Consider the following 56,211-nt stretch of genomic DNA (forward strand, 5'->3'; position numbering starts at 1 on the left):
GCAGGGCTGCAAGCCCTGCCGGAACCCCATACCCCTCAGCAAGCCTCGGCCACCGCAGCGCGCGGACGCCCCAGCCACGCCAGCAGCAACCCCGATGCCGCCAGCAACCCACCGGCCACCGGCACCGCCGCATATCCCAGCCCCGAGCTGATCACCGCGCCACCCAGCGCTGCACCCACCGCATTGCCCAGGTTGAACGCACCGACATTGATCGACGACGCCAGCCCCGGCGCCTCGCTGGCAGCCTCCATCACCCGGATCTGCAGCGGCGGCACGATCGCGAAGGTCGCCGCGCCGAACAGCAGTACACCCAGCGCCGCCGTGGCGTGGCTCATGAAGGCCAGCGGCAACACGAACATCAGCACGGCAAGGACCGCCAGCAGGATACGGGTGGCGCCATCCAGCGACCAGTCGGCCATGCGCCCGCCGATGCCGTTGCCGAAGGTGAAGCCGATGCCGATCAGCGCCAGCGACATCGCAATGAAGGCGTTGGAGGCACCGGTCAACTCGGTCAGCACCGGCGCCACGTAGGTGTACAGCGTGAACATCGCACCGGCACCGAGCACCGTGGTGCCCATCGCCAGCAGCACCTGCGGCTGCAGGATCGCCTTCAGTTCCCGGCGCACGTCCGGACGGGGCCCGGGTGCCGACGCCGGCAGCGCGAAGCCCAGCGCGGTGATCGCGACCAGGCCCAGCATCGCGGTGCCGGCGAAGGACAGCCGCCAGCCCAGCTGCTGGCCGACCCAGGTCGCCAGCGGCACGCCGCCGATGTTGGCGATGGTCAGACCCATGAACATGGTGGCCACGGCGGCAGCCTGCTTTTCCTTCGGCACCAGGCTGGCGGCAACCACCGCGCCGATGCCGAAGAAGGCGCCGTGATTGAGGCTGGTGACCAGCCGCGACAGCAACAGCAGGCCGTAATTCGGGGCCAGCGCCGACAGCAGGTTGCCAACCACGAAGATCGACATCAGCAGCATCAGCGCGGTGCGCCTGCCGAAGCGCCCCATCAGCAGGGTCATCACCGGCGCGCCCAGCATCACGCCCACGGCATAGGCCGTGATCAGCATGCCGGCGGTGGGGATGTTCACGCCGACGCCGTCGGCAATGACCGGGAGCAGGCCCATCGGGGCAAACTCGGTGGTACCGATGGCGAAGGCGCCGACGGCAAGGGCCAGCAGGGCGGCTCGGGAATTCATGGCGGGTTCCTGCGTGGGGCAGGCCTTGGGAAGAGAGCGCGTAGCCTGCGCGCATCGTCCTGCCGGATTAAGCCCCGCGGCGGGGAAACACTGTTGCCCCCACTTCACAGATGACGCGTGGCGCTCCGCCGGGTATGTCCCGACAAGCCCTGCAACGCAGAACCCCCGGCAGTGCCGGGGGTTCTGGATCACGCGCTTACCAGTTGCCGGCGCCCGGCACGTGGTGTTCGCGTGCGCGGCGGCGCATCAGCAGGTTCAGCCACTCCACCAGCACCGAGAAACCCATCGCGGCGTAGATGTAGGGCTTGGGCACGTGCACGTCCAGGCCGTCCAGGATCAGCACTGCGCCGATCAGCAGGATGAAGGCCAGCGCCAGCATCTTCACCGTCGGGTTGGCGTCGATGAAGCGGCCCAGCGGGTTGGCGGCCAGCAGCATCACCAGCACCGACAGCAGGATGGCGGCGACCATCACCGGGATGTGGTCGGCGATGCCGACGGCGGTGATCACCGAGTCCAGCGAGAACACGATGTCGATCACCGCGATCTGCGCGATGACGTAGCCGAACACGGCCGAGGCCTTGGTCGTGCTGGGATCTTCATCCTCGCCGCCGCTGATCAGTTCCTTGATCTCCATGAAGCCCTTGATGATCAGGAACAGGCCACCGACGATCAGCACCAGGTCGCGGATGGAGATGCCCATGCCGGCCACGGTGAACAGGTTGGCCGCCATGTGCGCCAGATAGGCCAGCGACACCAGCAGCGCGATACGCGTGATGCACGCCACGGCGATGCCGAGCTTGCGCGCGAACGGGCGACGCTCTTCCGGCAGCTTGCTGACCGCGATGGAAATGAACACCAGGTTGTCGATGCCGAGCACGATTTCCAGCGCACTCAGGGTGAACAGGGTCACCCAGGCATTGGGGTCGGCGAGGAACTCAAAGGACATGGAAACTCTTCAAGGCAGTGGGGGAATGGGGTTTCAGCCGTAGCTGCCGGCCAGCGCGTGCGGAACCACGACCAGCGCCCAGCACAGCAGGACGTTCATCATCAGCACGAACACCGCCGCCGAACCCATGTCCTTGGCGCGGCCGGCCAGTTCGTGGATTTCGCTGCCGTAGCGTTCGATCACCGCCTCGATGGCCGAGTTGGCCAGCTCCATCGCCAGCACCAGCAGCATCGAGCCGATCATCAGCGCGCGTTCGACCGGGGTCTGGCCCAGCCAGATCGCGACCGGGGTCAGCACGATCAGCAGGTAGACCTCCAGCCGGAACGAGGACTCGTGCAGCCAGGCGGCGCGAAGGCCCTGCCAGGACCAGCGGGCGGCCTGGAAGATGCGGCGCGGGCCGCGCGGCAGGTGGCCGAACTGATCAGCCACGGGAGGAAGATCCAGCAACAGGAGCGCGGCGCAGCGACCGCTCAGACGCACGGCAGGGAATCATGGGTGCACAGGAATAGGCAGATGGCGGCCATTTTGCCACAAGGCCGCCAGCCATACCCCCGGCGGCCCGGCCGAATGGCCTGCCAACGGCAAGCAGCCGGCCGGCCCCTGCTCCTATGATGGAGGCTTCCTTCCCGCTGGAGCGCCTGATGTCCCATCGCCGTACCTGCCTGCTGATGCTGGGCCTGCTGACCGCCGCACCGCTGGCCCAGGCCCTGAGCCCGGCCAGGCCGCCCCAGGTGCCCGAACAGGTCTCGAACGTAGCCTGGGCGGGCGACATGGCCCGCTTCGCCAGCGCCGACCAGGCCAACCCGCCGCCGCGCGGTGGCATCGAGTTCATCGGCAGCTCCTCGATCCGCTTCTGGGAGAGCCTGGCCACCGACTTCCCCGGCCAGCCGGTGTTCAACCGCGGCTTCGGCGGCTCGGAAGTGCGCGACAGCACCTGGTACGCCGACCGCATCGTGGTGCCGTATGCGCCATGCAAGGTGTTCTTCTATGCCGGCGACAACGACCTCAACAGCGGCCGCAGTGCCGTGCAGGTGCGTGACGATGTGGTCGCCTTCGTGCAGCGCGTGCATCGCGACCTGCCGAAGACCAAGGTGGAGTACCTGTCGATCAAGCCGAGCCCGTCGCGCGCGCACCTGCTGCCGGCGATCAACGAAGCCAACACGCTGATCAAGGCCGCGCTGGCCAAGCTGCCCAACACCGGCTTCACCGACATCTACACCCCGATGCTCGGCGCCGACGGCCAGCCGGATGCGACGCTGTTCCGCGAAGACATGCTGCACATGACCCCGGCCGGCTACGCGATCTGGACCAAGGCGGTGGCGCCCAAGGTCAACTGCAACTGAGGGCGGCATGTGCCGGAGAGCGCCACGCGCACACGCTCCGGTAGATGCCAACCTTGGTTGGCATGAATGCGTCCACCTGCATCCAGTGAAAGCGCCGACCAAGGTCGGCGACTACCGAGGTAGCAAGCGGCGCGTCAGCGGAAAATGACCGTCGCCTCGGTGCCCTGCCCCGGCTCGCTGGCCAGGCTGACCTTCCAGCCGAAGCGGTCGCACAGGCGGCGCACGATCGACAGGCCCAGCCCGGTGCCCTGCGGGCGGCTGGGCTCGGCGCGGTAGAACGGCTCGAACGCGCGCGACAGCGCCTCGGCGGACATGCCGATGCCGGTGTCGCGCACCACCACCCGGTCGTTGAGCACATGCACGTCGATGCGCCCTTCGTCGGTGTAGCTGCAGGCGTTGCGCACCAGATTGCTGACCACCACCTGCAGCACCCGGGGCGGCGCATGCAGCTGCACCGGGCCATCGCTGTGCAGGTGCACCGCTACCGGGCGCGTTCCCAACAGTTCGTTGGCGTTGTCCACTTCATAGCGGACGATGTCGTTGACATCGAACAGCTCGATCTGCGGCTCGACATCGGCCTCGCGGGCCAGGATCAGGAACGCATCGATCACCGCTTCCATGTCACGGCCGGCGCGCTGGATGCGCTGCAGGCTGCGACGCAGGCGCGGCTGCAGCGTTTCATCGCCCAGCGCCATGTCACTGGCCACGCGGATCACGGTCAGCGGTGTGCGCAGTTCGTGGCTGGCATCGCGGGTGAAGTTGCGCTCGCGCGCCACATGCGCGCTGACCCGGTTGGCCAGCGAATGCAGGGCGGCCGCCAGCTGCCGGGTCTCGCCCTGCATGTCGGCCGGCAGCTTGTTCGGCTCCAGATCGGCCGCCTCGGGGTGGCCAGGGTCCCAGCGCGACACGCGCCGCGCCAGCCAGTTCACCGGCGACACCAGGCGCTTGGAGGCACGATAGGTCACCCAGCTGGCGCCATACACCGCCAGCAGGGTCAGCAGCACCGGCACGATGCCGAACAAGAACGCCAGCATTTCCGCACGCGAGCGCAGGAACACCAGGTACAGGCGGCCGGCCGGGCGCACATCGACCAGCACCAGCTGGTCGTCCTTGGGCAGTTCGTGGAAACCGGGTTCCAGGGTGCGCAGGTTGGCCGGCAACGACAACGCCGACTGCCCGCTTTCCAGCAGGTAGCCACGGATGTTCTGGGTGTTCGGTGGCGGCTGCACGGGCGAGGCCTCGTGCAGCGTCCAGTAGTACGCCGCTTCCTCGCGCAGGGCAGCGCCGACCAGGCTGTGCTTGATCACCAGCGAGACCAGCCACGCACCGAGCAGGATGCCCAGGCTGGCCAGCACTGCCTGCAGGATGAAGGCGATACGGATCTTGCGCGGCAGGCCGTGCGGCATTGCGGGGTCCCGGTCAGAGCGCTGCGATTATAGGCAGCGCGCCGCGCCGTGCGGGTGCACGGGCGATGACCGGCGGCAATGCCAGCCGGTCATCCCCTGCCCTCGTTCATGGCCATACCCCGGCCGTGCCTGCTGCTGCACCGGCACGGGCCTCGATCAGGCCATCGGCTGGGCGATATCGGCAATGCGGTAGCCGGCACTCTGCACGGTGTGCAGCAGCGGACGGTCGAACGGCTTGTCGATGATCTTGCGCAGGTTGTACAGGTGGCTGCGCAGCGTGTCCGAATCCGGCAGGCCATTGCCCCAGATCTCGCGCTCGATCTCCTGGCGGGTGACCACGCGCGGCGATTCGCGCATCAGGATGGTCAACAGGCGCAGGCCGATCGGCGAAAGCTGCAGCTCGGTGCCGGCACGGGTGGCACGCATGCTGACCGGGTCGAGCACCAGGTCGGCGACCTTGAGCACTTCCGAGCCGACCTGGCGACGCTCGCGGCGGATCAGCGCGCGCAGGCGGGCCTCCAGTTCCTGGATCGCGAACGGCTTGGTCAGGTAGTCATCGGCGCCGAACCCGAGGCCGGTGAGCTTGTCGTCCAGCGTGTCGCGTGCCGTGAGCATCAGCACCGGGGTGGACTTGCGCGCATCGTTGCGCAGGCGACGGCACACTTCGATGCCATCCAGGCGCGGCAACATCAAGTCGAGCACCACGACGTCATAGCTGTTTTCCGCCGCGAGGCGGTAGCCATCCAGGCCGTCCTGTGCATAGTCGACTTCGAAGCCGCGACCTTCCAGGTATTCCCCGATCATCTCGGAGATGTTGCGGTTGTCTTCGACCACCAGCACCAAGCCGGAGGTCTCCTTCGTCTGACGCATGTGATTCCCTCTAACTTCAGCTTTGTGAAACATGCCGGATCGACGGTGGACGCGATGTGAAGTTCCGTCAAGAGGGATGTAAATCGTTCACAGCAGCGGACGCAGCAGTGGCCAGACGTTGTCCAGCACCTTCGGCTGCGCCTGCGCCGTAGGGTGCAGGCCATCGGGCTGCATCATGCCCGGCTGCAGGGCCACGCCCTCCAGCAGGAATGGCAGCAGCGGCACCTTGTACTGCGTGGCAAGTGCCTTGTAGGCCGCCGCCAGGCGCTGGCGGTAGGCCGGTCCGTAGTTGGGCGGCACGTCGATGCCCAGCAGCAGCACCCTGGCGCCCGCCTTCTGGCTGGCCTGCACCATTTTCTCCAGGTTGCCCTGTACCTGCGCCGGGGTCAGCCCGCGCAGCGCGTCGTTGCCGCCCAGCGCAATCACCACCACGGTCGGCTTCTCCTTCGCCAGCAGGCCCGGCAGGCGGGTCAGCGCGCCGGCGGTGGTCTCCCCGCTCATGCTGGCGTTGACGATGCGTGCCGGGGTTTTCGACTGCTGCCTGACCCGCTGCTGCAGCAGGCTGACCCAGCCGGCGTCGGCGGGGATATTGTGGGCAGCACTGAGGCTGTCGCCGAGTACCAGCACGGTACCCGCCGGACCTTTGGCACAGGCCAGCCCCGGCAACAGCAGGAACCCTAGCAGCAGCACCATCATCGCGCCGGCTCGCCGGCTCCATTCCGTCTTGCGCATCTGGAGTCTCCTCATCGACAGCCTGTCCCCCCGCAGCGCGCCCGTCGCCATCGCCGTCGACCAGGTCGGCAAGTCCGTCCAGGGCCCGGAGGGTGAAGTCCACATACTGGACAACATCACCCTGACCGTCCATGAAGGCACCAGCGTGGCCATCGTCGGCGCCTCCGGTTCCGGCAAGACCACCCTGCTCGGCCTGCTGGCCGGGCTGGACCTGCCCAGCCGCGGCAACATCACGCTGGCCGGCCAGGATCTGGGCGGTCTCGACGAGGAAGCCCGCGCCCAGCTGCGCGCACGCGAGGTCGGCTTCGTGTTCCAGAGCTTCCACCTGCTGCCGGCGCTGACCGCTGCCGAGAACGTCGCGCTGCCGCTGGAACTGGCCGGCCGCGAAGAGCGGGCGCGGGTGGACGAAGTGCTGGCGCAGGTCGGCCTGGCCCATCGCGCCCGTCACTACCCGCGCCAGTTGTCGGGCGGCGAGCAGCAGCGCGTGGCCCTGGCACGCGCCTTCGTCACCCGCCCGCGCATCCTGTTCGCCGACGAACCGACCGGCTCGCTGGACCACGCCACCGGCCAGCACATCAGCGACCTGCTGTTCGAACTCAACGCCGGCAGCGGCACCACGCTGGTGCTGGTCACCCACGACCTGCGACTGGCCCAACGCTGCCAGTACATCCATCGCATCGACGACGGCCGCCTGCTGCCGGTCGAGCGCGGAGCGGCAGCATGAACCTGCTGCGCCATGCGTGGCGCGCGCTGCGCCGCGAGGCGCTGGCCGGCGACCTGCTGACCGTGTTCGCGGCCTTGGTGCTGGGCGTGGCGGTGATGACCGCGGTCGGCACCCTGGTCAACCGGGTCAACCTGGCCCTGACTGGCAGTGCAGCGGAAATGCTCGGCGGTGACCTCGGCATCGCCGGGCGCGACGACCCGGCGCAGGCCTTCGCCGAAGAAGCACAACGGCGCGGACTGGCCTACACCCGCATCGCCAGCTTCGGCAGCGTGCTGTTCCACGGCGAGGCCAGCCAGATGGCCAGCATCAAGGCGGTGCAGGCCGGTTATCCGCTGCGCGGCGCGCTGCGGGTGCGGGCCACGCCCGGCGGTGCGCTGATCGCCGACGCCGGCATGCCAGCCAAGGGCCAGGCCTATGCCGATCCGCGCTTGCTGCAGGGGCTGGGGCTGAAGGCCGGCGATGACCTCGAGTTCGGCGCCGGCACGCTGCGCATTGCCGGCATCATCGAGGCCGAGCCGGATGCCGGCGGTGACCTGCTCACCCTCTCGCCCACCCTGCTGGTCAACCGCGCCGATGTGGAGGGCACTGGCCTGCTCGGCCCGGGCAGCCGCATCAACTACCGGCTGATGTTCGCCGGAGCGGCCGATCAGGTGGCCGGGCTGCGCCAATGGCTGCTGCCGCAGGCCAAGGGCCTGCGCCTGCTGAGCGTGGATGACACCCAGCGTGGCGTGCGCCAGGCGTTCGACCTGGCCGGGCGCTTCCTCGGCCTGAGCGCGCTGCTGGCGGTGCTGCTGGCCGGCGTGGCAACCGCGCTGGCGGCCAACCGCTTCGCCCTGCGCCGCATCGACCAGGTAGCGATCCTGCGCTGCCTTGGCGCGCGCCAACGCGACATCCTGTTCGGCCTGGCACTGCAGCTGCTGATGCTGGCGGTGCCGGCCTGTGCGCTCGGCATCGGCCTGGGCATGGCCGCGCAGGAAGGCCTGGTGCAGGTGCTGGGCAGCCTGGTGCCGCAGCGCCTGCCGCTGCCGGAAGCGATGCCGGCGCTGACCGGTGCCGGCATCGGCCTGTTGCTGCTGTTCGGATTCGGCCTGCCTCCGCTGCTGCGCCTGCGCGGGGTGCCGCCGATGCGCGTGCTCAACCGCTCCTTCGCTGCGCTGCCACCGGCATCGCTGCTGGCCTATGTCGCCGCGCTGGCGGCCAGCCTGCTGCTGGCGGTGCAGGTCACCGGCGACCTGAAGCTGGCCCTGTGGGTGCTGGGTGGGCTGGCCGCACTGGCAGTGGCCGCCGGTGTGGTCGGCTTCGCGCTGCTGCAGCTGCTGCGCGGCCTGCAGCACCGCCTGCATGGCAACTGGCGACTGGGCCTGGCCGCACTGACCCGGCGCCGCATGCTGGCGGTGATGCAGCTGGTCGGGCTGTCGCTGTCGCTGTGCGCACTGTTGCTGCTGGCGGTGACCGGTCCAGGCCTGCTGCAGCAGTGGCGCGAGCGCCTGCCTGCGGATACGCCGAACTACTTCCTGATCAACATCCAGCCCGAACAGCGCGACAGCGTGCTGGCCGCGCTGCGCGGATTGGGCGCCAACGATGCCAGCATCGAACCGATGGCCACCGGCCGCCTGATCGCGATCAATGGCAAGCCACCGCTGCGCGTGGACCGCACGCCCGATCAGAACGGGCAGCCGGCATCCGGCGAAGCCCAGCGCGACGACGATGACGAGAACCGGCCGTTGAACTTCAGCTGGCGCAGCGGCTTCCCGCCGGCCAACACGCTGGTCGACGGCACGTTCTGGACGGCCGACAGCACGGCCCCGGAAGCGTCAGTGGAGATCGGCTGGGCCAAGCGTTACGGGGTGGCCATCGGCGACCGCATCAGCATTGCCGTCGGTGAACAGGAGCGCGAATTCACCGTCACCAGCGTACGCAAGGCGGACTGGAACACGTTCCGACCGAACTTCTTCGTGCTGCTGAACCCCAACGCGGTGGGCGACACCCCGCACAACCTGCTGTCGGCGTTCCATCTGCCGGCCGGCAAGGCGGCCGGGCTGGGTGAACTGGTGCGCGCGCAGCCGAACCTGTCACTGCTGGACGTGGATGCGGTGATCTCGCAGGTGCGCGATGTGATGGAGCGGGTGGCGCAGGCGGTGCAGCTGGTGATGGTGTTCAGCCTGCTGGCCGGCGTACTGGTGCTGCTGGCCGCACTGCAGGCCACGGCCGGCGAGCGTCGCTATGACAGCGCGGTGCTGCGCACGCTGGGCGCGACCCGGCGCCAGCTGCGCGGTGCGGTGCTGGTGGAATTCGGCGCACTGGGCACATTGGCGGCGCTGCTGGCGGTAGGCGCGGCGGCGGCCATCGGCGTGGCGGTCTCGCAGAAGGTGTTCGAGCTGCCGTTGTTGCCGCCGTGGCCGGGCCTGCTGATCGGCGGCGTGGTCGGCATCGGGCTGAGCCTGCTGGCCGGCTGGTGGGGCACCCGGCGCATCCTGCATGCGCCGCCGGCCCTTGCCTTGCGCGAAGCTTGACGCGGCGTCGGACCGGAGAGCGTGCCGAGCAAGCTCGGCACCTACCAAAGCGCAGGACTAGTAGATCCACGCCATGCGTGGATGCGGGAAAGAGCAATGGACCGGTAGATCCACGCCGTGCGTGGATGCGGCAAAGAGCGTGCCGGGCACGCGCGGCGAAGGAGCGGTAGATCCACGCCACGCGCGGATGCGGTGCCGGGCGCGCCCGGCACCTCACCAGAACCGCGGCGGCGATCAACCTTCCTTCGGCGCCTTTTCCACGTACTTGGCGAAGACTTCGTCGATCTGCTTGTCCTTCACCTTCTTGCCGGCCTGGATCTCTTCGGCCTGGGTGAACAGCGGGATGATCATTGCCATGCCGTCGATCTTGGTCTTCAGGTGCACGCCCGGGGCCTGGCCGAGGAAGCCGTCCCAGCGCTGGCGCACCTTGGCCCAGTAACCGGCGGTGGCCTTCCAGTAGTTGCGGGCCGGGGTGAAGTCGATCTCGGTGGTCTTCACGTAGTCGTTGAAGCCAAACTCGCGCGCGATCTCCACCTGGCTGCCATCGGCATTGCGCTGCACCTTGGTGTTGAACTGCTCGTGGGTCCAGCCGTTCGGGGTCAGCGTGTGGCGGTTGATCACGGCCAGCGCGTTGTAGTCGCTGCGCTTGGTGTACTCACGACGCGGCAGCGGACGCCAGCTCAGGTCGCTGGTCCAGCTCGGCACGTTGTTGCTGTAGGTCCACTTGCCGGTGCCGCAGTAACGCGGCGCATCGCTCACTTCATACACGCACTGGGTCCACGCCCCCTGGTTGGTCGCCGCCGGGATGGTTCGCACCTGCCAGGTCTGGTCGGCACTGAACTCGAAGCGGTTCGGCGCTTCGTACACCCAGTCCTGGCGCCAGTGCTTGGTGATGTGGCCGCTCTTTTCGTCCAGCAGCAGGTGCTGCAGCACGATGCGCTTCGGCGTGTCTTCCACCACGATGACCACTTCGTTGCCGCCGCTGCGCATCGCCGGTGCGCGCTCGTAGCCGGGCTTCAGCAGCACGGTCTCGTCGAAGGCGAAATCCACGGTGTACTCGCCCTGCATGGCGAGGATGCTGTCATGGTCGCGGGCGATGTCGGAGGGCTGCGCGCTGGCCACGCCGCTGGCGGCGAGCAACAGCAGGGCGCTGGCTGTCTGGAACTTCATCGGGGTCTTCCTTCAGGGTTGCAGGTTTGTTGAGAGGCCATCCGTGGCCGACAGGCGTTCCATCAGGTTCAAAGACGGATCAGCGGCAGGTCGCCGGGAATCCGCGGTGCCGGTCGCCGTGCGGCGTCGGCGCAGCAGCAGTCGTCGATCGCCAGCTCGCCTTCGGCGCCTTCCAGGCGAGCGATACGGCGCGCGGTGGCGGCGCCCAGCGAGGACAGGGTCGACAGGCTGGCGGCCAGGGTGCGGCCATCGTCGGCCGCATGCAGGCGCAGCGCGCACAACCGCCAGCGCTGGCCGCCGAGGTGGCCGGCCAGGCGTCGCCACAGGCGCTCGCCGACGCTGCCATCGCTGTCGTGCTGTGGGCCCGGCGGCAGCGCGGCCACCAGCCGGTCCCAGGCCAGGAAATCGCTGTCCGGCAGCAGGTACAGGCGCCACACGCAACGGCCGCGACTATCGAGGAAACACAGGCTTTCGCGCAGTCCCTCGCTGTCCACGCCCTGGCAGGCATGCACGCGCACCGCCTGGCGCCAGCCGCCCAGTTCGTTGCCGTCGGCGTGGTACAGGCACAACACGGTGCCGAGCGTGGCCAGCTGTGCCGGGGTCGGCCAGGCCGCACCGTTCGGTGCGGCGATGGAGTCGTTCCTGCGTGCGGACAATGCTCGGCTCATGAGGTCACCAGGAAACGGCAAGGCTGGCGGAGAAGGTGCGGCCCGGGCTGGTATAGCGGTCCAGCACGCGGCTGGTCGGCAGCAGCGTCGAACCGACGTTGGACCAATCGATGTAGCGCTTGTCGGCCAGGTTGAACACGCCGACGTTGAAGGTCGCGCCCGGCGCGAAGTTCCAGTGCGCCATCAGGTCGGTCACACCGTAGCCCGCCGGGCGATAGGCCGTGGTGCTGGCCAGCCGGTCCTTGCGCTTGACGAAGGTGCCAGCCAGCTCGACACCCCAGGTCTCGGTGTCGTACATCAGGCCGACGGTGCCACGCAGCGGATCGACCGAGTCCAGCGGCGTATCTTCGGTCTTGTTGTCGCCGCGCGACCAGGCCACCGCGCTGCGCAGCGCCCAGCCCTGCAGGGTCGGGCTGATCTGCCCGAAGTCGACACCGGCCTTCAGTTCGGCGCCGTAGATGCGCGCGTCGGCGATGTTGCGCGACTGGAACACCATCAGGCCCTGTTCATTGGTGCCGACCAGCGACTGCGACTCGATGAAGTCCTTGTACTCGTTGTAGTAGCCACTGACGCTGACGTAGGCGGCCGGCGACAGGAAACGCAGGCCCAGCTCCATGCCATCACTGGTTTCCGGCTTCAGGTCCGGATTGGGAATGGCGGTGTAGCCGAAGGCGAAGTTGGTGAAGCCAAGGTTGACGTCGTTGTACGGCGGCGAGCGGAAGCCATGCGAGTAGCCGGCGAACAGCGACCATTCGTCGGTGAAGCGATAGACCATGCCCAGCTTCGGCGAAACGCTGGTCTTGGTCAGCTTGGCCACCGGCACGCCGGGATTGTCTTCGGCGAAGATGCTGTCCACCTCCGGCTTCAGCTCGTAGCGGTCAACGCGCACGCCCGGCACCAGCGACAGCTTGCCGCCGGCCATGCGCATCTCATCCTGTGCGTAGAGGCCCAGCTCGGTGGTCTTGCTGATCGGGAAATCGCGTACCGGGAACGCATCGGGCAGGATGGTGGTGCTGGTCTGGCCGTTGGCCAGCACCTGGAAACCATCGCGCTTCTGGCGGATTTCGGTGCGTGCGCCCTCGAAGCCGTAGGTCAACGCGTGTTCGACGCTGCCGGTGCTGAAGGCCTTGTTGAACTGCGCCTGCAGGCCGTACACGCGCTGGTCGAAATTGAACTCGCGGTGGCGACGGCTGCGGTTGGCGCGGTCCTCGTCGGTGACCTGGGTGGTCTCGCTGTGCTGGGTGTAGACCTGCCAGTGCAGGCTGTCGGCGAAGCCCTTGTCCAGCGCATCCATTTCATGGGCGAACGACACGCGGGTGCGGTTCTGCTTGTCGCGCGCCTTCATGCCGGTGGTGGTGGTGCGGTCGATCGACGACAGCACGTTGGTCTCGGTCTTGTCTTCGTTGCCTTCCACGGTCAGGCGGAAACGCTGGTCCTCGCTCGGCGCGTAGACCAGCTTGGCCAGGCCGCTGCGACCATCTCGGTCCTGCGGGTTGGGCGCAGTGCGGGTGTTGTCGAGGCTGCGCACGTCACCCTTGTTGTCGGTTTCCTGGCCCTGGCGATGGTTGATGTTGACCATGCCGCTCCAGTGCTCGCCACCGAAGGCGCTGGTGACGCCGCCAAGCAGCCCCTTCCACTCGCCGTCATAGCCGAACTTCAGGCCGACGTAGCTGTCCTTGCCGTCCTTCAGATAGTCGGCCGGATCCTTGGTGACGAACGCGACCACGCCGCCGAGCGCGTCCGAGCCATACAACGAGCTGGCCGGACCGCGCACGATCTCCACGCGCTTGAGCGTGTCCAGATCGGTGAAGTTGCGGTTGGCATTGGAGAACGAGCCAATGTTGAAGCTGGTCGGCATCGCGATGCCGTCGGTCTGCACGCGCACGCGGTTGCCGTCCAGGCCACGGATGCGGATGCTGCCCAGGCCGAAGCGGGCCGCGCTGCGGTTGACCGACAGGCCCGGCTCGTAACGGAGCAGATCCTTGATGTCCTGCACCAGGTGCCGGTCCATCTGCTCGCGGTCGATCACATCGACCGTGGCGGCCACATCACTCACCGCACGCTCGGTGCGGGTGGCGGTGACCTGCACGCGATCGAATTCGCGCGCGTCGGGCGTGGCGGTGGCAGCGGCGGCAGCATGGGCGGACAGCGGCAGGGCCATCCAGACAGCAAGGCAAAGGGCGGTATGGCGGGTCATCGGTTTCGTTCGGTCAGGCAAGGGAACCCCCGGTTACCGGCACACCCGGAGGGTGCGCGCGATAGACCGAGGGGGAGAGAGCAGGCGCGGACGGGTCGCCCACCCTGTCGGCGTTGCCGGCAGGAGGGAGGGAGGCGGGCGACCAGGCCGCGGTTACTTGGTCAGAATCAGCTTGTCGTTGCTGGTGTGCCGCAGGCGATAGAAGCGGTCGCCGTGCTGGATCAGGATTTCACGACGGCCCTTGAGCAGGGCTTCGCTGTCGATGACCTCTTCCGGCGGAACGACGCGGACCGGACGATCGCGGAGGGTCAGCGTTTCGGGGCGCAGCAGTACAGGTTGAGCATTCATGAGCATCTGGACTCGTGCGAGGGACGAGTTAAATGATAATGATTCTCAGTTGACAATCAACAACCATTCTCAATTTGATTGATGAGATTAATGATCGAATCCGGAAATTCGATAGCTGCCATCAATCAAAATGGCGAGGCGCTTTTGTAGAATCGAGCGCTGCTCGGCTGCTCTCCCAGCGCCGGAGTCGAGCATGGCTCGACTCTACGAAGGGCAGTCAGGCGAAGACGGCTTCGACCTGCGCCCAGCCGGCCGCATCGACCTGCTCCAGCACCTCCAGCGCCTGCAGGTTCTGCAGCAGCTGGCTGACCCGGCTGGCGCCGAGGATCACGCTGGAGACGTTCGGGTTGCGCAGGCACCAGGCAATGGCCAGGGTGGCCGGGGACTGGCCCAGCGCACGCGCCACCTCGCTGAAGCGGCGCACCTGGCCCAGCCGGGCCTCGGCGTCCGCCCCCAGCACCATGTCCTGCAACCACTCCATGCCCGGGCGGCCCAGCCGCGCATCGGCCGGGATGCCCTGGTCGTACTTGCCAGTCAACAGGCCCGAGGCCAGCGGCGAGAAGATGGTGGTCCCCAGGCCGGCACGCGCATATAGCGGTGCGTACTCCAGCTCCACCCGCTCGCGGTGCAGCAGGTTGTACTGCGGCTGCTCCATCGACGGTCCCTGCAGGTTGTGCGCCTCGGCGATGTCCAGCGCCTGCTGGATCTGCGCGGCCGACCACTCCGAGGTGCCCCAGTAGAGGATCTTGCCCTGCCGCACCAGCGTGTCCATGGCGTGCACGGTCTCGGCGATCGGGGCGTCCGGATCCGGGCGGTGGCAGTAATAAAGGTCCAGGTAGTCCACCCGCAGGCGCTTGAGCGCGGCATGGCAGGCATCGGTCACATGCTTGCGCGACAGGCCGCGCTGGGTCGGCCGCGGGTCCTTGGCGCTGCCGAAGAACACCTTGCTGGACACGCAGAAACCGTCGCGCGGCAGCCGCAGGTCGCTGATCACGTCACCCATCACCTGTTCGGCGCGGCCGTTGGCGTAGCCCTCGGCGTTGTCGAAGAAGTTGACACCCTGGTCCCAGGCAGCCGCCACCAGGTTGCGCGCCTCGTCGCGTGGAATCTGGTCACCGAAGGTCACCCAGGCACCGAAGGACAGGGCGGAAATCGGCAGGCCGGTGGAGCCCAGGCGACGGTATTGCATGCGAATCTCCTGCTGCGGGCCCGCATCCGGGCCGGGATCGAGCCTCATTCTACCTGCCACTGCCGGCCGCAACCCCTTGCCGTTGCTGGCCTGATCGGTACCGATGGACGCCTGCACGTTGCTTTTCCTTGCCCCGGCCCCGGCCCTGCACTAGGCTTCCCGTTTTTCGCGACGCCCCAGGGGAGTCACTCACATGGTCGAAGGTTTGGGCAGGATCGGCTTCGGCCTGTTCGGGTTGGCGGTGCTGATCGGCATCACCTGGTTGTTTTCCAACAACAAGCGCGCGGTTGACTGGAAGCTGGTTGCCACCGGTATCACCCTGCAGATCGCCTTCGCGGCGCTGGTGATCCTGGTGCCGGGCGGGCGCGACGTGTTCGATGCGCTGGGCCATGGCTTCGTCAAGGTGCTGAGCTTCGTCAACGAAGGCTCGGGTTTCATCTTCGGCTCGTTGATGGACACCAAGAACTACGGCTTCATCTTCGCCTTCCAGGTGCTGCCGACCATCATCTTCTTCTCGGCGCTGATGGGCGTGATGTACCACCTGAACATCATGCAGGCGATCGTGCGCGTGATGGCGTGGGCGATCACCAAGGTGATGCGCGTGTCCGGTGCGGAAACCACCAGCGTCTGCGCCAGCGTCTTCATCGGCCAGACCGAGGCGCCGCTGACCGTGCGCCCGTACATCGCCAAGATGACCCAGTCCGAGCTGCTGACCATGATGATCGGCGGCATGGCCCACATCGCCGGCGGCGTGCTGGCGGCCTACGTGGGCATGCTCGGCGGCGGCGACCCGGTGCAGCAGGCGTTCTACGCCAAGCACCTGCTGGCGGCCAGCATCATGGCCGCACCGGCCACCCTGGTCGTGGCCAAGCTGCTGATTCCGGAAACCGGCACCCCGCTGACCCGCGGCACGGTGAAGATGGAAGTGGAGAAGACCTCCAGCAACATCATCGATGCGGCCGCGGCCGGCGCCGGTGACGGCCTCAAGCTGGCGCTGAACATCGGCGCGATGCTGCTGGCCTTCATCGCCCTGATCGCGCTGTTGAATGCCCCGCTGACCTGGCTCGGCGATGTGACCGGCCTGGCGGCCGCGATCGGCAAGCCGACCAACCTGTCGACCATCTTCGGTTACGTGCTGGCCCCGATCGCCTGGGTGATCGGCACGCCGTGGGCCGATGCCACCACCGTCGGTTCGCTGATCGGCCAGAAGGTCGTGATCAACGAATTCGTCGCCTACACCGAGCTGTCGCAGATCGTGAACGGCCAGGTGGCCGGCGTGAGCCTGTCCGACGAGGGCCGCCTGATCGCCACCTACGCGCTGTGCGGCTTCGCCAACTTCAGCTCGATCGCGATCCAGATCGGCGGCATCGGTGGCCTGGCCCCGGAACGTCGCCACGACCTGGCCAAGTTCGGCCTGCGCGCGGTGCTGGGCGGTACCATTGCCACCTTCATGACGGCGACCATCGCCGGCGTGCTGACGCACTTCAGTTGAACCCTTGGTTGAGAAAAGATTCCCTATGAGCAGCAGTGTCGTTGTCGTCGGTTCCTTCAATGTCGATCACGTGTGGCGGTGCGAGTCGCTGCCGGCACCGGGTGCGACCATTGCCGGCCGCTACAGCACCGGCCCCGGTGGCAAGGGCTTCAACCAGGCCGTGGCGGCCTGCCGCGCCGGCGCCGACACGCACTTCGTGTGCGCGCTGGGCGATGACGCCGGTGGCGCCACGGCACGCGAGCTGGCCGCGCACGATGGCTTCGGGCTGATCGCCGAAGCCAGCAGCGAGCCGACCGGCACCGCGGGCATCTACGTCGACGCCCGCGGCCGCAACACCATCGTGATCGGCCCGGGCGCCAATGCCGCGCTCAGCACCGACTTCCTGCACCAGCAGCAGGCGCTGCTGACCGGCGCCAAGGTGGTGCTGGTGCAGCTGGAATCGCCGGTGCCGACCATCGAAGCGGCGCTGGCCACCGCGCGCGAGGCCGGTGTCACCACCGTGCTCAACACCGCACCGGCCGATGCCCCTTCGACCATCGGCCTGCTCAAGCTGGCCGATGTGATCACCCCGAACGAGACCGAGTTCGCCGCCCTGCTCGGCCGCCACGTCGGTGAGCGCGTCGACGCCAACGACGTTGCCGCGCTGGACGGTGCCAGCCTGCACGCGCTGTGCCGCAAGCTGGTCGGCAACGGTACGGTGGTGGTGACCCTGGGCTCGGTGGGCGTGTTCGTCTCGCATGCCGAAGAAAACCTGCGCGGCGATACCCAGCCGTACTACCGCGTGGGTGCCGAACAGGTGCAGGCGATCGACACCACCGGTGCCGGCGATGCCTTCAACGGTGCGCTGGCCGCGTCGCTGGCGCAGGTGGCCGATGCCCCGTTCGCGCGCCATGTGCGCTTCGCCAACCAGTTCGCTGGCCGTTCGACCGAGAAGGAAGGCGCCGCTGCAGCCATGCCGCGCTTCACCCCGGCTGATTCCGAAGCAAAGTAGATCCACGCCATGCGTGGATGAGAGGCCCGGGTGTGCAGGCACCCGGGCCTTTCTTTTGGCCAGTTCCCAGCGGCCGCGACCACCTGTCGCATTGCCCATGCAGCGCCCCTCGCCCACCATCCGCCCAGCGTTGTTGCTCGGGCAGGACATGGACGGATTCCCCTGGTTGCTGGCTGCCGCCGCCGGCAGTGCCCTCGCGGCGCTGCTGCACATCGGCTGTATCGCCTTCGGCGCCCCCTGGTACAGATGCTTCGGTGCTGGCCCGCGCGTGGTTCGGCTGGCCCAGGCCGGGCACTGGTGGCCGCCGCTGATGACCGCCGGCATCACCGCGGTGCTGGTGGCCTGGACCCTGTATGCCCTGGCCGCCGCCGGCTGGCATTCACCGTTGCCGGCCAGCCGCTGGGTGCTGCCCGGCATCGCTGCAGTGTTGCTGCTGCGCGCGGCGATGGGCCTCGGGCTGGCGCTGTTCCGCCCCGGCTACAACGGCGTGCGCTTCTGGGCGATCAGCTCGCTGGTCTGCCTGGGCCTGGGGCTGGCCTTCGCCGTGGGCACCCGCCAGGCCTGGCAGAGCCTGGGCTAGCCCCCTACCATCGCCCGCCCTTGGGGGCGGCGGAAGCAACCGTCAAGCATCTGCTGATGCCGGTACGGCATGAGGTCGGTGCCGATCGGCCTGAACCGGACCGCGCCCGACACGGTCGTACCGCCGCCCGCGCCCTACAATGGGCGCATGCAGATCGGCCCGTACACCATTGCCCCCAACGTCGTGCTGGCGCCCATGGCCGGCGTCACCGACAAGCCCTTCCGCCTGCTGTGCAAACGGCTGGGTGCGGGACTGGCCGCCTCCGAAATGACCATCAGCGACCCGCGCTTCTGGAACACGCGCAAGTCGATCCACCGCATGGACCATGACGGCGAACCGGCGCCGATCAGCGTGCAGATCGCCGGCACCGAGCCGCAGCAGCTGGCCGAGGCCGCGCGCTACAACGTGGACCACGGCGCGCAGATCATCGACATCAACATGGGTTGCCCGGCCAAGAAGGTGTGTAACGCCTGGGCGGGCTCGGCGCTGATGCGCGACGAGCAGCTGGTGGCACGCATCCTCGAAGCGGTGGTCAACGCGGTGGACGTGCCGGTCACGCTGAAGATCCGCACCGGTTGGGACTGCGACCACCGCAATGGCCCGCTGATCGCGCGCATTGCCGAGGACAGCGGCATCGCCGCGCTGGCCGTGCATGGCCGCACCCGCGACCAGCATTACACCGGCCAGGCCGAGTACGGCACCATCGGCGAGATCAAGGCCGCGCTGCGCATCCCGGTGATCGCCAACGGCGATATCGATTCGCCGCAGAAGGCCGCCTTGGTGCTGAAGCAGACCGGCGTGGATGCGGTGATGATCGGCCGCTCCGCGCAGGGCCGGCCGTGGATCTTCCGCGAGGTGGCGCATTACCTGGCCACCGGCGAGGAACTGCCGCCGCCGTCGCTGGCCGAGGTGCGCGACATCCTGCTCGGCCACCTGCATGCGCTGCATGCGTTCTATGGCGAACCGCAGGGCGTGCGCATCGCGCGCAAGCATCTGGGCTGGTACGCCAAGGACCGGCCGGAGAACGCCGCCTTCCGCGCGGTGGTCAACCGCGCCCAAGACCCGCAGAGCCAGATCGCGCTGACCACCGAGTACTTCGATCGCCTGATCGCCGGGGAACCGGCGATGCCTTCCGCCGCCTGACTGCGCCAGCTGCCTCGTAACCTGCCCGACTGCCTTGATCCGTAGAGTCGAGCTTGCTCGACTGGCTTCCCCGAACAGTCGAGCAAACTCGACTCTACAAGAGCACACCATGACGCCGCCGATCTCTTCCCCGACCTACCTGCACGGATTTTCCGGCACCGAACAGCAGCGCCTGATGACCCAGGCGCGCCTGCTGGAATCGAGCATCTTCGGCCAGATCGACTACGGCGGTGCGCGTCGCCTGCTGGAAGTGGGCAGCGGCGTCGGTGCGCAGACCGAGATCCTGCTGCGCCGCTTTCCCGAGCTGCACGTGACCGGCGTGGACCTGAGCGAAACGCAGCTGGCCACCGCACGCGAGAATCTGGCGCGCACACCGTGGTGCAGCGACCGCTACACCCTGCAGCAGGCCGATGCCGGCGAACTGCCGTTCGACGCGCGCACCTTCGATTCGGCGTTCCTGTGCTGGGTGCTGGAGCACGTGCCTTCACCGGCGCGCGTGCTGAGCGAGGTGCGCCGCGTGCTGGCGCCGGGGTCCCCGGTGTACATCACCGAGGTGATGAACGCCTCGTTCCTGCTCGATCCGTATTCGCCCCACATCTGGCGCTACTGGATGGCCTTCAACGACTTCCAGTACGACCACGGCGGCGACCCGTTCGTCGGCGCCAAGCTGGGCAACCTGCTGCTGGCCGGTGGTTTCCGCGACGTGCATACGGAGATCAAGACCATCCACCTGGACAACCGCGAACCGGCACGACGCAAGACGATGATCGCGTTCTGGGAGCAGCTGCTGCTGTCCGCCGCCGACCAGCTGCTGCAGGCCGGCCTGGTGGACGAGGACACCGTGGACGGCATGCGCCGCGAGTTCCGGCTGGTGCAGAACGACCCGAACGCGGTGTTCTTCTATTCGTTCGTGCAGGGCCGCGCCACAGTGTATTGAGCCGGCGTTCTACTGCCGATTGAGGCAGTAGAGCCACGCCATGCGTGGCTGCCTTCGCCGATGCCCACACCATCCACGCATGGCGTGGAGCTACGGATCAATGCACGGCGGTGTGGTCGACCGCACCCGGCGATGTCGCCGGTTCCTGCCAGATCCGCTGCCACATCGCGGCCAACCGGCGACCGACGTCAGCACGCGCGGCAGGACTGCTGTAATCCACCCGCACCTGCTCGGGCGTGATCGCCCGCCACTGCCCATCAGCCTGCTCGGCCACCGCGAAGTTGAAGGTGTAATCCGGCTCCAGGCCCATGCGCAGATCGCTCAGCACCAACCGGCCGTCCACCACCTGAGCGCGCATGAAACCACGGTTGAACCACTGCAGCTGCTGCACCGCCGGCACCGATTGCGCCTCGCGCAACGCCTGCACGTTGGACGCATGGCCTTCGAATCGCATCGGCCCGTGGTCGGCCACCAGCGAGCGGTCCCCGACCACGTAACCATTCGGGGTCATTGCCACCACCCGCCACAGCAGGGTGTTGAACGGCATCGGCACCGAGAAGCGCGGCGCATCGCCCAGACCCATCGCGGCCAGGCTCTGTTGGGCGGCACGATCGACCTGCGCCTTGGCCATCAGGCCCCAGCCCAGGTAACCGCTGCTGATCAGCAGGGCCACGCCCAGCACCTTGCCCGCCCACGGCCGCGCGCGGCCGAACCAGGCCAGCACGCAGCCCAGCAGCAGCCACACCGTGTAACCGGGATCGATGATGAAGACGCTGGAGCCCATCGTCGGGTGCGGCCGTAACGGCCACCACAGCTGGGTGCCGTAGACGGTGAACGCATCCAGCAGCGGGTGGGTGACCAGCGCCAGCTGGATCGCCCAGAACCAGCGCACCGGAGACTGTGCGACCCGACCGTTGCCGAAGCGCTTGAACAGCCACCAGATCAGCGCCGCCACCCACGGCAGCACCAGCAGCGAATGGCTGAAGCTGCGGTGCTCGATCATGTTGGCGACCGGGTCGGCCGCAGTGAAGCCCAGCCACAGGGCGTCGAGGTCGGGCAGGGTGCCGAGCGCGGCACCGGCCAGCAGGGCCGCGCGGCGATGGCCGGGCGGTGCGATGGCAGCGGCGACGGCGCCACCGAGCACGATCTGGGTCAATGAGTCCATGCGCCGATGCTAGCGCGATGGCCGCGCGTTTGTAGAGTCGAGCTTGCTCGACTGCGGATAGAGCAGTCGAGCAAGCTCGACTCTACAGAAGGAGGTTATGCCGCCTGCGACAGGCGCGCGCCCGGCAGTTCCACCAGGGTCTGGCCGTTGTGGTCGAGCAAGCGCAAGGCGCCGTCATGATCTTCGGCCAGCGCGGTCAGGCTCTCCACCCAGTCGCCATCGTTGGCGTAGACCAGGCCATCGCGTTCAACCAGCGCCGCGCGATGGATGTGGCCACAGACGATGCCGTCCAGGCCGCGCCGCCGCACGTCATCCAGCCCGGCCTGCACAAAGCGCTCGATGTAGCGCTCGGCCGCACCACTGCGCTTCTTCAGGAATTCCGACAGCGACCAGTAGCGCATGCCCAGCCGGCGGCGCACGGCGTTCAGCGCCTGGTTGCCGGTCAGGATGCGGTAGTACAGCCAGTCGCCGAACTTTTCCTGCAACCCACCGAAGTGAGTCACGCCGTCGTAGTCATCGCCATGCGCCACCAGCAGGCGGCGACCGTCGGCGGTCACGTGGATGGCGCGGCGGCGCACCTGCATCGCCGGCAGCATCAGCCCGCACACCTGGCGCAGCGAAGCATCGTGGTTGCCGGGAATGTAGATGATCTCGGTGCCGGCCCGGCGCAGCGCATGCAGGGCCTGGATGACTTCGCTGTGCGACTGCCGCCAGTTGGCGCGGCGATGGGCCATCCACCACAGATCGATGATGTCGCCGACCAGGTACAGGCGTTCGCAGCGCAGCTGCGAGAGGAACCGCGCCAGCTCGCTGGCATGGCAATGACGTGAACCCAGGTGCACGTCAGAGACGAACACTGCGCGCCGGTGCGGCGACAGGTTCGCCAGCGTGCTCATGCCGGCGTCCCCGCGTCGCGCAGATAGCGTTTGCGCTTGTTCGGCCGGATCGCGCACAGGTCCACTTCGATCAGGCCGTCGATCGAGTCGCTGAAATCCGGGTCGACACCGAAGGCAAGGAAGCGTGCACCGCCGGGTTCGCACAGATCGGTGTACTGCCGGTACAGCGTCGGCACGCCGGTGCCGAGTGCGGCCAGGTTGGCCTTCAGTACATCGAACGCAGCACCTGCATCCAGTTCGCCAAAACTCGGCGGCGCGGCGAAGTACTGGAACGGCCGGTTGGACTCGGCCAGGCCGGCGGTACCGCTGTAATAGCGCTGGTAGTACGCCACCAGCTGCTCGCGCGCATCACGCGGCAGCGCGGCGCTGATCGACACGGCGCCGAACAGGTAGCGGATGCCCGGCCGGCACTGCAGGTAGGCACCAATGCCCTGCCACAGGTAGTCCAGGCTGCGGCTGCCCCAGTAGTCGGGCACCACGAAGCTGCGGCCCAGTTCAAGGCCCTCGGCGATATGGGTGATGGCGTCGTCGGAGTAGCGGAACAGCGACGCGCTGTAGAGCCCGGACAGGCCGTGCCGGGCCAGTGCCTGCGCACCGCGCATGATCCGGTAGGCGCCGGCAATGCGCTGCGCGGCCGCGTCCCAGATCACGATGTGCTCGTACTGCGGATCGTAGTCGTCCAGGTCGCGGCTGCGACCGGTGCCCTCGCCCACCTGGCGGAAGGTCAGCTCACGCAGGCGGCCCAGCTCCAGCAGCAACGGCGAATCTGCGGTGCAGGTCGCCAGCAGGATCTGCTTGCCATCGGCGGTCTGGCCCAGCTGGGCGGCGGCGGCGATGCCGGCAGCGACCTGCGAAGGGGGCACGGGCGCTGCCAGCGGCTCGGGGCCGGCGCAGGCAACGTCCCCGCCGGTCGCGCCATTGCGGCCCAGCGCATACAGCGCGCGACGCACCGCCAACAGCTGCGCCCCGGGATCACCCGCCTTGCCCAGCTGCATCGGCTCGCCGATGCTCAGCCGCAGCGGGCGGCCGCGGCGAGTGAACATCTCGCGTGCCAGCAGCGCGGTGCCGGCCGGCTTGAACAGGGTCGAAGCGCCGTAGAACAGCGCCGAGTTGCGCGCCTCCACCCGCACCGGCAGCACTGGCGCGCCCGCAGCGCGGGCGAAGCGCACGAACCCGCGCTGCCAGCGACCATCGCGGATGCCGCGCAGCGACAAGCGCGAGACCTCACCCGCCGGGAACACGATCACGCACTGCTCGGCGGCCAGCGCCTCTTCAACCGCATGCAGGCTGCCACGCTGCGCCTTGCCACCGAGGATGCGCACCGGCAGCAGCAGATCCTGCAGCGGCGCGATCGCGCCCAGCAGGTCGTTGGCCACGATCCGCACGTCGCGGCGGATGCGGCCGACCGCGTCCAGCAGGGCCAGCGCATCGAGGGCACCGGAGGGATGGTTGGCGACGATCAGCAGGCGGCCGGTGGCCGGGATCTTCGCCAGCGCGGCCGGGTCCACCTGGTACTGGCCGTCGATGAATTCCAGGCCGGCGGCGACGAAGCCGAATCCGCGCAGGCCTGCGCTGCGCTGCAGGAAGGCTTCGATCTGGTCCAGCCGCGACCAGCGGCCGACGCTGCGCAGCAACGGCCGCGCCAGCTGGCCACGGCGGCCATGGAACCAATCGGGGAAGCGTTGCTGAAGGCGCTGTTCGAGTTCCTGCATGGCGGTTCCATTCATGCCCGGCGGCCGGTTTGGCCGACAGCCTGCGCCCGGCAGGCGGCAGCCATGTGGCGGTTTCGGGGCAGAACGATGACCGCAGACCGGGCGTCGCAGGCGGCGCGGTCGGGGCCGTCAGGCCCCCGGCCCGTTGTCACGCTGGTGGAACACTGGGCACTGAGGCTGGACCCCAATCCCCGCCGGACGGCCCTTGCCGGGCCTACGCGGACTTAACCACCGGCAACCGGTACAGGTTCACAATGCACAGGCGGCGCACCCCGTGTATCATGCGCGCCCATCTTTCCATCCGAATCAAGGGATATACCGCCTGATGTCCAGCTATCTCTTCACCTCCGAGTCGGTCTCTGAAGGCCATCCGGACAAGGTTGCCGACCAGATCTCCGATGCGGTGCTGGACGCGATCCTGACCCAGGACCAGCGCGCCCGCGTGGCCTGCGAGACCATGGTCAAGACCGGTGTTGCCATTGTCGCCGGTGAGATCACCACCAGCGCCTGGATTGACCTGGAAGCGCTGACCCGCAAGGTCATCACGGACATCGGCTATGACAGCTCCGAGGTCGGCTTCGACGGCGCCACCTGCGGCGTGCTGAACCTGATCGGCAAGCAGTCGCCGCACATCGCCCAGGGCGTGGACCGCAAGAAGCCGGAAGAAATGGGCGCGGGCGACCAGGGCCTGATGTTCGGCTACGCCACCAACGAGACCGACAGCTACATGCCGGCCGCGATCCACCTGTCGCACCGCCTGGTCGAGCAGCAGGCCAGGATCCGCAAGAAGCGCAACTCGCCGCTGTCGTGGCTGCGCCCGGACGCCAAGAGCCAGGTCACCCTGCGCTATGAAAACGGCGTGGTCTCGGCCATCGACGCCGTGGTGCTGTCGACCCAGCACGCCCCGGGCATCAAGCAGAAGGACCTCATCGAGGCCGTCCGCGAAGAGATCATCAAGCCGGTGCTGCCGGCCAAGTGGCTGCACAAGGGCACCAAGTTCCACATCAACCCGACCGGCAAGTTCGAGATCGGCGGCCCGGTGGGCGACTGCGGCCTGACCGGCCGCAAGATCATCGTCGACACCTACGGCGGCTGGGCCCGTCACGGTGGTGGCGCGTTCTCCGGCAAGGACCCGTCCAAGGTTGACCGTTCGGCAGCCTACGCGGCCCGCTACGTCGCCAAGAACGTGGTTGCCGCCGGCCTGGCCGACCGTTGCGAAGTGCAGGTTTCCTACGCCATCGGCGTGGCTGAGCCGACCTCGATTTCGGTCACCACCTTCGGCACCGGCAAGATCAGCGACGACAAGATCGAGAAGCTGATCCGCAAGCACTTCGACCTGCGTCCGTACGGCATCATCAAGATGCTGGACCTGGTGCACCCGATGTACCAGCAGACCGCGGCCTACGGTCACTTCGGCCGCAAGCCGAAGGAGTTCAGCTACCTCAACGGCGAAGGCGAGACCGTCAACGCCACGGCCTTCTCCTGGGAGAAGACCGACCGCGCCGCCGCCCTGCGCGCCGATGCGAAGCTGAAGTAAGAAACACGAAGGGCCGCTCACGCGGCCCTTCTGCTTACTGTAGAGCCGGCCGCTGGCCGGCTTTTTCATGGCTTCCGGAAACCATCGCGTGGTTGCCGGCCAGCGGCCGGCACTACCCGGTAACCGATACAATCCGGCGCATGTCGACCGAACTGAAAACCCACCAGCTGTCCATGACCGTGCTGATGTCGCCGGAGATGGCCAATTTCTCCGGCAAGGTCCACGGCGGTGCGATCCTGCGCCTGCTCGACCAGGTCGCCTACGCCTGCGCCAGCCGTTACGCCGGCAGCTACGTGGTCACCCTGTCGGTGGACCAGGTGATGTTCCGCCAGCCCATCGCGGTGGGCGAGCTGGTCACCTTCCTGGCCTCGGTGAACTACACCGGTACCTCGTCGATGGAGATCGGCATCAAGGTGGTGGCCGAGGACATCCTCAAGCGCAGCGTGCGCCACGCCAACAGCTGCTTCTTCACAATGGTGGCGGTGGACGAGGAAGGCCGGCCGACGCCGGTGCCAACCTTGCAACCCTCCACCTCCGACGAGAAGCGTCGTCAGGCCGCCGCGCAGATCCGCCGCCAGCTGCGCCAGGAAATGGAACAGCGCCATCTGGAACTGCTGGCGTCGAACCCGCCGTCGCCGGAGGAATGAGGGCGTGCGGGGCAAGCCCAGCACCCACCGAGGCAGGTAGCGCCGGGTCATGCCCGGCGGATGCGGATCAACCCGTGTTCTGCACGCCCTGCGAAACACCGTTCACGCACGCCACCAGCGCGCGCAGCAGATCGTCATCCTCGCGCCCGCTGGCCCGCCAGCGCTGCAGCAGGTCCACCTGCAGCACGCTGATCGGATCGACGTAGGGATTGCGCAGGCGGATCGACAGCGCCAGCCGCGCATCGTGGTCCAACAGTGTCTGCTGGTCCATCAGCGCCAGCAGCCAGTGCCGGGTCAGTTCCAGTTCGCGCTGCACCTGCGGGAAGAAACGCCCGTGCAGCTCACCGGACAGCTTCGAGAACTGCTCGGCGATGGTGATATCACCCTTGGACAGCACCATCGCGATGTCGTCCAGGAAGGTACGGAAGAACGGCCAGTCACGTGCCATCTCGCGCAGGGTCTGCTCGTGGCCGGCATCAACCGCCGCCTGCAGGCCACTGCCCACGCCATACCAGCCGGGAATCACCGCGCGCGCCTGGCTCCAGGCGAACACCCACGGAATCGCGCGCAGGTTGCCCAGCGCCGCGTCCTGGCCGAGCCGGCGTGACGGCCGCGAGCCCAGCGTCATGCGCTCGATCACATCGATCGGCGTGGCGGTGCGGAAGTAGTCCATGAAGCCGGCCTGGCCGACGAAGCCGCGATACACCTCGCTGCTGGCCGAGGCCACCGCGTCCATCACCGGCCGCCAGTCGTCCTCGCGCGGCTCAGGTGCGCGTGGCCGCAGGCTGGCGCGCAATACCGCGCCGGTGGCCTGTTCCAGCGAACGCAGGGCCAGCGCACGGATGCCGTACTTGCGGTGGATCACTTCGCCCTGCTCGGTCACCCGCAGGCGGCCATCGATGCTGCCACGCGGCGAAGCATCCACCGCGTGGGTGGTCTTGCCGCCACCCCGGCTGATCGAACCACCACGGCCATGGAAGAAGGTCAGGCGGATGCCGGCCTCGGCCGCCACCTCCAGCAGTTCCACCTGCGCACGCTGCAGGCCCCAGCGCGAGGCGGCGATGCCACCGTCCTTGCTGCTGTCCGAATAGCCCAGCATCACCATCTGCACGTCGTCGCGTGCTTGCAGGTGTGCGCGATAGATGGGGTCGGCCAGCAGATCACGCAGGGTCGCGGTGCCGCGCTTGAGGTCATTCACGGTTTCAAACAACGGTGCGATGTCCAGGGGCACCGCGCCATCGCCCTGCACCAGCCCACCACGGCGCGCCAATGCGAGCACCGCCAGCACGTCGCTGCGGTCATGCGCCATCGAGATGATGTAGTTGCCCAGCGCATCACCGCCGTGGCGTGCGCGCGCATCGGCCAGCGCCGCGAACACCGCGTCCAGGCGCTGATTGCCTTCATCGTCACCCTTCGGCAACGGCGCCTCACCACTGGCATGCGGTGCCAGCAGGCGCGCGCGGCCCACGGCATCCAGACCGTCCCACGCCGCGTCACCGCCCAGCACGGTGGCCAGCGCGCGCGCATGCACGCTCGACTCCTGGCGCACATCCAACCGCGCCAGATGGAAACCGAACGTCTTGACCCGCCACAGCAGGCGCTGCACGGCAAAGCCACCGGCATGCTCGCCGCGGTTGGCGCGCAGGCTGTGGAGGATCAACTGCAGGTCGTCGATCAGTTCGTCGGGGCCGGCGTAGGCACCCTCGCCATCGTCCAGCGTGGCCTGCAGGCGCGCGCGCATGCGGTCGTTGAGCAGCCGGTACGGCATGTCAGCATGGCGCGGCCGTGACTGCACCTTTGGCATCATCTGCTGGTAGTGCTGCACACGTGCCTGCAAAGCATCGCTGACGCCCACCCGCTCGGTGGACTGGCTGAGCAGGCTGGCCAGCTGCAGCAGTTCCTTCTGGTAACGCCCCAGCACCGACTGCCGCTGCGCATCCAGCGTGTTGCGGATGGTGGTGGCATCCACGTTGGGATTGCCATCCATGTCGCCGCCGACCCAGGTGCCGAAGCGCAGCAGGCGCGGCAGCGGCAGTTCTCCGCCGTAGGTGTCACGCAGCGCCTGTTGCAGCGATTCGTACAGCACCGGAATCACCCGGTACAGCACCTGCACCAGGTAGAAGCCGACGTGCTCGCGCTCGTCATCGACAGTGGGCCGCACCGGCGAGGAATCGGTGGTCTGCCACGACGCGGTCAGCGCCATGCGGAAGCGCGCGGCATCGGCCGCGGCTTCGCCCGGCGTGCGCTGGCCGTCGAGGTTGTCGACCAGGCTGGCCACCATCAGCTGCTCTTTCTCCAGCAGTGCGCGGCGCACGGCTTCGGTGGGATGCGCGGTGAACACCGGTTCGATGTCGATACGTGGCAGCCACTGCGCCAGCTCGTCCAGGCCCACGCCCTGCACCTTCAGGTGCTGCAGCGCGTCCTGCAGGCCATCGGGCTGCGGCGCGGCAGTGCCGGCCCGCTGGTAGTCACGCCGGCGGCGAATGCGATGCACGCGCTCGGCGATGTTGACCACCTGGAAGTAGGTGCTGAACGCACGCACCATGGTCTCGGCCTGCTGCGGCGTGCGCCCGGCCAGCCCTTCGGCCAGCTCCGACAGTGGCGCCTGGTTCTCGCGGCGGGCGATGGCGCGGGTGCGCACCTCCTCGACATCGTCGAGGAAAGCGGCGGACACCTGTTCCACCAGCAGGTCGCCGACCAGCGCACCGAGCCGGCGCACGTCATCGCGAAGCGGAAGATCGGGAGAAGCGAACTCGATGCTGCTGCGGTACTCGTTCATCGGCGACGCACAGGCCTCGGTCAACGGATCCAGACCCCAAGCCTATCCCAGATCGGGCGTCGTGCTGCGATGCAAAAATGGTTTCATCTGGTAGTGCCGGCCGCTGGCCGGCAACCTCAGGTTGCGTGGGTCCATGAGGTTGCCGGCCAGCGGCCGGCACTACCGGGTCCGGTCAGCGCTTCTTCATCGCCTTGCCCTGCTCGGCCGGGCCGATGGTCTGCTCCAGCCAGCGCTCGCTCTCGGCCAGCATGGTCATGATCGATTCGCGTGCGCGGTAAGCATGCGATTCGTTCGGCAGCATCACCAGCCGCGCGGTGCCACCCAGGCCCTTCACCGCGGCGAACATGCGCTCGCTCTGGATCGGGAACGTGCCGGAGTTGTTGTCGTCCACGCCGTGGATGAAGAGGATCGGATCCTTGATCCTGTCGGCGTAGTTGAACGGTGCCATCTTCTGGTACACGTCCTGCGCCTGCCAGTAGTTGCGCTCCTCGGCCTGGAAACCGAACGGGGTGAGCGTGCGGTTGTAGGCGCCACTGCGCGCGATGCCGGCCTTGAACAGGCGGGTGTGCGCCAACAGGTTGGCGGTCATGAATGCACCGTAGGAATGGCCACCGATGGCGATGTGATCGCGGTCGGTCACGCCACGCCGCACCACTTCATCCACTGCGGCCTGGGCATTGGCCACCAGCTGTTCGATGTAGGTGTCGTTGGGCTCCTTGTCGCCCTCGCCGATGATCGGCATCGACGGGCTGGCCAGCACCACGTAGCCCTTGGCCAGGAACGCCTGCGGGCCCCAGTAACTGATCGCGTTGAAACGGTACGGCGAATCGGTGACCTGGCTGGCCGCGGCTGCGCTCTTGAACTCACCCGGGTAGGCCCACATCAGCAGCGGGCGCGGGCCGTCACGCTTCGGGTCATAGCCCGGCGGCAGCAGCAGGGTCGCGGTCAGATCGACACCGTCCTTGCGCTTGTAGCGGATCTGCTCCTTCTGCACGCCCTTCAGCTGCGGCAGCGGGTGCGCAAAGTGGGTCAGTGCGCGCGGGGCGGCGCCGGCGTCGGCCAGCGACTGCACGTAGAAGTTGGCCGGCTCGTCCGGGCTTTCACGGCTCAGCAGCAGCGAACTGCCCTGTTCGTCCAGCAGCGCAACCGGCAACGAATAGCTCGGTGCCTGCGAGTGGAACAGGCGCGTCGCCTTGCCGCTGGCGATGTCGAAGCGGTCGACGAACGGGCGGTCGCCTTCCGGCGAGGCACCGGCACCGGCCAGGTACAGGCTGCTGCCATCGGTGCTGGTCTGCAGCAGCGAGCGGCCGCGGTCGTCGCTGGACAACAGCGGCCGGCCCGGATCGGCGTAGCGGTCCTGTGCGTCGCGATCCCACAGCAGGCGCGGCTCGGCACCGGCGTTGTCCGGGGCGATCAGCCAGGTCTTGGTCTTGCGGGTCTTCCACCACGATTCGGTCAGCAGGGCCAGGTCGCCACGGCCCCAGCTGATGCCGGCCAGGCGGCTGCCGAGCTGGGCCAGGGTTACCGGCGGTTTGTCGAAGGGTGCGGCCTGCATCAGCACCGCATCGCGCACCTTGGCCTCCCTGTTCGGGTCGCCGCCGTCCTGCGCCTCGGCCCACACCAGGGTGGCATCGGCATCACCGCGCCAGCGGATGTCACGCACGCCGGTCACCTCGGCATCGTTGCCGGTCGGCAGGCCTTCCACCAGCGGGCGCACCGCCACGGTGTGCACCAGCTTGCCGCTGGCACGGTCGATCACTTCGATGCGGCGCGGGAAGCTGTCCACCGGCACCACGTACGAGTACGGGCGCTGCACCGGCTGGCGCAGCACGTAGCGGCCATCCGGCGAAACCGAGAAGCCCATGAAGATGCCGGCCGCGCCGATCGGGCGGGTGTTGCCGTCCAGGCTGACTTCCACTGGCTGCGCGGTGGCGTAGTAATCGAACTGGCGCGCGTCGGCCTCGTTCTTCAGCAGGTCCTGGTAGGTACGGATCGAGACGACGCCGCCGCCCTGGCTGGTCTGCTGCACGGCCGGGCCGGTCGGGATGCCGTCCGCGGCGGGGGCGGCGCCCAGGTTGGCCGGGCGGGTGAACACCACCAGCCCACGGCTGTCCGGTAGCCACTGGTAGCCACTGCCCATCACCGTGTTCAGGCCGGCAACCAGGCGGCGGGCGTTGCCGGCAGCCACATCCACCAGCCACAGTTCATTGGCGCCGCTGGCGGCGTCCACCTGGTTGAACGCCAGCCACTTCTGGTCCGGCGACCACATCAGGCTGGCGATCGACAGCGTGCCCGGCAGGCCGCTGATCGGCCGTTCCTTGCCGTCGGCCACGTTCATCAGCCACAGCTTCTCGCCGAAGCTGAAGCGGCTGTCGGAGAACGTGCGCGGGTTGATGCGCTGGCCAGCCAGCTTCAATTCCGGCTGCGCCACCACCTGGATCGACGGCAGCGACGGCATCTGCATCAGCGCGGCCACGTCGCGGCGCGGCGACAGGAACAGCGAGGGCGCGCGCGGCGCGTCGACCACCGCCTGCAGCGCGGCCGAGGGCAGTTCGTACGCCGTGACGCCCTGCGCCTGCGCCGCAGCCGGCTGCGGGGTGGCCGAGAAGGCCAGCGGGGCCACTGCCAGCAGCCCCATCGACAGGACCAGGCCGGTCCAGCGCCGTGCCCGGCGCGTGTGCATGCTCATCGTTCCACCTGTGTGATGCGTGAAAACACCGACCTTAACAGGCCGTGCATGCCTGCCCATCTGCCGATGGTTGGGTCATCCCTGTGTCATGACGGGGCCGCGATATAATGGGGGTTCTCCCCTGCCGAGGGGCGCTGCGACCGGATCCCACGAGGCCCGGCCAGGCTCGGTAAGGTGGCTATGCAACAACGGCGCCCGGCCAGATGCGAGCACCCGCTCGCCCACAACCGGAGCACACGAATGAACGCTGTTGCCAAGACCTTCTCCACCGAAGGTGATTACAAGATCCGCGACATCACCCTGGCCGACTGGGGCCGCAAGGAACTGGACATCGCCGAGCACGAGATGCCGGGCCTGATGTCGATCCGCCGCAAGTACCAGGCCGAGCTGCCGCTGAAGGGCGTGCGCGTGACCGGCTCGCTGCACATGACCATCCAGACCGCGGTGCTGATCGAGACCCTGAAGGACATCGGCGCCGACGTGCGCTGGGCCTCGTGCAACATCTTCTCGACCCAGGACCACGCCGCTGCCGCCATCGCCGCCACCGGCACCCCGGTGTTCGCCTGGAAGGGCGAAACCCTGGAAGAGTACTGGGACTGCACCCTGGACGCGCTGACCTTCACCCTGGCCGACGGCACCCTGACCGGCCCGGAGCTGGTGGTCGACGACGGCGGTGACGTGACCCTGCTGATCCACAAGGGCTACGAGCTGGAAAACGGTAGCGACTGGGTCAACACTGCGTCCTCCTCGCACGAAGAACAGGTCATCAAGAACCTGCTCAAGCGCGTCGCCAAGGAGCGCCCGGGTTACTGGGGCCGCGTGGTGAAGGACTGGAAGGGCGTCTCCGAAGAGACCACCACCGGCGTGCACCGCCTGTACCAGCTGGCCCAGGCCGGCACCCTGCTGATCCCGGCGATCAACGTCAACGACTCGGTCACCAAGAGCAAGTTCGACAACCTGTACGGCTGCCGCGAGTCGCTGGCCGATGGCCTGAAGCGCGCGATGGACGTGATGCTGGCCGGCAAGGTCGCCGTGGTCTGCGGCTATGGCGACGTCGGCAAGGGCTGCGCCGCGTCGCTGCGTGCCTATGGCGCGCGCGTGATCGTCACCGAGATCGACCCGATCTGCGCCCTGCAGGCGGCGATGGAAGGCTATGAAGTCAACACCATCGAATCGACCCTGGGCCGTGCCGACCTGTACGTCACCACCACCGGCAACAAGGACATCATCCGCATCGAGCACCTGAGCGCGATGAAGGACCAGGCCATCGTCTGCAACATCGGCCACTTCGACAACGAGATCCAGGTCGATGCGCTGGTGTCGTTCGCTGGCATCAAGCACGTCAACATCAAGCCGCAGGTGGACAAGTACATCTTCCCGAACGGCAACGCGATCTTCCTGCTGGCCGAAGGCCGCCTGGTGAACCTGGGCTGCGCCACCGGCCACCCGAGCTTCGTGATGTCCAACAGCTTCGCCAACCAGACCCTGGCACAGATCGACCTGTGGGCGAACAAGGACAGCTATGAGAAGAAGGTCTACCTGCTGCCGAAGAAGCTGGACGAGGAAGTGGCCCGCCTGCACCTGGAAAAGATCGGCGTGAAGCTGACCACCCTGAGCCAGGAACAGGCCGACTACATCGGCGTGCCGGTGGAAGGCCCGTTCAAGCCGGATCACTACCGCTACTGATGCCTGTGGTGTGCCGGCCCACGGCCAGCGCTCCCGGTGCAAGCAACACACGGAACGGGCGCCTTCGGGCGCCCGTTCTGCGTCTGCATTCAGCCACGCACCCCGCATCCACCCGCAATAGCCTCGGTCAAGGCAACGCCTCCGCCCCGCGCTACGATGCCGCCATGACACCGGCCATCAACCTGCTCAAGCGCGAGAAGATCGCCCACACCGTGCGCAGCTATGTGCACGACGCCCATGCCGAATCCTATGGCGGCGAAGCCGTCGACAAGCTCGGCCTGGACCCGGCCCAGGTGTTCAAGACCCTGCTGGCCAGCACCGAAACCCACGAACTGCTGGTGGCGATCGTGCCGGTGGCCGGCCAGCTGGACCTGAAGGCGCTGGCCGAAGCCGCCCGCTGCAAGAAGTGCGAAATGGCCGCGGCCGATGCCGCGCAGCGTGCGACCGGCTACCTGGTCGGCGGCATCAGTCCACTCGGGCAGAAGAAGCGCCTGCGCACCTTCCTCGATGCCAGCGCCGAAGTGCTGTCGACGCTGCATGTCAGCGCCGGGCGGCGTGGCCTGGAGGTGGAACTGGCGCCGGACGACCTGCTGCGCCTGACCGCCGGCCAGTACGCGGCAATCGGCAAGGCACGCTGATGCGCTGGCCGTGGTCCGCCGCACCGTCACCACGCCTTGAAGATCCCCAGGCCGACGTGCTGCTGCAGGACCTGCTGTCACGCGACGGTGCACGCATCACCGACGCGGCCCGCACGGTCGCGCGTCTGTTCAGCGCGTCTTCGCTGGACGCCCTGGCAGTGCATGCGGCCTTGATTGAACAACGCTGCCAGGGCATCGCGCTGGGTGGCATGCTGATCAGCAACCAGGCGCACCTGAAGGCGGCCCTGCAGCGGCTACGCTACTGGCAGGCGCGCCAGGGCTGCCTGTGCGCGCTCAATCCCGACTATCCGTTCTTCGATCCCCGCCGCCTGCTTGAACAGGGGCAGATGCAGCTGCTCTCGGTGCAGGACGCCGAGGATGGATGGGGCGACTGCCACACCGTTGCCTGCGTGCAGTGCGCCCAGCACTGGCAGGCGATCGACCGCGAATACCATTACCCCTGGTGGGAGTGGCAAGCCATCTGACAGCGACGCAGCCACGCACGGCGTGGCTCTACCGCGGTCCAGTGGATCCACGCCATGCTTGGATGGCGGTCACTCCACAAGCTCATACCGCATCGGCACGCGCACAATGGTCAGCGCCGGCACCGTGCTTTGGGCATCGCCACGCACGAAATGCCAACCACGCAGCTCTTCCACCGCCGCCTCGTCCAGTACCGTATGGCCACTGGAGGTCTCCACGATCACCGCAACCACTGCGCCGTTCGCATCGATCAGTGCCTTGAGCAGGCTGCGCCCGGAAAGCCCCTGATCCATGGCTTCGCGCGGATAACGCGGCAGCTTTCCGCGCGGCTGCAACCAGGGAACACCTTCGCCGGCGAACAGGTCCTGGCTGCTGCGCGCAGCACATCGCTTCGGTGTGCGCAGCAGCAGTGATGGACGCAGGTTGTCGGCCGTCACCTCCGCAGGCGCTGCGCAGGCATGCTGCGCCAGTACCTCCAGCATCTGCTGCTGCCGAAGCAGCCCCTTGCCGTCGCTCTCCGTCACTTCGACCACGCAGCGTCCGTCCCGGGGCTGCATCGACAATGCAGTCACGCTCGCATCGCGAAGTCCGGAAACCGTGGCCAATGGCGCACACGCAGTATCAGCAGAGGGCTTCGCCGCCAACACCGTGGCGGCGGGCAAGATGCCCGCCAGCAACACCGGGATCATCCTTGTCCAGACAGCCATGCCCCGCCCTCCGTGGGTTTGCCTGCCCCGATCATACCTGGCGCATGGGAGCGGATGATCGGGTCAGCGCCCCGCGGTACGAGGATCTGACCCGGGACGGCTACGGCCGCCAGTTGGCGTTGTTCTCCCAGAACGCCACCGAGCGCTGGTAGGCTTCGCGGTCCAGCGGCACGCCGGAGCCGCCCTCCTCCACGCCCAGCGCATTGCGCATCATGGTGATCGGCGCCATCGGCACTTCTTCCGGTTCGGCGGTGTAGATGCAGCCGACGATGCCCCAGTCGGCCTCGATCGGCGAACCCTCCTTGGCCAGCTGCTCGGCGCTATAAAGGATCACCACCAGGTAGTTCGCGCGCGGCGACTCCACGCCTTCGAACCAACGCACCAGCACCGGCAGCTCATCACGGTTGCGCGCTTCATAGCCGCTGCGCAACTGGTGGCGGTTGGCCTCGGTCACCGGCACCGTCAGGCAGCGCGTGCGGGTCCAGTTCTCGTAGACAAACAGCTTGCAGAACGGCGCATAGCCGTCGAGCACCTTCAGCGGTGCGTGCGCATTGAGGTGCGCCTCGAACTGCTCGGCGGTGCAATCCTGGATGGTGTTGCCGCGTGGTACGCGCGGGAACAGGCGGGGACGGGCGAAATCGGTGAGGACGATGGACATGGCGCGATGTGATCAGGAGTTCTGCCGCACAGGGTAACCGCCCCACAGGCGGCAGGGGCGGATGCCGATGCTCACTGGCATCCGATCCAGGTTTGCCGCACCCTGCGCAGGACCCACCGCAAGGATCGCCGGCTCATGGAAGCAGCACGTGCATTGCCCCGTCCCGCCCCCCGTCGTCGCTGGCCGAAGGTGCTGGCCGTACTCCTGCTGGCGCCGCCGTTGCTGTTCGCCGCTGCCCTGTTCTGGCCGCTGTCGGCACCGCCGTTGCCCGAGCCAGGGAACAGCCGCGTGATCGTCAATGCCCGTGTGGTGGACGTCGTACGCGGCCAGGTCAGCGCACCGACCACGGTGACGCTGCGCGACGGCACGATCACCGCCATTGGCGAAAGCGTTGACGATGCAGCGTTGCCGGTCTTCGACGCCGGTGGCCGCTGGCTGCTGCCCGGCTTCTGGGACATGCACACCCATGCGCTGCAGTTGTCGCCGCAGCTGCAGTTCCCGCTGATGCTGGCCAACGGCATCACCGGTACCCGCGACATGATGGACTGCCCGCAGGCCACCGATCCACTGATCGCCTGCGTGGCCGACAAGCGCCGCTGGACCGCACAGGCCATCGCCGGGCAGCAGGTTGCGCCGCGTTTCGTGCAGGTCGCCAGCTTCTACTTCGAAGATCCTGCGCTTGCGCCGGAAGCCGCCGCTGAGCGTGCACGCACGTACAGCGCGCGTGGCGTCGACGCGTTGAAGGTCTACAACCGGCTGCGTGCCGATACCTACCAGCGGCTGGCCACCGAGGCGCAGCAGCTGCGTCGCCCGCTGGTCGGCCACCTGCCCAGGGCCGTGCCATTGGAAACTGCGTTGCAGGCCGGCCAGCGCAGCTTCGAGCACGCCCATCTGTTCGTACGCCACTGCTTCGACAACGCGGCGGCGTGGCGCGGCGGCACGCTCGACGGCGAAGACCCGACCGCGCTGGCCGAACGGATGGTCAGCGGCTTCCAGCCGGCCCTCTGCAGCGAAGCGTTCGGATTGATGCAGGCCAGCGGTGCGGCGTTCGTGCCGACCCACGTCACCCGCGAGGAAGACGCACGCGCACGCGATCCGGCCTTCATCGACGATCCGCGCCTGGCCTATCTGGACCCGCTTTCGCGCTGGGCCTGGCGCGACGATCTGCAGGCCACGGTGGAGCGCTACCCCGGGCTGCGCGGCGACGACGTGCTGAAGGCCTACTTCGCGCATGGACTGGCGCTGACCGGTGCCGCGCATCATGCAGGCGTCACCGTGCTGGTCGGCACCGATACCGGGCTGGGTGGTTTCCGCTACCACGATGAACTGCAGTGGCTGCGACGGGCGGGCCTGAGCCAGGCCGACGTACTACGCGCCGCCACGCTGCAGGCCGCGCGTCATCTGGAGCTGCAGGCATCGCACGGCAGCATCGAGGTCGGCAAGGCCGCCGACCTGGTCCTGCTCGATGGCAACCCGCTGCACGACACCGCCAACACCCGCCGCGTGCACGCCGTGCTGCTGGCCGGCCACCTCTACGACCGCCCGCGACTGGATGCCCTGCAGGCCTATGCCCGTGCACAGGCACGATCGCCCGCAGTGATGGCGCGCCTGCTGTGGGGTTTCGTCACCAGCCCGGTCAGTGCCGAACTGTAGCGGCGGCTACAACGCCATACGCTCGCGCAGCTCGCGTGCCTGCCGCCGCGATACTTCCACTTCGCTGCCGTCATCCAGCGCCAGGTCGTAGCCATCGCCGACGCTCGGCGTCACCGCGCGGATACGGCGCAGATTGACCAGCGTGTTGCGGTTGGCCCGGAAGAACAGCTCCTGCGGCAGGCGTGCTTCCAATGCGCTCAGGCTACGGGTCAGCAGCGCGTTCTGGTCGCGGAACCACAGCCGCGTGTAGTTGCCGTCCACCACCAGCCGCCGGATCTCGGCGACCGCCACGAACCAGCAGCGCTCGCCCTCGCGCACGAACACCTGGTCCTGCGCGCCCAGCGTGCCACGCAACACCGGCGCTTCGGTCGTCTCCACCTCGCGCTGGCGCGCCCGCTCCAGCGCCTCCAGCAGCCGCGGCGCCTCCACCGGCTTGACCAGATAGTCCAGCGCGTTGGCCTGGAAGGCGCGTACCGCATAGCCGTCGAAGGCCGTGACGAACACCACCGCCGGCACGGATTCCAGTCCCTCCAGCACGTCGAAGCCACTGCCGGAGGGCATCTGCACATCCAGCAGCACCAGGTCCGGTGCCAGCGCTGCAATCGCCTCGCGCGCAGCCGGCACGTCGTCGGCCTCGCCCACGCACTGCACCCACGGCAACGCCGACAGCAGCGTGCGCAGCTCCTGCCGCGCAAGCCGCGCGTCATCGACAATCAACACACGCAGCATGCCACTCATTGCGCAATCTCCAGCACGGCCTGCATGCGCTCGCCGACCGGCTGCAGGATGAAACGACCACGCGTGCCCAGCTGTGCACGCAGATAGGCCAGGCCGACACCATGCCCGTGAGTGGGCTCGATCGCGCTGCCCAATGGATTGTCCACCTGCAGGCGCAGCACATCGTTGTCCAACGTGGCACGGATCTGCACTTCGCCACCGCCGGGGCGGCTGGCGATGCCGTGCTTGATCGCGTTTTCCACCAGCAGCTGCAGCGCCATCGCCGGCAACTGTGCCTGCGTGGCATCGGCATCAATCTGCTGCCGCACCTGCAGGCGCTGTTCGAAGTGGATCGCCTCGATGGCCAGATAGTCATCCACCACCGCCAGCTCCTCGGCCAGCGTGACCTGCTCGCTGCGGTTGTGCGCCAGCGCCTGGCGCAGGGTGCGCGACAGGCGGGTGACCATGTCGCGTGCGCGCTCGGGATCTTCCAGGATCAACGCACGCAGGTTGTTCAGCGCATTGAACATGAAATGCGGATTGAGCCGCGCGCGCAGTGCATCGCGCTCCAGCGCGCTGCGCTCGGCTTCCGCGCGCAGCCGGGCCAGCTCCGCACCCCGTATCCGGCGCAGGCTGTGCAGGCCTGCCCACAGCGCGGTCCACAGCGCCAGCATCACCGCCGTGGTGTACCAGTAGAGCAGCAGCGCCTTGGGGCTGAAGTCGGCCACCTGGCGACCGGCATCCACCCATCCCGAAGCCAGCGCCACGTGCAGGGCGATGTTCACCAGCGCCTGCGCCAGCGCCGCGCCGAGCGCCACCGACACGGCCAACCGCAACAACAGCCCGGCGGTACCGCGCGACCACCAGCCGGCGCGCAGGGCCAGCGCACGAATGCCACCGCTGCAGCCGAACAGGCTGACCGCCAGGCCGACCGTGATCAGCACGCCCGCGCTTCCGGCGTCGGCCAGATAGGCATGCCGCAGCGCGATGCCGGCGGCCGCGTAGAGTGCCCATACCAACGCATTGAGCAGCCAGAAGCGTACCGACGAAGAGGAGTCCGGCATGTCCATTCCGAGGCGTGTTGAAACTCAGGGGTGACGGTCGAGGAAGGCCTGCACCTGCCCGCGCAGCCAGCTCGGATCATCCCACATCAGGAAGTGGAAACCCTGCGCGCTCATCGCGATCTGCACGTCGTGCAGCTTCGCGTACTGGGCCTGGAACACCCCCCGGGTGCTCGCTTCGGTGCCTCCCATCGGCTGGTAGCCGGCCCAGCTGCCCAGCACCAGTGTCGGCGCGCTGATCGAGGCGATGCTGTCACGCAGGTCGGTGGTCATCACCGCGTGCATCGCATCGGCCGTGGTCTGGCGGTCACTGCTTTCGCCCCAGCGGCCCAGTTCCGCCTGCCGCTGCGGGTCACGGGTCATGCCCGGCAGGCCGGCCTTCAGCTGCGCCTGCCACTGCGCAGCGTCGGCGGCGAGCATGCCCTTGCGCAGCTGCTCGGCCATCGGCCGCACGCTGTCCGCAGTGGCGTTCGGGTCACGTGCCGCCGGCAGGAACGGCAGCGCGTCCACCACCACCAGCGCGCTGACCGCCTTCGGCTCGGCCTGTGCCATCTGCAACCCCAGCAGGCCCCCCAGGCTGTGGCCGACCACCACCACCGGGCCCAGATGCTGGTCACGCAGGTAGGCCAGCAGCTGCGCACGCATCGCCGGCAGGAACCCGGCCGGGCGCGGATCGGCCGGCGCGGCGCCGGCAAAACCCGGCAACTGCACCAGATGGCATTGCACGTCCTTCAAGGCCAGGCAGGTCTCGCGCCAGACCTCTGCGCCGCTGTTGAGGCCGGGGATCATCAACAGCGGGCGGCCCTTGCCGACCACCTCGACCTCCACCTTGCCGGGGTCCGGGCCGCGGGTTGGGGCCGCATGCGCCGATCCGGAACCCAGCACGGCCATCGCCATGCCGATCATCGCCAGCCGTGCCAGCGCCTTCATCGCGTACCAGAGTGCCAGGAAGATCTTCATCGTCTGCTCCTTCATCGGGTGGGTGTTGCCGGGTTGGGCTCAGCGTGCCGCCAGCCACAGCGCCCCTGTTGCGAATCCGGAGCAACGGCCGGACACCCGGGCGAACGGTCGCCGGCGGGGGAAGGCGCTCGTCACATCGCTCGTACACATCAATCTTGATGAAGCGATATACTTGCCAGCACCTGCCGCCGCCGCCCGCGCCATGACCGCCATCAGCTTCGAGTTCTATCCACCCAAGACCGACGAACAGCGCAACCAGCTCGACCGCGCCGCGGACAAGCTGAAGGACTACGGACCCGAGTACGTGTCATGCACCTTCGGCGCCGGTGGATCGACCCTGAGCTACACCTCCGAAACCGTGCGCCACCTCAACCAGCACCATGGCTTCGAAGCGGCCCCCCACCTGTCCTGCGTTGGCGGCACCCGCCAGGAAATCCGCGAACTGCTCAAGCTCTACCGCGCCATCGGCTGCGACCGCCTGGTCGCGTTGCGCGGCGACCTGCCCTCCGGCATGGGTTTCCCCGGCGACATGCGCTATGCCGCCGAACTGATCGCCTTCATCCGCGCCGAGCACGGCGACGCCTTCCGCATCGAGGTCGGTGCCTACCCGGAAACCCATCCGCAGGCCTCCGATGCATTGGCCGACCTGAAGCACTTCAAGGCCAAGATCGATGCCGGTGCCGATGCGGCGATCACCCAGTATTTCTACAACCCGGATGCGTACTTCCATTTCGTCGACGCGGTGCAGCGGCTCGGCGTGCAGGTACCGATCACGCCCGGCATCATGCCGATCGCCAACTTCAGCCAGCTGCGCCGCTTTTCCGAGCAGTGCGGCGCGGAGATCCCACGCTGGATCAGCCGCAGGATGCAGGCCTATGGCGATGACGTGGATTCGGTGCGTGCATTCGGCACCGAAGTGGTGGCCAAGCTGTGCCAGCGCCTGATCGAGGGCGGCGCACCCGGCCTGCACTTCTACACCTTGAACCTGGCCAAGCCGACCACGTCGGTGCTGAAATTGCTGCAGCTGTGAAAGCACGCCGCGCGAAGCGGAACGGCGTTACCCTGCGCGGATGATCCGGCTCTCCTTCCTGCTGTTGCTGCTGCCGCTGTGGTCTGTCACCAGCGTCGCCCACGCGCAATCCACGCGCCTGAACCGCTGCACCGATGCACAGGGCCAGAGCGTGTATACCGACCGTCCCTGCGACAGCCTGGGCGCGCAGTCACGTCTGCCACCGCCTGCGCCTACCGGCGGCACCCTGCAGCGCGACACCCTGGGTGCACGCTGCCCACGGCGGCTGAGCGAGCTGGTGGAAGCGCTGCGTACCGGCATCCTCAGCAACGACGTGAACCGGCTGTCCTCGCTGTACCTGTGGGGCGCGGTCTCCGACGCAGGCGCGCAGCGCATCCTCGGTCAGCTGGAATCATTGGCGCGGCGGCCGCTGGTGGACGTGGTGCCGGTGTATGCGCGGCAGGAACAGGACGCCTCGCAGGCGCTGGAGCAGGGCGATCCGGTGCCAGGCTCCGAACCCGAACCGCCTGCCGCACGGCATCCGGTCGGCCTGCGCCTGGAGCAGACGTTGCCCGGCAGCGTTGCACGTGCATCCACCGTGCTGGGATTGCGGCGGCAGTACGGGTGTTTCTGGATCACGTTGTGATCGCAGGGGGTCATCCACGCATGGCGTGGATCTACTGCAACCGGTGAGGGGTCAGCGCCGCACGTTGTGGGAAACCGCCCCTGTTGGCATCACGCCGGCCACAGTCCGCGGATGGCGGCGATGCCCTGCCCGCCATGGCGGCGCGCCTCGGTGATGTGGCCGCTGCCCATGCCCCCCAGCGCATAGATCGGCAGTGACACCTGCGCGCGCAGCTCGGCGAAAGCATCCCAACCCAGCGGTGTGGCGTCGGGGTGGCTGGCAGTGGCCTGCACCGGGCCCAGCACCGCGAAGTCGCAGCCCAGCTGTTGTGCCGCCTGCAACTGCTGCAGGTCGTGGCAGGACGCCGCCACCAGCTGTCCCTCGGGCAACGGGCGCTGCGACAGCTGCTGCAGCTGTTCGCTGCCCAGATGCACGCCCACGCTCAACGCGCGTGCCAGCTCGATATCGCGGTTGAGCAGCCACTGCACGCCGCTGCGACGATGCGCACGCACCACTTGCTCGACCATTGCCTGTCGCTGCGGGTGCGCCGGTGGCAGGCGCAGCTGGATGCGCTGCTGGCCCGCCGCCACCGCGCGCTGCAGCTGGTCATGCCACTGCTGCACGCTGCTGGCATCGTCCTCCGGCGCTGGGGTGATCAGGTAGCTGTCGGGCTGGCGCAGGGCCGCCACCACCGGCAGGTCGGCCGGCGGCATCGAATAGCGGCCCAGCTTGTCCGGCGCCACCCAGGTGATCGCCTGGCCCTCGCGCCCGCGCGGCGTGCCCTTCCAGCTGCGCACATGGCGCACTTCCAGGGTCAGGTGCTTGTCCGGATAGCGCTGCGGAACATCCATCAGCCACTCCCCGACATCGGCCTCGATGCCCAGTTCCTCGCGCAGCTCGCGTACCAGCGCCTGTTCGGAGGTCTCGCCGGATTCGCGCTTACCGCCGGGGAATTCCCACAGGCCGGCCATGTCGCGGTTCTCGGTACGGCGGTTGAGCAGCACGCGGCCACGGGCGTCGGTGATGACGGCGGCCACGACGTGGATCGATCGGGTGGGAGGAGCCATGCGCAGAGCATGCCCAGAACAGGGGGACCGGCGCAATCGCGGATCCACCCTGGATCACCCGCCGGAAATGAAAAGCCCCGCTTTCGCGGGGCTCTCCGGAGGTCAGCTCAGCTGGCCGTGGCAGTGCTTGTACTTCTTGCCACTGCCGCAGGGGCACGGGTCGTTGCGGCCGATCTTCGGCTCATCGCGCTGCAGCTGCGCGACGCCTTGGCGTTCGGCCTCCACCTGCGCCGCTTCCTCGTCGGCGCTGTAGCCGCCCGCGTCCTGGTGCTGGAACTGCGACTGGCTCAGGCGTGCCTGGGCCTGCTGGCGTTCTGCCGCTTCCAGCGCCTGCACTTCCTCGTCGCTGCGGATGCGCACGCGCGACAGCAGGGTCACCACTTCGCGCTTCACGTTCTCCAGCATGTCCGAGAACAGCTCGAAGGCTTCCTTCTTGTATTCCTGCTTCGGCTGCTTCTGCGCATAACCACGCAGGTAGATGCCCTGGCGCAGGTAATCCATGCGTGCCAGGTGCTCCTTCCAGCTCTGGTCCAGCACGGTCAGCATCACGTGCTTCTCCAGCGCGCGCATGGTCTCTTCGCCCACGCCGGCTTCCTTCTCGGCGAAGTGCTGGTTGACGCGCTCCTGCACCTTGGCGGCAATGGCCTCGGCGTCCAGTTCCTCGTGGTCCTTGACCAGGTCGGTCAGCGACATCTGCAGGCCGAAGTCCGACTCCAGGGTCGCCTCCAGGCCACGCAGGTCCCACTGCTCGTCGATCGAATTCGGCGGCACGAAGCGGGCCACCACGTCGAAGATCACGTCGTCGCGGATGCCGTCGACGTTGGCCTTCACCGACTCGGCGTCCAGCAGCTCGTCGCGCTGGGCGTAGATCACCTTGCGCTGGTCGTTGTTGACGTCGTCGAAGTCCAGCAGGTTCTTGCGGATGTCGAAGTTGTGGGCCTCGACCTTGCGCTGCGCCTTCTCGATCTGGCGGCTGACCAAGCGGTCCTCGATGACGTCGTCTTCCTTCATGCCCATCATGCGCATGGCCTTCTGCACCCAGTCGGAGGCGAAGATGCGCATCAGGTTGTCTTCCAGCGACAGGTAGAAGCGGGACGAACCCGGGTCACCCTGTCGGCCCGAACGACCACGCAGCTGGTTGTCGATACGGCGCGATTCGTGGCGCTCGGTGCCGACGATGTGCAGGCCGCCGGCTGCCTTGACTGCCTCGTGGCGCTTCTGCCATTCGGCCTTGACCGCGGCCTTCTGCGCGTCGGTCGCGTCCTCGCCCAGTTCGTGGATTTCCGCTTCCAGCGAACCGCCCAGCACGATGTCGGTACCACGGCCGGCCATGTTGGTGGCGATGGTCACCGCCGCCGGGCGACCGGCATTGGCAACGATGGTCGCTTCGCGGTCATGCTGCTTGGCATTGAGCACTTCGTGCTGCACGCCGGCCTTGCGCAGGTGCTCGGACAGCATTTCCGAGGTTTCGATCGAGGTGGTACCCACCAGCACCGGCTGGCCGCGCTTGGCGCACTCTTCGATGTCGGCCAGCACCGCGTTGAACTTGCCCTTGCGGTTGAGGAACACCTGGTCCGGGCTGTCCTTGCGGATGGTCGGGCGGTTGGTCGGGATCACCACCACTTCCAGGCCATAGATGCTCTGGAACTCGAACGCTTCGGTATCGGCCGTACCGGTCATGCCGGACAGCTTCTTGTACATGCGGAACAGGTTCTGGAAGGTGATGCTGGCCAGCGTCTGGTTCTCGCGCTGGACCGGCACGCCTTCCTTCGCTTCCACCGCCTGGTGCAGGCCATCGGACCAGCGACGGCCGGACAGGGTACGGCCAGTGAATTCATCGACGATGACCACTTCGCCATCGCGCACGATGTAGTCCACGTCACGCTGGTAGATCGCGTGCGCGCGCAGCGCGGCATTGAGGTGGTGGACCACGGTCAGGTTCTGCGGGGCGTACAGGCCCTCGGTCTCGGCATTGAGGATGCCGGCGTCGACCAGCAGCTGCTCGGCGTGCTCCATGCCCGCTTCGGACAGGTGCACCTGCTTGCCCTTCTCGTCGACCCAGAAGTCGCCTTCGCCGTCTTCCACTTCCTGCTTGACCAGGTTCGGCACGACGCGGTTGACGCGGATGTACAGCTCCGGGGAATCATCGGCCGGACCGGAGATGATCAGCGGGGTACGTGCTTCGTCGATCAGGATCGAGTCGACTTCGTCGACGATGGCGTAGTGCAGGCCGCGCTGGTAGCGGTCGGCCTTGGACAGCGCCATGTTGTCGCGCAGGTAGTCGAAACCGAATTCGTTGTTGGTGCCGTAGGTGATGTCCGAGGCATAGGCGTCGCGCTTGTCGCTGTGCGGCATGCCCGGGTACACCACGCCCACGCTCAGGCCCAGCCAGTTGTACAGCTTGCCCATCTGCGCGGCATCGCGGCGGGCCAGGTAGTCGTTCACGGTGACCACGTGCACGCCCTTGCCTTCCAGCGCGTTGAGGTACACCGGCAGGGTCGCCACCAGGGTCTTGCCTTCACCGGTGCGCATTTCTGCGATCTTGCCCAGGTGAAGCACCATGCCGCCGATCAGCTGCACGTCGTAGTGGCGCATGCCCAGCACGCGGCGGCCGGCTTCGCGGCAGACCGCGAACGCTTCCGGCAGCACCTTGTCCAGGGCTTCGCCGCCGGCGATGCGCTGCTTGAACTCCGGCGTCTTGGCCTGAAGCTGCTCGTCGGAAAGCTTCTCGATCTCCGGCTCCAGCGCATTGATCTTGGCGACGATGCGGTTGAGCTGGCGCAGCTGTCGTTCGTTACGACTGCCAAATACGCGGGTAAGCAGGCTGTTGATCATTGAAGGAACCGGGTTGGATGGACACGACGCCCGGCCTCCCCCTTGGGATCCGTCCGCCGCAAACGAAACAGGGCGCCTGGCGCCCTGTCGATGGCAACACCCATTGTAGCTTGGGACGGCCGCAAGGGGTTTCAACCCCGTGGGTAGTGCCGGCCGCTGGCCGGGTACCTCGTTCGGGCCGCTCAAGGAATTGCCGGCCAGCGGCCAGCACTACCCGATCAACCGCATCGGGTCAGAGCCCTTCCGCAGCGCGGAGGGGATCCGACCCGGGATCAGCCGCGGCTGATGCGGCCGACCGGCGTGTTGCCGCCGTCGCCGAGGAACTTGCGCGGGTTGACCACGTTGCCGTTCTCCCACACTTCGAAGTGCACGTGGGCACCGGTCGAACGGCCGGTGGAACCGGCCTTGGCCACTTCCTGGCCGGCACGGACCAGGTCACCGGCCTTCACCACCAGGCGCGAATTGTGCGCGTAGCGAGTGACATAACCGTTGCCGTGATCGACGTCGACCACATTGCCGTAGCCGCCCTTCACGCCGGCAAAGCTGACCACGCCTTCGGCCACGGCCATCACCGGGTCGCCGACCCTGGCGTGGAAATCCATGCCCTTGTGGGTGGCGGCACCGCGGCCGAACGGGTCGGCGCGGGTGCCGAAGCCGGAGGTCACGTAGCTGTTGCGGATCGGCATGCGCGAAGGCACGGCGTTCTGCTGCAGCTGGTGGTCGAACATCAGCGATTCCATCACCGACAACTGGCGGCCTGAAGCAGCGAAGCGCTGCTCCAGCACCTGTAAGTCGGCGTTGACGTCCTTGACCGGGATGTCGCTGGTCGGGCCGCCGGCATCGCCGTCACCGAGGCCCGGGGTCTCGTTGAAGTCGAACTCGCCGTCTTCCAGCTTGCCCATCTGGGTCAGCCGTTCGCCAAGTGCGTTGAGGCGGGTGGCCTGGGCCTGCAGCTCGCCCAGGCGTGCGGCCAGCGCGTTGACCTGGGTCTGCGCATCGCGCTTGACCTTGGCCAGCTCCGCATCCTGGCGCTCGACCTTGGCCTGCAGCCGGGAATCATTCAGCGCGCTGGCGCCAATGCCGCCGGCAAGGCCGATAATGCAGCCTACCCCGAGCACGCTGCCCAGCAGGGCGCGGGGGCGGTCCTCGAAATAGAACCGCAAACGCGTGATCGGCGACGCTTTGGCCTGTCCTTCACGCGTTTTGATTACGATCTTTTTGAATGCCATCAGTGAGTTTTCATGTCTGAGCCGAAATCCAGCGTTCGCCCCGCGTCAGTGCCGAAACCGGCGCTGGATGCGGTGATGGCGGACAAAAGCGGGAACCCGCTGCGGCGTGCCTTGTGGCTCGACGCGCTGGACCGTCAGTTGCGCCCCCAGTTGCCGCCACCTCTGCGCAGCCGTTGCCGGCTGGCCAATGTGGACGGGGAACACCTCGTTTTTCTCGTCGAGTCCCCGGTCTGGCATGCCAAGGTGCGGCTTGCCGAAGCCCAGTTGCTCGACGCGGCCCGTTCCATCGGGCTGAAGGCCACCAGGGTGACCATCAAGACTGCGTCTCCCACTCCCACGCGCTCCCCAGCGCTCGACAACCGGAATGGACCCCACGCAGTTTCAGCCGCCACGCACAAAGGGCTACGCGACGCCTTGGCATGCCTGCAGGACGTTCCTTCGAAGCCGAAGAAGCGATCCTGACGACAACGGAGCATCCGGCTCCGCTCCCCGTCGCACGTGTCACCACGGCGTGAAACATTTCGGGGGCCGGGTCGCATCCTAGCTGCCATCCGGGGGCCTGTCGTTAGATTGGTGTTAAAACCAAGTTAAATTCAGGCTTCCGATCCAACAGGTTCACAAAACCGTGACTTCGAACCGCGCTTGACGGACCTCAAGCACGCTGAATACGCCGCAGCCGCCACGAACGACAACGCCGCCCTTCCAGGCGGCGTTTTTGTCTTTCAATTCAACAACCTGCGGCAATCAGGCGTAGGCCGGCGTGGCGTATTCCACCGGATCCGGGGTCGCCGGCGAGTCGAAGCTGACCCACTCCCAGGCGCTGGCGTCGGCCATCAGCGCCCGCACCAGCTTGTTGTTGAGCGCGTGGCCGGACTTGAAGCCCTCATAGGCCCCCAGCACCTGGCCGCCGGCCAGATAGAGGTCGCCGATCGCATCGAGGATCTTGTGGCGCACGAACTCGTCGGCGTAGCGCAGGCCGTCTTCGTTGAGCACGCGGAACTCGTCCAGCACGATGGCGTTGTCCATCGAACCGCCCAGGCCCAGGTTGCGCTCGCGCATGTATTCCAGGTCGCGCATGAAGCCGAAGGTGCGCGCGCGGGAGATTTCCTTGGTGTAGGCCAGCGTCGAGAACTCGATTTCCTGGCGCGACTGCTTGGCCGGGATCATCGGGTGGTCGAACTGGATGGTGAAGCCCAGCTTGTACCCCTCGTACGGGGTGAAGCGGGCCACCTTGTCGCCCTCGGTCACTTCCACGGTCTTCAGTACGCGGATGAAGCGCTTGGGCGCATCCTGTTCCACGATGCCTGCCGACTGCAGCAGGAACACGAACGGGCCGGCCGAACCATCCATGATCGGCAGCTCGGCCGAGGACAGTTCGACGATGATGTTGTCCACACCCAGGCCGGCCAATGCCGACATCAGGTGTTCGACGGTCTGGATCTTGGCGTCATTGCAGGTCAGGCCGGTACAGAGGGTCACTTCGGTGACCAGTTCGGCCTTGGCCGGCACTTCCACCACCGGGTCCAGGTCCACGCGGCGGAACACGATGCCATGGTTGACCGGTGCCGGGCGCAGGGTCATGTAGACCTTGTCACCGCTGTGCAGGCCAACGCCGGTGGCGCGGATCGTGTTCTTGAGGGTGCGTTGCTGGATCATGGGGGATGGACCGGAAGTGACACATTAGATTAACACGCACGCTCCCCTACCCTGGCTGAAAAGCCGGCAGGACACACCGGCACGCCAGCAGGACGGGCGTGAAGCAGGGCGGCCGGGCCCATCCTGGCCCGGCGCCCGCGTTTTCAGGACATGGTGGCGCAACCCGGGGAGGACAAGCCCCGGGCTACCCCGCTCAGTCCGCCTGGCGGCGCAGGAAGGCCGGGATGTCCAGGTAATCGTTCGGCAGTTCCGCCGCTGCCGGGGCCGAAGCGGCCGGCGCCGACGGGGTGGAGGCCGCTGCGGTATCGCTGCTGGCACGACGCAGGCCCAGACCCATGCCGCCGACGGCCTTGGACACGGCGTCGCCGCCGTTGTCGAAATCGCCGAACTCCGGCTGGCCGGTGGTCGCGTTGCGCACCAGCTTGATCGGTGCACGCTCGCCCGGGCGCTGGGTCTTGCTGGCCGAGACGCGGTTCAGGCCGGTGGCGACAACGGTCACGCGCACTTCGTCCTGCATGTCCGGATCGAGCACGGTGCCGACCACCACGGTGGCGTCTTCGGAAGCGAAGCCATCGATGGTGCGGCCGATCTCGTCGAACTCGGCCATGGTGAAGTCGGCGCCGGCGGTGATGTTGACCAGGATGCCGTTGGCACCGGCCAGGTTCACATCGTCCAGCAGCGGGTTCTGGATCGCCGATTCGGCGGCGGCCTGCGCGCGGTCATCGCCGCGGGCGGTACCGGTGCCCATCATCGCCAGGCCCATTTCGGACATGACGGTGCGCACGTCGGCGAAGTCGACGTTGATCAGGCCCGGACGCACGATCAGGTCGGCGATGCCCTGCACGGCGCCCTGCAGCACGTCGTTGGCGGCACGGAAGGCCTGGATCATGGTCGCGTTGCGGCCCAGCACGGTGATCAGCTTTTCGTTCGGGATGGTGATCAGCGAGTCGCAGTGCTGGCTCAGCTCTTCGATGCCCTTCAGCGCCACCTGCATGCGGCGACGGCCTTCGAACGGGAACGGCTTGGTGACCACGGCCACGGTCAGGATGCCCATTTCCTTGGCCAGCTGTGCCACCACCGGCGCAGCGCCGGTGCCGGTGCCGCCGCCCATGCCGGCGGTGATGAACACCATGTCCGCACCCTGCAGCGCGTCCATGATGCGCTCACGGTCTTCCAGCGCGGCCTGGCGGCCGACTTCCGGGTTCGCGCCTGCGCCCAGGCCCTTGGTCACGTTGGTACCCAGCTGCAGCTGCAGCTTGGCACCGCAATTCTTGATGGCCTGCGAGTCGGTGTTGGCGGTGATGAATTCCACGCCATCCACTGCCGAGTTGACCATGTGCGCCACGGCATTGCCGCCGCCGCCGCCCACGCCAACCACCTTGATCACCGCATTGGGTGCCATCTTTTCGATCAGTTCAAAATGCGCCATGTCCGTGTCCTCGTTGTATCCGCTTCGGCTGGCATGGGCATTCGGGCGTCCTGCCCTCCTGCTGCATGCCGGCGTTGCGGCTGTGTGGGTTGTGTGTTGCCGGTGTTGCGTTGTGATGCGGGTACTGCGGGTGTTGCGCCCGGGCGGGGCCCGGTCTTGCGGATTCCGCGTCAGAACTCGCCGCGGAACCAGGTCTTGAGTTTCTTGAACATGCTTCCGGCGCGGCCGGTCGGCAGCGACGGACGCCGCGGATGCTCGATCTGGCTGCCCATCAGCAGCAGGCCCACGCCGGTGGCATGCACCGGGTTGCCGACCACTTCGCCAAGCCCGGTGACGTGCTGCGGAATGCCCACGCGCACCGGCATCTGCAGCATTTCCTCGGCCAGCTCGACCACGCCTTCCATCTTCGAAGCACCACCGGTCAGCACCATGCCGGCGCGCACCAGTTCCTCGAAGCCGGAACGGCGCAGTTCGGCCTGCACCATCTCGAAGATTTCCTCGTAACGGCCCTGCACCGCCTGCGCCAGCGAATGGCGTGGCATGCGGCGTGGCGGGCGGTCGCCCACCGACGGCACCTGGATGCTTTCCTCGGCGGTGGCCAGCTGGGCCAGCGCGCAGGCGTAGCGCACCTTGATCTGCTCGGCTTCCGGGGTCGGCGTGCGCAGCATATGCGCGATGTCGTTGGTCACGTGGTCGCCGGCGATCGGCAGCGAGGCGGTGTGGCAGATCGCGCCCTGCACGAACACCGCGATGTCGGTGGTGCCGGCGCCCATGTCGACCAGCACCACGCCCAGCTCGCGCTCATCGGCAGTCAGCACCGCCACGCTGGAGGCCAGCGAGGACAGCACCAGGTCGTCCACCTGCAGGCCGCAGCGCTGCACGCACTTGCTGATGTTGGCCGCGGCCGACTGCGCGCACACCACCAGGTGGGCGTGCACTTCCAGGCGCACGCCGGTCATGCCGACCGGGTTGCGGATGCCTTCCTGCGAATCGTCCAGCACGTACTCGCGCGGAATCGCATGCAGGATCTTCTGGTCGGCCGGGATCGCCACCGCCTTGGCCGCGTCCAGCACGCGATCCAGGTCGCCCCAGGTCACTTCACCGTCGCGGATCGGCACGATGCCCGGCGAATTCTTGCACTGCACGTGGTTGCCGGAGATCGAGGCGTACACCGAGCGGATCTCGCAGCCGGCCATCAGCTCGGCTTCTTCCACCGCGCGCTGGATCGACTGCACGGTCGATTCGATATCCACCACCACGCCGCGCTTGAGCCCGCGCGACTCGTGCGAGCCGATGCCGATCACTTCGATCGGGTTGCCCGGCGAATACTCGCCCACCAGCGCCACCACCTTGGAGGTGCCGATGTCCAGGCCAACGATCAGCGATTTGTCACCCTTGCGATTCATGTCCTTTCCTGCGTCCTGCTGGCCGGGGTCGCCGGCGTTTTCGCCGGCGTGGCCGGGGTACCCCAGCTCAGCGTGAAACCATTGGTGTAACGGAGGTCGGCGCGCTCGATCGGCGCGTCCTGACGATTCAACTGTGGCAGCACCTTGACGAAGCGCTGCATGCGCGAGCGCGCGTCGTCACGGCCGACCACCACTTCGGTGCCGTTGCTCAGCACCAGCGACCAGCTGCCACGCGCATCCATCGTCACCCGGCGCACATCGACGCCGGCCGGTGCGAACAATGCACGCGAGTCGCTGTACAGCTTCATCACTTCTTCGGTCTGGCTGTCCGGGCCGTCCAGTTCGGGCAGCGCCAGGTCGGCCAGCTTCTTCGGCGTGGGGAACAACTTGCCCTGCTCGGACACCAGGCGGTCGTTGCCCCAGCGCGCGAACGGCTTGTGCTCGACCAGGGTCACTTCCAGCACATCCGGCCACTGCTTGCGCACCTGCGCGCTTTCCACCCACGGCAGTTTTTCCAGGGCGTCCTGCGCGTCCTGCAGCTTGACCGCGAAGAATCCGGCGTGCGCATACGGCAGCAGCACCTGCTGCAGTTGTTCGGCCGGCACCCGCTTGAATTCACCGTGCACGCGCAGCTTCGCCAGCGGCCAGCGCTCGGCGCCGACCCAGCCATTGACCACGGCCACCACCGGCAGTGCAACCACCGACAGCGCCAACAGCCAGACGAAGATGCGCAGCACCGCGTTCATGCGTGCGGGGCCTCCAGGGTCTGTTCCAGCACGCGCCACACCAGTTCCTCGAAACCGATGCCCGCCTGTGCGGCTGCCTTGGGCACCAGCGAGTGGCTGGTCATGCCCGGCGCGGTGTTCACTTCCAGCAGGAAGAAGCGGCCGCTGGCGCGGTCGCGCATCACGTCCACGCGGCCCCAGCCGCGGCAGCCGGCAGCGCGGAACGCGGCCAGCGCGATGCGGCGGATCTCGTCTTCGTCGGCACCGTCCAGGCCCGGGCACAGGTACTGGGTGTCCTCGGCGATGTACTTGGCGTTGTAGTCGTACCACTGGCCCTTGGGCACGATGCGGATCGACGGCAGCGCCACGTCGCCGAGGATGGCTACAGTCAGCTCGTCGCCGACCACCATCTGTTCCATCAGCAGCTGGCCGTCATAGCGCGCGGCCAGGGCCACTGCCTCGTCCAGGCCAGCGTCATCGGTGACCCGGCTGATGCCCACGCTGGAGCCTTCGTTGGCCGGCTTCACCACCACCGGCAGGCCCAGTTCGGCGGCCAGCACGTGCACCGTGGAGGAATCCACCTTCCTGTACTGCGGGGTCGGCAGGCCCAGCGACAGCCACACCTGCTTGGTGCGGATCTTGTCCATGCTCAGCGCCGAACCCAGCACGTTCGAGCCGGTGTACGGCACGCCGAAGGCGTCCATCAGGCCCTGCACGATGCCATCCTCACCACCACCGTTGTGGCCGTGCAGGATGTTGAACACGCGATCGACACCGCCGGCGGCCAGCACCTTGGCCAGCGCCGGAATGCCGTCCACGGCGAACGCATCGATGCCGCGTGCCTGCAGTGCTTCCAGCACGTTGCGGCCGGAGTCCAGCGACACCTCGCGTTCGCTGGAACTGCCGCCGAGCAGCACGGCGACGCGGCCGAACACGGCCGGGTCGGTCACGCGCAGCGGCGGGAAGGTCAGCGTGCTCACGCCTCGCCCTCCGCCTTGAACCCTTCCACCGCGATGTGGCTGGCCACGGCGCCGATGTCGCCGGCCCCCATCATCAGCAGCAGGTCACCGTCCTGCAGCACATCCGGCAGCACGCTGGCCAGTTCGGCGGCCTTGCCCACCACCACCGGCTCGCTGCGGCCGCGCGCACGGATGGCGCGCGCCAGCGCATGCGAATCGGCGCCGGCAATCGGCTCTTCGCCAGCCGGGTAGACCTCGCTCAGTACCAGCGCGTCGACACTGGACAGTACCGCGGCGAACTTGTCGAACTGGTCGCGGGTACGGCTGTAACGGTGCGGCTGGAAGGCCACCACCAGGCGCTTGTCGGCCCAGCCACCGCGGGCGGCGGCGAACACTGCTTCCAGCTCGCTCGGGTGATGGCCGTAGTCGTCGATGATGCGCACCTTCGCACCGCTGGCGGTGGTCACTTCGCCCAGATCGTTGAAGCGACGGCCGACACCGGCGAAGCCTTCCAGTGCGCGTGCGATGGCGTCCGGCGCCACGCCCAGCTGCCAGCCCACTGCCGCGGCGGCCAGTGCGTTCAGCACGTTGTGCTTGCCCGGCAGCGCCAGCACCACTTCCTGGCTGGTGCCCTGCGGCAGGCGCAGGGTGAAGCGCATGCGCGACCCTTCCTGCACCACGTTCTCGGCGCGCACGTCGGCCTGCGGGCTCATGCCGTAGCTCATCACGTGGCGCGGGGTCTTGGCGGCCAGCGCGGCCACTTCCGGATCATCGATGCACAGCACTGCCAGGCCATAGAACGGCAGGCGCTGCAGGAACTCGGCGAACGCTGCCTGCACGCGGGCGAAATCGTTGCCGTAGTTCTCCAGATGATCGGCATCAATGTTGGTGATGATCGACATCAGCGGATTCAGGCGCAGGAAGCTGCCATCGCTTTCGTCGGCCTCGGCCACCAGCCACTGGCCACCGCCCAGCTTGGCGTTGGCACCAGCCGCCAGCAGCTGGCCACCGATCACGAAGGTCGGGTCCAGGCCACCTTCGCTCAGCACCGCGGCGGTCAGGCTGGTGGTGGTGGTCTTGCCGTGGGTGCCGGCCACGGCGATGCCGCGGCGGAAACGCATCAGCTCGGCCAGCATCGCCGCGCGCGGCATGATCGGAATGCGCTGGCTGCGCGCTTCCATCAGTTCCGGGTTGTCCTCGCGGATCGCACTGGACACCACCACGCAGTCGGTGCCCAGCACATTGGCCGCCGAGTGGCCGCGCATGATGCGCGCACCCAGGCCGGCCAGGCGGCGGGTCGCGCCGTTGTCGGCGTTGTCCGAGCCGGACACTTCATAGCCCAGCGTCAGCATCACTTCGGCAATACCGCTCATGCCGGTGCCGCCGATGCCGACGAAATGCACGCGCGGGAACGCGCGCACCAGGTCGTTGGTGTCGTGCAGGCGACGGATCATGCGCGGCCTCGCGCAGGGCAGGCGCGGTGGCATGCCTTCTTCATACAGCTTCCTCAAGAATGATATCGGCGATGCGCTCGGCGGCATCGACCTTGGCCAGGGCACGCGCGGCTTGCGCCATCTGCATGCGGCGGGCGGGATTTTCGGACAGATCGCGCAGCAGTGCGGCAATGCCGTCGGCCAGCGTTCCGTCCTGCTTCAGCAACACCGCCGCGCCGCGCTCGACCAGGTACTCCGCATTGCGGGTCTGGTGATCGTCGACCGCGGCCGGGAATGGCACCAGCACGCTGCCGACACCGACCGCACACAGCTCGGCCAGGGTCGACGCGCCGGCGCGGCACACGACCAGATCGGCCCAGGCGAACGCCTCGGCCATGTCGGCGATGAACGGGGTGATTTCAGCCTGTACGCCGGCCTTGGCATACGCCTCGACCGCCTCGGCATGCATCTTCTCGCCACTCTGGTGGCGCACCTGCACCGGTACCTCCGCGCCCAGCGCGGCAATCGCCTGCGGCACACCGGTGTTGAGTGCACGTGCGCCCTGGCTGCCACCGACCACCAGCACGCGCAGCGGACCGTGGCGGTCGGCGAAGCGCTGTTCGGGCGGCGCGATGGCGGCAATTTCCGCACGCACCGGATTGCCGACGAACTCCTCGCGCTGGGCGAAGGTGCCCGGGAAGCCGGTCAGCAGGCGGCGCGCATAGCGCGACAGGATGCGGTTGGTCAGGCCCGGTGCGCGGTTCTGCTCATGCACGATCAGCGGCAGGCCGTGCAGGCGCGTGGCCATGCCGCCGGGGCCGGAGGCGAAGCCACCGAAGGCCACCACCGCACGCGGCTGGCGCTTTCGGATGATCATGCCGGCCGCGCGCAGCGCGCGCATCAGCCGCCATGGCGCGGCCAGCAGGGCCAGCTTGCCCTTGCCACGCAGACCGGTGATCGCCAGCGTGTCGATGGCGATGTCGTGCTGCGGCACCAGGCGGGTTTCCATCGCACCGTCGGCGCCCATCCAGGTGACCGGCACGCCGCGCTCGCGCAGCACCCGGGCCACGGCCAGGCCGGGGAAGATGTGACCGCCGGTACCGCCGGCCAGGATCATCACCGGGCGTGCGTTGGAAGCGCTGCTCATGACAGCCTCCCGAAGGTCGGTTCGACGCGCGACTGCAGGCGGCTGGTGCCACGCGCGGCGTTCGTCGCAGCGGCAGCTACCGGCTCGGCGCTCATCGGTACGCTGGCAGCCACCGGCGCAGCCGGCTCGTCCATCGGCTCGGCGGCGGCGTCTTCGGCGCCACCGATACGCACGGCCTGGCGGCGCTCGGCGCGCTTGAGTTCATAGGACACGCGCAGCAGCAGGCCCATCGCCACGCAGGTCATCAGCACCGACGAA

At 67.8% G+C, this 56,211-nt stretch carries 48 protein-coding genes, 1 pseudogene and 1 riboswitch (1 of these 50 only partly in view); of the genes and pseudogenes, 17 read left to right on the forward strand and 32 right to left on the reverse strand.

What is annotated here, in order from left to right; translation table 11 throughout:
- Window positions 1-35 precede the first annotated feature (35 nt).
- The 3 genes from SSKA14_RS21110 to SSKA14_RS21120 all read right to left on the reverse strand — a co-directional run bounded on the left by SSKA14_RS21110 (window position 36) and on the right by SSKA14_RS21120 (window position 2,571).
- The gene (locus SSKA14_RS21110; RefSeq protein WP_008264869.1) at window positions 36-1,196 is read right to left on the reverse strand and encodes an MFS transporter; all 1,161 of its coding nucleotides are present in this window, start codon (window positions 1,194-1,196) and stop codon (window positions 36-38) included.
- A 196-nt stretch (window positions 1,197-1,392) separates the two neighbouring features.
- Window positions 1,393-2,142, reverse strand: a complete 750-nt coding sequence (locus SSKA14_RS21115; RefSeq protein ID WP_008265253.1) for a TerC family protein — start codon at window positions 2,140-2,142, stop codon at window positions 1,393-1,395.
- Between the two features lie 33 nt (window positions 2,143-2,175).
- Window positions 2,176-2,571 (reverse strand): diacylglycerol kinase, encoded by a 396-nt coding sequence (locus tag SSKA14_RS21120; protein WP_008268574.1) that lies wholly within the window; start codon window positions 2,569-2,571, stop codon window positions 2,176-2,178.
- 212 nt (window positions 2,572-2,783) lie between these two features.
- On the opposite strand from SSKA14_RS21120, the gene SSKA14_RS21125 reads away from it, so the two are divergent.
- A complete protein-coding gene (locus SSKA14_RS21125; protein ID WP_040009898.1) occupies window positions 2,784-3,485 on the forward strand; it encodes an SGNH/GDSL hydrolase family protein in 702 nt (233 codons plus the stop codon).
- A 134-nt stretch (window positions 3,486-3,619) separates the two neighbouring features.
- Here the strand turns inward: SSKA14_RS21125 and SSKA14_RS21130 are convergent, their stop codons facing one another.
- The 3 genes from SSKA14_RS21130 to SSKA14_RS21140 all read right to left on the reverse strand — a co-directional run bounded on the left by SSKA14_RS21130 (window position 3,620) and on the right by SSKA14_RS21140 (window position 6,508).
- Window positions 3,620-4,891 carry a HAMP domain-containing sensor histidine kinase gene (locus SSKA14_RS21130; protein WP_008267650.1) on the reverse strand — a complete coding sequence of 424 codons (1,272 nt, stop codon included), beginning with the start codon at window positions 4,889-4,891 and terminating at the stop codon, window positions 3,620-3,622.
- A 156-nt stretch (window positions 4,892-5,047) separates the two neighbouring features.
- Window positions 5,048-5,761: a response regulator transcription factor gene (locus SSKA14_RS21135; protein ID WP_002811889.1), complete on the reverse strand. Its 714-nt coding sequence runs from the start codon at window positions 5,759-5,761 to the stop codon at window positions 5,048-5,050.
- A gap of 87 nt (window positions 5,762-5,848) precedes the next feature.
- On the reverse strand, window positions 5,849-6,508 hold the full coding sequence (locus tag SSKA14_RS21140) for an arylesterase (RefSeq protein WP_198283618.1): 660 nt from the start codon (window positions 6,506-6,508) through the stop codon (window positions 5,849-5,851).
- Window positions 6,509-6,542: 34 nt separating this feature from the next.
- Between SSKA14_RS21140 and SSKA14_RS21145 the strand changes: the two genes are divergently transcribed.
- Window positions 6,543-7,217 (forward strand): ATP-binding cassette domain-containing protein, encoded by a 675-nt coding sequence (locus SSKA14_RS21145; RefSeq protein ID WP_083797431.1) that lies wholly within the window; start codon window positions 6,543-6,545, stop codon window positions 7,215-7,217.
- Window positions 7,214-9,730 (forward strand): FtsX-like permease family protein, encoded by a 2,517-nt coding sequence (locus tag SSKA14_RS21150; protein WP_008268233.1) that lies wholly within the window; start codon window positions 7,214-7,216, stop codon window positions 9,728-9,730. Before SSKA14_RS21145 ends, SSKA14_RS21150 begins: the two co-directional genes overlap by 4 nt.
- A 234-nt stretch (window positions 9,731-9,964) precedes the next feature.
- Here SSKA14_RS21150 and SSKA14_RS21155 read toward each other — a convergent pair whose 3' ends face one another.
- The 5 genes from SSKA14_RS21155 to SSKA14_RS21175 all read right to left on the reverse strand — a co-directional run bounded on the left by SSKA14_RS21155 (window position 9,965) and on the right by SSKA14_RS21175 (window position 15,302).
- The gene (locus SSKA14_RS21155) at window positions 9,965-10,900 is read right to left on the reverse strand and encodes a DUF6607 family protein (protein WP_008265376.1); all 936 of its coding nucleotides are present in this window, start codon (window positions 10,898-10,900) and stop codon (window positions 9,965-9,967) included.
- Window positions 10,901-10,968: 68 nt separating this feature from the next.
- The gene (locus SSKA14_RS21160; RefSeq protein ID WP_008264913.1) at window positions 10,969-11,568 is read right to left on the reverse strand and encodes a hypothetical protein; all 600 of its coding nucleotides are present in this window, start codon (window positions 11,566-11,568) and stop codon (window positions 10,969-10,971) included.
- A gap of 4 nt (window positions 11,569-11,572) precedes the next feature.
- On the reverse strand, window positions 11,573-13,729 hold the full coding sequence (locus SSKA14_RS21165; RefSeq protein ID WP_008268092.1) for a TonB-dependent hemoglobin/transferrin/lactoferrin family receptor: 2,157 nt from the start codon (window positions 13,727-13,729) through the stop codon (window positions 11,573-11,575).
- A gap of 189 nt (window positions 13,730-13,918) precedes the next feature.
- Entirely contained in the window at window positions 13,919-14,113 is a 195-nt protein-coding gene (locus tag SSKA14_RS21170) for a hemin uptake protein HemP (RefSeq protein WP_005412278.1), read from the reverse strand.
- A gap of 217 nt (window positions 14,114-14,330) precedes the next feature.
- The gene (locus tag SSKA14_RS21175; protein ID WP_040009902.1) at window positions 14,331-15,302 is read right to left on the reverse strand and encodes an aldo/keto reductase; all 972 of its coding nucleotides are present in this window, start codon (window positions 15,300-15,302) and stop codon (window positions 14,331-14,333) included.
- Between the two features lie 193 nt (window positions 15,303-15,495).
- Between SSKA14_RS21175 and SSKA14_RS21180 the strand changes: the two genes are divergently transcribed.
- The 5 genes from SSKA14_RS21180 to SSKA14_RS21200 all read left to right on the forward strand — a co-directional run bounded on the left by SSKA14_RS21180 (window position 15,496) and on the right by SSKA14_RS21200 (window position 20,445).
- On the forward strand, window positions 15,496-16,794 hold the full coding sequence (locus SSKA14_RS21180; RefSeq protein WP_004154263.1) for a nucleoside transporter C-terminal domain-containing protein: 1,299 nt from the start codon (window positions 15,496-15,498) through the stop codon (window positions 16,792-16,794).
- A 25-nt stretch (window positions 16,795-16,819) separates the two neighbouring features.
- Entirely contained in the window at window positions 16,820-17,785 is a 966-nt protein-coding gene (locus SSKA14_RS21185) for a ribokinase (protein ID WP_008267362.1), read from the forward strand.
- 148 nt (window positions 17,786-17,933) lie between these two features.
- Complete coding sequence (locus SSKA14_RS21190) at window positions 17,934-18,365, forward strand: hypothetical protein (protein ID WP_040008892.1); 432 nt, start codon at window positions 17,934-17,936, stop codon at window positions 18,363-18,365.
- A gap of 147 nt (window positions 18,366-18,512) precedes the next feature.
- Window positions 18,513-19,508, forward strand: coding sequence for a tRNA dihydrouridine synthase DusB (gene dusB, locus SSKA14_RS21195; RefSeq protein ID WP_040009904.1), 996 nt, complete (start codon window positions 18,513-18,515; stop codon window positions 19,506-19,508).
- A gap of 109 nt (window positions 19,509-19,617) precedes the next feature.
- A complete protein-coding gene (locus SSKA14_RS21200; protein ID WP_008267077.1) occupies window positions 19,618-20,445 on the forward strand; it encodes a methyltransferase domain-containing protein in 828 nt (275 codons plus the stop codon).
- Window positions 20,446-20,542: 97 nt separating this feature from the next.
- On the opposite strand, the gene SSKA14_RS21205 is transcribed toward SSKA14_RS21200, so the two are convergent.
- The 3 genes from SSKA14_RS21205 to SSKA14_RS21215 form a co-directional block, all read right to left on the reverse strand.
- Window positions 20,543-21,610: a metal-dependent hydrolase gene (locus SSKA14_RS21205; RefSeq protein ID WP_008267957.1), complete on the reverse strand. Its 1,068-nt coding sequence runs from the start codon at window positions 21,608-21,610 to the stop codon at window positions 20,543-20,545.
- A gap of 95 nt (window positions 21,611-21,705) precedes the next feature.
- Window positions 21,706-22,506, reverse strand: a complete 801-nt coding sequence (locus SSKA14_RS21210; RefSeq protein WP_008267473.1) for a UDP-2,3-diacylglucosamine diphosphatase — start codon at window positions 22,504-22,506, stop codon at window positions 21,706-21,708.
- Window positions 22,503-24,218 carry a lysophospholipid acyltransferase family protein gene (locus tag SSKA14_RS21215; protein ID WP_040008895.1) on the reverse strand — a complete coding sequence of 572 codons (1,716 nt, stop codon included), beginning with the start codon at window positions 24,216-24,218 and terminating at the stop codon, window positions 22,503-22,505. Before SSKA14_RS21215 ends, SSKA14_RS21210 begins: the two co-directional genes overlap by 4 nt.
- A 325-nt stretch (window positions 24,219-24,543) precedes the next feature.
- Between SSKA14_RS21215 and metK the strand changes: the two genes are divergently transcribed.
- Together metK and SSKA14_RS21225 are read left to right on the forward strand one after the other, a co-directional pair.
- Window positions 24,544-25,755 (forward strand): methionine adenosyltransferase, encoded by a 1,212-nt coding sequence (metK, locus tag SSKA14_RS21220; protein ID WP_008265075.1) that lies wholly within the window; start codon window positions 24,544-24,546, stop codon window positions 25,753-25,755.
- A gap of 140 nt (window positions 25,756-25,895) precedes the next feature.
- Window positions 25,896-26,402 carry an acyl-CoA thioesterase gene (locus SSKA14_RS21225; RefSeq protein ID WP_008266980.1) on the forward strand — a complete coding sequence of 169 codons (507 nt, stop codon included), beginning with the start codon at window positions 25,896-25,898 and terminating at the stop codon, window positions 26,400-26,402.
- A 67-nt stretch (window positions 26,403-26,469) separates the two neighbouring features.
- On the opposite strand, the gene ppc is transcribed toward SSKA14_RS21225, so the two are convergent.
- Both ppc and SSKA14_RS21235 read right to left on the reverse strand, forming a co-directional pair.
- Entirely contained in the window at window positions 26,470-29,181 is a 2,712-nt protein-coding gene (ppc, locus tag SSKA14_RS21230; RefSeq protein WP_008268624.1) for a phosphoenolpyruvate carboxylase, read from the reverse strand.
- A 172-nt stretch (window positions 29,182-29,353) separates the two neighbouring features.
- Window positions 29,354-31,870, reverse strand: coding sequence for a prolyl oligopeptidase family serine peptidase (locus tag SSKA14_RS21235; RefSeq protein WP_008265992.1), 2,517 nt, complete (start codon window positions 31,868-31,870; stop codon window positions 29,354-29,356).
- A gap of 120 nt (window positions 31,871-31,990) precedes the next feature.
- Window positions 31,991-32,074, forward strand: a riboswitch (S-adenosyl-L-homocysteine riboswitch).
- A gap of 36 nt (window positions 32,075-32,110) precedes the next feature.
- Between SSKA14_RS21235 and ahcY the strand changes: the two genes are divergently transcribed.
- The 3 genes from ahcY to SSKA14_RS21250 all read left to right on the forward strand — a co-directional run bounded on the left by ahcY (window position 32,111) and on the right by SSKA14_RS21250 (window position 34,679).
- Window positions 32,111-33,556 (forward strand): adenosylhomocysteinase, encoded by a 1,446-nt coding sequence (gene ahcY, locus SSKA14_RS21240; protein WP_004154241.1) that lies wholly within the window; start codon window positions 32,111-32,113, stop codon window positions 33,554-33,556.
- 164 nt (window positions 33,557-33,720) lie between these two features.
- Window positions 33,721-34,194: a Cys-tRNA(Pro) deacylase gene (gene ybaK, locus SSKA14_RS21245; RefSeq protein WP_008265825.1), complete on the forward strand. Its 474-nt coding sequence runs from the start codon at window positions 33,721-33,723 to the stop codon at window positions 34,192-34,194.
- A complete protein-coding gene (locus tag SSKA14_RS21250; RefSeq protein WP_040008899.1) occupies window positions 34,194-34,679 on the forward strand; it encodes a hypothetical protein in 486 nt (161 codons plus the stop codon). Before ybaK ends, SSKA14_RS21250 begins: the two co-directional genes overlap by 1 nt.
- Before the next feature lie 69 nt (window positions 34,680-34,748).
- Here the strand turns inward: SSKA14_RS21250 and SSKA14_RS21255 are convergent, their stop codons facing one another.
- Window positions 34,749-35,366, reverse strand: a complete 618-nt coding sequence (locus SSKA14_RS21255) for an energy transducer TonB (protein ID WP_008268500.1) — start codon at window positions 35,364-35,366, stop codon at window positions 34,749-34,751.
- Window positions 35,367-35,484: 118 nt separating this feature from the next.
- Window positions 35,485-36,042, reverse strand: coding sequence for a DUF3228 family protein (locus tag SSKA14_RS21260; RefSeq protein ID WP_008268404.1), 558 nt, complete (start codon window positions 36,040-36,042; stop codon window positions 35,485-35,487).
- A gap of 135 nt (window positions 36,043-36,177) precedes the next feature.
- Between SSKA14_RS21260 and SSKA14_RS21265 the strand changes: the two genes are divergently transcribed.
- A complete protein-coding gene (locus tag SSKA14_RS21265) occupies window positions 36,178-37,695 on the forward strand; it encodes an amidohydrolase family protein (protein ID WP_008266384.1) in 1,518 nt (505 codons plus the stop codon).
- Between the two features lie 6 nt (window positions 37,696-37,701).
- Here SSKA14_RS21265 and SSKA14_RS21270 read toward each other — a convergent pair whose 3' ends face one another.
- The 3 genes from SSKA14_RS21270 to SSKA14_RS21280 are packed head-to-tail and all read right to left on the reverse strand — an operon-like array spanning window position 37,702 to window position 40,433.
- Complete coding sequence (locus SSKA14_RS21270) at window positions 37,702-38,433, reverse strand: LytTR family DNA-binding domain-containing protein (RefSeq protein WP_008265343.1); 732 nt, start codon at window positions 38,431-38,433, stop codon at window positions 37,702-37,704.
- The gene (locus SSKA14_RS21275) at window positions 38,430-39,476 is read right to left on the reverse strand and encodes a histidine kinase (protein WP_040009906.1); all 1,047 of its coding nucleotides are present in this window, start codon (window positions 39,474-39,476) and stop codon (window positions 38,430-38,432) included. The genes SSKA14_RS21270 and SSKA14_RS21275 overlap by 4 nt, the downstream gene beginning before the upstream one ends.
- Before the next feature lie 24 nt (window positions 39,477-39,500).
- Entirely contained in the window at window positions 39,501-40,433 is a 933-nt protein-coding gene (locus SSKA14_RS21280) for an alpha/beta hydrolase (protein WP_008265795.1), read from the reverse strand.
- Between the two features lie 202 nt (window positions 40,434-40,635).
- On the opposite strand from SSKA14_RS21280, the gene metF reads away from it, so the two are divergent.
- Together metF and SSKA14_RS21290 are read left to right on the forward strand one after the other, a co-directional pair.
- Complete coding sequence (gene metF / locus SSKA14_RS21285; protein ID WP_040008905.1) at window positions 40,636-41,463, forward strand: methylenetetrahydrofolate reductase [NAD(P)H]; 828 nt, start codon at window positions 40,636-40,638, stop codon at window positions 41,461-41,463.
- Window positions 41,464-41,503: 40 nt separating this feature from the next.
- On the forward strand, window positions 41,504-42,088 hold the full coding sequence (locus SSKA14_RS21290) for a DUF4124 domain-containing protein (RefSeq protein ID WP_008266661.1): 585 nt from the start codon (window positions 41,504-41,506) through the stop codon (window positions 42,086-42,088).
- A gap of 89 nt (window positions 42,089-42,177) precedes the next feature.
- Here SSKA14_RS21290 and SSKA14_RS21295 read toward each other — a convergent pair whose 3' ends face one another.
- The 3 genes from SSKA14_RS21295 to SSKA14_RS21305 all read right to left on the reverse strand — a co-directional run bounded on the left by SSKA14_RS21295 (window position 42,178) and on the right by SSKA14_RS21305 (window position 47,198).
- Window positions 42,178-43,134: a Nudix family hydrolase gene (locus tag SSKA14_RS21295; RefSeq protein WP_040008909.1), complete on the reverse strand. Its 957-nt coding sequence runs from the start codon at window positions 43,132-43,134 to the stop codon at window positions 42,178-42,180.
- Between the two features lie 102 nt (window positions 43,135-43,236).
- Window positions 43,237-45,969: a preprotein translocase subunit SecA gene (secA, locus tag SSKA14_RS21300; RefSeq protein ID WP_008265958.1), complete on the reverse strand. Its 2,733-nt coding sequence runs from the start codon at window positions 45,967-45,969 to the stop codon at window positions 43,237-43,239.
- A 272-nt stretch (window positions 45,970-46,241) separates the two neighbouring features.
- The gene (locus SSKA14_RS21305) at window positions 46,242-47,198 is read right to left on the reverse strand and encodes a M23 family metallopeptidase (protein ID WP_004154230.1); all 957 of its coding nucleotides are present in this window, start codon (window positions 47,196-47,198) and stop codon (window positions 46,242-46,244) included.
- A 12-nt stretch (window positions 47,199-47,210) separates the two neighbouring features.
- On the opposite strand from SSKA14_RS21305, the gene SSKA14_RS21310 reads away from it, so the two are divergent.
- Entirely contained in the window at window positions 47,211-47,660 is a 450-nt protein-coding gene (locus SSKA14_RS21310; RefSeq protein WP_004154229.1) for a DUF721 domain-containing protein, read from the forward strand.
- A 282-nt stretch (window positions 47,661-47,942) separates the two neighbouring features.
- On the opposite strand, the gene lpxC is transcribed toward SSKA14_RS21310, so the two are convergent.
- The 8 genes and pseudogenes from lpxC to ftsW all read right to left on the reverse strand — a co-directional run.
- Complete coding sequence (lpxC, locus tag SSKA14_RS21315) at window positions 47,943-48,854, reverse strand: UDP-3-O-acyl-N-acetylglucosamine deacetylase (RefSeq protein WP_008267619.1); 912 nt, start codon at window positions 48,852-48,854, stop codon at window positions 47,943-47,945.
- A 193-nt stretch (window positions 48,855-49,047) separates the two neighbouring features.
- A complete protein-coding gene (gene ftsZ / locus SSKA14_RS21320) occupies window positions 49,048-50,283 on the reverse strand; it encodes a cell division protein FtsZ (RefSeq protein ID WP_040008912.1) in 1,236 nt (411 codons plus the stop codon).
- Between the two features lie 170 nt (window positions 50,284-50,453).
- Window positions 50,454-51,689, reverse strand: coding sequence for a cell division protein FtsA (gene ftsA, locus SSKA14_RS21325; protein ID WP_005408083.1), 1,236 nt, complete (start codon window positions 51,687-51,689; stop codon window positions 50,454-50,456).
- A gap of 71 nt (window positions 51,690-51,760) precedes the next feature.
- Window positions 51,761-52,435: pseudogene (locus SSKA14_RS21330) on the reverse strand (cell division protein FtsQ/DivIB); the annotation flags it as partial.
- Window positions 52,432-53,394 (reverse strand): D-alanine--D-alanine ligase, encoded by a 963-nt coding sequence (locus SSKA14_RS21335; RefSeq protein ID WP_008264784.1) that lies wholly within the window; start codon window positions 53,392-53,394, stop codon window positions 52,432-52,434. The pseudogene SSKA14_RS21330 and the gene SSKA14_RS21335, both read right to left, overlap by 4 nt.
- Window positions 53,391-54,827 (reverse strand): UDP-N-acetylmuramate--L-alanine ligase, encoded by a 1,437-nt coding sequence (gene murC / locus SSKA14_RS21340; protein WP_008268611.1) that lies wholly within the window; start codon window positions 54,825-54,827, stop codon window positions 53,391-53,393. The genes SSKA14_RS21335 and murC overlap by 4 nt, the downstream gene beginning before the upstream one ends.
- A gap of 40 nt (window positions 54,828-54,867) precedes the next feature.
- On the reverse strand, window positions 54,868-55,953 hold the full coding sequence (gene murG / locus SSKA14_RS21345; RefSeq protein ID WP_008267019.1) for an undecaprenyldiphospho-muramoylpentapeptide beta-N-acetylglucosaminyltransferase: 1,086 nt from the start codon (window positions 55,951-55,953) through the stop codon (window positions 54,868-54,870).
- Window positions 55,950-56,211 carry the end of a putative lipid II flippase FtsW gene (gene ftsW / locus SSKA14_RS21350; RefSeq protein ID WP_040008918.1) on the reverse strand. The gene runs 1,058 nt beyond the window's last position, so the window shows 262 of its 1,320 coding nt (coding positions 1,059-1,320); its start codon lies beyond the right edge, outside the window; it ends in the stop codon at window positions 55,950-55,952. The genes murG and ftsW overlap by 4 nt, the downstream gene beginning before the upstream one ends.

Origin of the sequence: Stenotrophomonas sp. SKA14, from assembly GCF_000158575.1 — a bacterium.
Taxonomy (GTDB): Bacteria; Pseudomonadota; Gammaproteobacteria; order Xanthomonadales; family Xanthomonadaceae; genus Stenotrophomonas; species Stenotrophomonas forensis.

What these genes read in the sequence shown, in the direction of transcription:
- SSKA14_RS21110 (WP_008264869.1), bottom strand. Translation starts at nt 1,196, where the DNA reads ATGAATTCCCGAGCCGCCCTGCTGGCCCTTGCCGTCGGCGCCTTCGCC.
- SSKA14_RS21115 (WP_008265253.1), bottom strand. Translation starts at nt 2,142, where the DNA reads ATGTCCTTTGAGTTCCTCGCCGACCCCAATGCCTGGGTGACCCTGTTC.
- SSKA14_RS21125 (WP_040009898.1), top strand. Translation starts at nt 2,784, where the DNA reads ATGTCCCATCGCCGTACCTGCCTGCTGATGCTGGGCCTGCTGACCGCC.
- SSKA14_RS21130 (WP_008267650.1), bottom strand. Translation starts at nt 4,891, where the DNA reads ATGCCGCACGGCCTGCCGCGCAAGATCCGTATCGCCTTCATCCTGCAG.
- SSKA14_RS21135 (WP_002811889.1), bottom strand. Translation starts at nt 5,761, where the DNA reads ATGCGTCAGACGAAGGAGACCTCCGGCTTGGTGCTGGTGGTCGAAGAC.
- SSKA14_RS21140 (WP_198283618.1), bottom strand. Translation starts at nt 6,508, where the DNA reads ATGAGGAGACTCCAGATGCGCAAGACGGAATGGAGCCGGCGAGCCGGC.
- SSKA14_RS21150 (WP_008268233.1), top strand. Translation starts at nt 7,214, where the DNA reads ATGAACCTGCTGCGCCATGCGTGGCGCGCGCTGCGCCGCGAGGCGCTG.
- SSKA14_RS21155 (WP_008265376.1), bottom strand. Translation starts at nt 10,900, where the DNA reads ATGAAGTTCCAGACAGCCAGCGCCCTGCTGTTGCTCGCCGCCAGCGGC.
- SSKA14_RS21160 (WP_008264913.1), bottom strand. Translation starts at nt 11,568, where the DNA reads ATGAGCCGAGCATTGTCCGCACGCAGGAACGACTCCATCGCCGCACCG.
- SSKA14_RS21165 (WP_008268092.1), bottom strand. Translation starts at nt 13,729, where the DNA reads ATGGCCCTGCCGCTGTCCGCCCATGCTGCCGCCGCTGCCACCGCCACG.
- SSKA14_RS21170 (WP_005412278.1), bottom strand. Translation starts at nt 14,113, where the DNA reads ATGAATGCTCAACCTGTACTGCTGCGCCCCGAAACGCTGACCCTCCGC.
- SSKA14_RS21175 (WP_040009902.1), bottom strand. Translation starts at nt 15,302, where the DNA reads ATGCAATACCGTCGCCTGGGCTCCACCGGCCTGCCGATTTCCGCCCTG.
- SSKA14_RS21180 (WP_004154263.1), top strand. Translation starts at nt 15,496, where the DNA reads ATGGTCGAAGGTTTGGGCAGGATCGGCTTCGGCCTGTTCGGGTTGGCG.
- SSKA14_RS21185 (WP_008267362.1), top strand. Translation starts at nt 16,820, where the DNA reads ATGAGCAGCAGTGTCGTTGTCGTCGGTTCCTTCAATGTCGATCACGTG.
- SSKA14_RS21190 (WP_040008892.1), top strand. Translation starts at nt 17,934, where the DNA reads ATGGACGGATTCCCCTGGTTGCTGGCTGCCGCCGCCGGCAGTGCCCTC.
- dusB (WP_040009904.1), top strand. Translation starts at nt 18,513, where the DNA reads ATGCAGATCGGCCCGTACACCATTGCCCCCAACGTCGTGCTGGCGCCC.
- SSKA14_RS21200 (WP_008267077.1), top strand. Translation starts at nt 19,618, where the DNA reads ATGACGCCGCCGATCTCTTCCCCGACCTACCTGCACGGATTTTCCGGC.
- SSKA14_RS21205 (WP_008267957.1), bottom strand. Translation starts at nt 21,610, where the DNA reads ATGGACTCATTGACCCAGATCGTGCTCGGTGGCGCCGTCGCCGCTGCC.
- SSKA14_RS21210 (WP_008267473.1), bottom strand. Translation starts at nt 22,506, where the DNA reads ATGAGCACGCTGGCGAACCTGTCGCCGCACCGGCGCGCAGTGTTCGTC.
- SSKA14_RS21215 (WP_040008895.1), bottom strand. Translation starts at nt 24,218, where the DNA reads ATGCAGGAACTCGAACAGCGCCTTCAGCAACGCTTCCCCGATTGGTTC.
- metK (WP_008265075.1), top strand. Translation starts at nt 24,544, where the DNA reads ATGTCCAGCTATCTCTTCACCTCCGAGTCGGTCTCTGAAGGCCATCCG.
- SSKA14_RS21225 (WP_008266980.1), top strand. Translation starts at nt 25,896, where the DNA reads ATGTCGACCGAACTGAAAACCCACCAGCTGTCCATGACCGTGCTGATG.
- ppc (WP_008268624.1), bottom strand. Translation starts at nt 29,181, where the DNA reads ATGAACGAGTACCGCAGCAGCATCGAGTTCGCTTCTCCCGATCTTCCG.
- SSKA14_RS21235 (WP_008265992.1), bottom strand. Translation starts at nt 31,870, where the DNA reads ATGAGCATGCACACGCGCCGGGCACGGCGCTGGACCGGCCTGGTCCTG.
- ahcY (WP_004154241.1), top strand. Translation starts at nt 32,111, where the DNA reads ATGAACGCTGTTGCCAAGACCTTCTCCACCGAAGGTGATTACAAGATC.
- ybaK (WP_008265825.1), top strand. Translation starts at nt 33,721, where the DNA reads ATGACACCGGCCATCAACCTGCTCAAGCGCGAGAAGATCGCCCACACC.
- SSKA14_RS21250 (WP_040008899.1), top strand. Translation starts at nt 34,194, where the DNA reads ATGCGCTGGCCGTGGTCCGCCGCACCGTCACCACGCCTTGAAGATCCC.
- SSKA14_RS21255 (WP_008268500.1), bottom strand. Translation starts at nt 35,366, where the DNA reads ATGATCCCGGTGTTGCTGGCGGGCATCTTGCCCGCCGCCACGGTGTTG.
- SSKA14_RS21260 (WP_008268404.1), bottom strand. Translation starts at nt 36,042, where the DNA reads ATGTCCATCGTCCTCACCGATTTCGCCCGTCCCCGCCTGTTCCCGCGC.
- SSKA14_RS21265 (WP_008266384.1), top strand. Translation starts at nt 36,178, where the DNA reads ATGGAAGCAGCACGTGCATTGCCCCGTCCCGCCCCCCGTCGTCGCTGG.
- SSKA14_RS21270 (WP_008265343.1), bottom strand. Translation starts at nt 38,433, where the DNA reads ATGAGTGGCATGCTGCGTGTGTTGATTGTCGATGACGCGCGGCTTGCG.
- SSKA14_RS21275 (WP_040009906.1), bottom strand. Translation starts at nt 39,476, where the DNA reads ATGCCGGACTCCTCTTCGTCGGTACGCTTCTGGCTGCTCAATGCGTTG.
- SSKA14_RS21280 (WP_008265795.1), bottom strand. Translation starts at nt 40,433, where the DNA reads ATGAAGATCTTCCTGGCACTCTGGTACGCGATGAAGGCGCTGGCACGG.
- metF (WP_040008905.1), top strand. Translation starts at nt 40,636, where the DNA reads ATGACCGCCATCAGCTTCGAGTTCTATCCACCCAAGACCGACGAACAG.
- SSKA14_RS21290 (WP_008266661.1), top strand. Translation starts at nt 41,504, where the DNA reads ATGATCCGGCTCTCCTTCCTGCTGTTGCTGCTGCCGCTGTGGTCTGTC.
- SSKA14_RS21295 (WP_040008909.1), bottom strand. Translation starts at nt 43,134, where the DNA reads ATGGCTCCTCCCACCCGATCGATCCACGTCGTGGCCGCCGTCATCACC.
- secA (WP_008265958.1), bottom strand. Translation starts at nt 45,969, where the DNA reads ATGATCAACAGCCTGCTTACCCGCGTATTTGGCAGTCGTAACGAACGA.
- SSKA14_RS21305 (WP_004154230.1), bottom strand. Translation starts at nt 47,198, where the DNA reads ATGGCATTCAAAAAGATCGTAATCAAAACGCGTGAAGGACAGGCCAAA.
- SSKA14_RS21310 (WP_004154229.1), top strand. Translation starts at nt 47,211, where the DNA reads ATGTCTGAGCCGAAATCCAGCGTTCGCCCCGCGTCAGTGCCGAAACCG.
- lpxC (WP_008267619.1), bottom strand. Translation starts at nt 48,854, where the DNA reads ATGATCCAGCAACGCACCCTCAAGAACACGATCCGCGCCACCGGCGTT.
- ftsZ (WP_040008912.1), bottom strand. Translation starts at nt 50,283, where the DNA reads ATGGCGCATTTTGAACTGATCGAAAAGATGGCACCCAATGCGGTGATC.
- ftsA (WP_005408083.1), bottom strand. Translation starts at nt 51,689, where the DNA reads ATGAATCGCAAGGGTGACAAATCGCTGATCGTTGGCCTGGACATCGGC.
- murC (WP_008268611.1), bottom strand. Translation starts at nt 54,827, where the DNA reads ATGATCCGTCGCCTGCACGACACCAACGACCTGGTGCGCGCGTTCCCG.
- murG (WP_008267019.1), bottom strand. Translation starts at nt 55,953, where the DNA reads ATGAGCAGCGCTTCCAACGCACGCCCGGTGATGATCCTGGCCGGCGGT.